General features: G+C 62.2%; 53 protein-coding genes (2 of these 53 only partly in view). 27 read left to right on the plus strand and 26 right to left on the minus strand.

What is annotated here, in order from left to right; all coding sequences use genetic code 11:
* The 5 genes from ABZ728_RS01860 to ABZ728_RS01880 form a co-directional block, all read left to right on the plus strand.
* On the plus strand, nucleotides 1-276 hold the final stretch of the coding sequence (locus tag ABZ728_RS01860) for a BMP family ABC transporter substrate-binding protein (protein WP_366653912.1). The gene continues 732 nt to the left of window position 1, outside the view; 276 of the gene's 1,008 nt are visible here — the last part of the coding sequence; its start codon lies off the left edge, out of view; its stop codon occupies nucleotides 274-276.
* A gap of 109 nt (nucleotides 277-385) precedes the next feature.
* Nucleotides 386-664: a hypothetical protein gene (locus tag ABZ728_RS01865; RefSeq protein ID WP_366653914.1), complete on the plus strand. Its 279-nt coding sequence runs from the start codon at nucleotides 386-388 to the stop codon at nucleotides 662-664.
* 145 nt (nucleotides 665-809) lie between these two features.
* Nucleotides 810-2,300 (plus strand): D-aminoacylase, encoded by a 1,491-nt coding sequence (locus ABZ728_RS01870; protein WP_366653915.1) that lies wholly within the window; start codon nucleotides 810-812, stop codon nucleotides 2,298-2,300.
* A 271-nt stretch (nucleotides 2,301-2,571) separates the two neighbouring features.
* The gene (locus ABZ728_RS01875; protein ID WP_366653916.1) at nucleotides 2,572-3,819 is read left to right on the plus strand and encodes a hypothetical protein; all 1,248 of its coding nucleotides are present in this window, start codon (nucleotides 2,572-2,574) and stop codon (nucleotides 3,817-3,819) included.
* A 25-nt stretch (nucleotides 3,820-3,844) separates the two neighbouring features.
* Entirely contained in the window at nucleotides 3,845-7,345 is a 3,501-nt protein-coding gene (locus tag ABZ728_RS01880) for a hypothetical protein (protein ID WP_366653917.1), read from the plus strand.
* 49 nt (nucleotides 7,346-7,394) lie between these two features.
* Here ABZ728_RS01880 and speE read toward each other — a convergent pair whose 3' ends face one another.
* The 3 genes from speE to ABZ728_RS01895 form a co-directional block, all read right to left on the minus strand.
* On the minus strand, nucleotides 7,395-8,243 hold the full coding sequence (speE, locus tag ABZ728_RS01885; RefSeq protein WP_366653919.1) for a polyamine aminopropyltransferase: 849 nt from the start codon (nucleotides 8,241-8,243) through the stop codon (nucleotides 7,395-7,397).
* Between the two features lie 137 nt (nucleotides 8,244-8,380).
* Entirely contained in the window at nucleotides 8,381-8,920 is a 540-nt protein-coding gene (gene speD, locus ABZ728_RS01890; RefSeq protein WP_366653920.1) for an adenosylmethionine decarboxylase, read from the minus strand.
* 275 nt (nucleotides 8,921-9,195) lie between these two features.
* Nucleotides 9,196-10,041, minus strand: coding sequence for a sterol desaturase family protein (locus tag ABZ728_RS01895; RefSeq protein ID WP_366653922.1), 846 nt, complete (start codon nucleotides 10,039-10,041; stop codon nucleotides 9,196-9,198).
* Between the two features lie 127 nt (nucleotides 10,042-10,168).
* Between ABZ728_RS01895 and ABZ728_RS01900 the strand changes: the two genes are divergently transcribed.
* Nucleotides 10,169-10,984: a gamma-glutamyl-gamma-aminobutyrate hydrolase family protein gene (locus ABZ728_RS01900; RefSeq protein ID WP_366653924.1), complete on the plus strand. Its 816-nt coding sequence runs from the start codon at nucleotides 10,169-10,171 to the stop codon at nucleotides 10,982-10,984.
* 48 nt (nucleotides 10,985-11,032) lie between these two features.
* On the opposite strand, the gene ABZ728_RS01905 is transcribed toward ABZ728_RS01900, so the two are convergent.
* Complete coding sequence (locus ABZ728_RS01905; protein WP_366653926.1) at nucleotides 11,033-11,611, minus strand: Hsp20/alpha crystallin family protein; 579 nt, start codon at nucleotides 11,609-11,611, stop codon at nucleotides 11,033-11,035.
* A 183-nt stretch (nucleotides 11,612-11,794) separates the two neighbouring features.
* Between ABZ728_RS01905 and xth the strand changes: the two genes are divergently transcribed.
* Both xth and ABZ728_RS01915 read left to right on the plus strand, forming a co-directional pair.
* A complete protein-coding gene (gene xth, locus ABZ728_RS01910) occupies nucleotides 11,795-12,598 on the plus strand; it encodes an exodeoxyribonuclease III (RefSeq protein ID WP_366653927.1) in 804 nt (267 codons plus the stop codon).
* A gap of 488 nt (nucleotides 12,599-13,086) precedes the next feature.
* The gene (locus ABZ728_RS01915; RefSeq protein ID WP_366653928.1) at nucleotides 13,087-13,719 is read left to right on the plus strand and encodes a hypothetical protein; all 633 of its coding nucleotides are present in this window, start codon (nucleotides 13,087-13,089) and stop codon (nucleotides 13,717-13,719) included.
* A gap of 61 nt (nucleotides 13,720-13,780) precedes the next feature.
* Here the strand turns inward: ABZ728_RS01915 and ABZ728_RS01920 are convergent, their stop codons facing one another.
* A complete protein-coding gene (locus tag ABZ728_RS01920) occupies nucleotides 13,781-14,503 on the minus strand; it encodes a winged helix-turn-helix domain-containing protein (RefSeq protein WP_366653930.1) in 723 nt (240 codons plus the stop codon).
* Nucleotides 14,504-14,820: 317 nt separating this feature from the next.
* Here ABZ728_RS01920 and ribA point away from each other — a divergent pair, with 317 nt between their 5' ends.
* The 6 genes from ribA (at nucleotide 14,821) to holA (ending at nucleotide 22,562) form a co-directional block, all read left to right on the plus strand.
* Nucleotides 14,821-16,107 (plus strand): GTP cyclohydrolase II, encoded by a 1,287-nt coding sequence (gene ribA, locus ABZ728_RS01925; protein WP_366653932.1) that lies wholly within the window; start codon nucleotides 14,821-14,823, stop codon nucleotides 16,105-16,107.
* Between the two features lie 264 nt (nucleotides 16,108-16,371).
* Nucleotides 16,372-17,526: a hypothetical protein gene (locus tag ABZ728_RS01930; RefSeq protein WP_366653933.1), complete on the plus strand. Its 1,155-nt coding sequence runs from the start codon at nucleotides 16,372-16,374 to the stop codon at nucleotides 17,524-17,526.
* 103 nt (nucleotides 17,527-17,629) lie between these two features.
* On the plus strand, nucleotides 17,630-18,109 hold the full coding sequence (locus ABZ728_RS01935) for a DUF3576 domain-containing protein (protein WP_366653934.1): 480 nt from the start codon (nucleotides 17,630-17,632) through the stop codon (nucleotides 18,107-18,109).
* A 79-nt stretch (nucleotides 18,110-18,188) separates the two neighbouring features.
* Nucleotides 18,189-20,888, plus strand: a complete 2,700-nt coding sequence (gene leuS, locus ABZ728_RS01940; RefSeq protein ID WP_366653936.1) for a leucine--tRNA ligase — start codon at nucleotides 18,189-18,191, stop codon at nucleotides 20,886-20,888.
* A complete protein-coding gene (lptE, locus tag ABZ728_RS01945) occupies nucleotides 20,872-21,453 on the plus strand; it encodes an LPS assembly lipoprotein LptE (RefSeq protein ID WP_366653937.1) in 582 nt (193 codons plus the stop codon). The genes leuS and lptE overlap by 17 nt, the downstream gene beginning before the upstream one ends.
* Before the next feature lie 32 nt (nucleotides 21,454-21,485).
* The gene (gene holA / locus ABZ728_RS01950) at nucleotides 21,486-22,562 is read left to right on the plus strand and encodes a DNA polymerase III subunit delta (RefSeq protein WP_366653939.1); all 1,077 of its coding nucleotides are present in this window, start codon (nucleotides 21,486-21,488) and stop codon (nucleotides 22,560-22,562) included.
* A gap of 56 nt (nucleotides 22,563-22,618) precedes the next feature.
* Here the strand turns inward: holA and ABZ728_RS01955 are convergent, their stop codons facing one another.
* The 6 genes from ABZ728_RS01955 to ABZ728_RS01980 form a co-directional block, all read right to left on the minus strand.
* Entirely contained in the window at nucleotides 22,619-23,638 is a 1,020-nt protein-coding gene (locus ABZ728_RS01955) for a ParB/RepB/Spo0J family partition protein (RefSeq protein WP_366653940.1), read from the minus strand.
* Nucleotides 23,638-24,474 carry a ParA family protein gene (locus ABZ728_RS01960; RefSeq protein WP_366654342.1) on the minus strand — a complete coding sequence of 279 codons (837 nt, stop codon included), beginning with the start codon at nucleotides 24,472-24,474 and terminating at the stop codon, nucleotides 23,638-23,640. The genes ABZ728_RS01955 and ABZ728_RS01960 overlap by 1 nt, the downstream gene beginning before the upstream one ends.
* A 50-nt stretch (nucleotides 24,475-24,524) precedes the next feature.
* Nucleotides 24,525-25,277: a 16S rRNA (guanine(527)-N(7))-methyltransferase RsmG gene (rsmG, locus tag ABZ728_RS01965; RefSeq protein ID WP_366653941.1), complete on the minus strand. Its 753-nt coding sequence runs from the start codon at nucleotides 25,275-25,277 to the stop codon at nucleotides 24,525-24,527.
* The gene (gene mnmG / locus ABZ728_RS01970) at nucleotides 25,274-27,283 is read right to left on the minus strand and encodes a tRNA uridine-5-carboxymethylaminomethyl(34) synthesis enzyme MnmG (protein WP_366654343.1); all 2,010 of its coding nucleotides are present in this window, start codon (nucleotides 27,281-27,283) and stop codon (nucleotides 25,274-25,276) included. Before mnmG ends, rsmG begins: the two co-directional genes overlap by 4 nt.
* An 86-nt stretch (nucleotides 27,284-27,369) precedes the next feature.
* Complete coding sequence (gene mnmE, locus ABZ728_RS01975; protein ID WP_366653942.1) at nucleotides 27,370-28,728, minus strand: tRNA uridine-5-carboxymethylaminomethyl(34) synthesis GTPase MnmE; 1,359 nt, start codon at nucleotides 28,726-28,728, stop codon at nucleotides 27,370-27,372.
* Nucleotides 28,729-28,744: 16 nt separating this feature from the next.
* The gene (locus ABZ728_RS01980; protein WP_366653943.1) at nucleotides 28,745-29,068 is read right to left on the minus strand and encodes a DUF6489 family protein; all 324 of its coding nucleotides are present in this window, start codon (nucleotides 29,066-29,068) and stop codon (nucleotides 28,745-28,747) included.
* 109 nt (nucleotides 29,069-29,177) lie between these two features.
* On the opposite strand from ABZ728_RS01980, the gene ABZ728_RS01985 reads away from it, so the two are divergent.
* Complete coding sequence (locus ABZ728_RS01985) at nucleotides 29,178-31,205, plus strand: thioredoxin domain-containing protein (RefSeq protein ID WP_366653944.1); 2,028 nt, start codon at nucleotides 29,178-29,180, stop codon at nucleotides 31,203-31,205.
* The gene (locus tag ABZ728_RS01990; RefSeq protein ID WP_366653945.1) at nucleotides 31,202-31,723 is read left to right on the plus strand and encodes a methylated-DNA--[protein]-cysteine S-methyltransferase; all 522 of its coding nucleotides are present in this window, start codon (nucleotides 31,202-31,204) and stop codon (nucleotides 31,721-31,723) included. Before ABZ728_RS01985 ends, ABZ728_RS01990 begins: the two co-directional genes overlap by 4 nt.
* A 67-nt stretch (nucleotides 31,724-31,790) precedes the next feature.
* Here the strand turns inward: ABZ728_RS01990 and rho are convergent, their stop codons facing one another.
* Nucleotides 31,791-33,047: a transcription termination factor Rho gene (gene rho, locus ABZ728_RS01995; protein ID WP_366653946.1), complete on the minus strand. Its 1,257-nt coding sequence runs from the start codon at nucleotides 33,045-33,047 to the stop codon at nucleotides 31,791-31,793.
* 386 nt (nucleotides 33,048-33,433) lie between these two features.
* Between rho and ABZ728_RS02000 the strand changes: the two genes are divergently transcribed.
* The gene (locus ABZ728_RS02000; RefSeq protein WP_366653947.1) at nucleotides 33,434-34,123 is read left to right on the plus strand and encodes a J domain-containing protein; all 690 of its coding nucleotides are present in this window, start codon (nucleotides 33,434-33,436) and stop codon (nucleotides 34,121-34,123) included.
* Nucleotides 34,124-34,167: 44 nt separating this feature from the next.
* Here ABZ728_RS02000 and hemJ read toward each other — a convergent pair whose 3' ends face one another.
* Nucleotides 34,168-34,602, minus strand: coding sequence for a protoporphyrinogen oxidase HemJ (gene hemJ / locus ABZ728_RS02005; RefSeq protein ID WP_366653948.1), 435 nt, complete (start codon nucleotides 34,600-34,602; stop codon nucleotides 34,168-34,170).
* A gap of 48 nt (nucleotides 34,603-34,650) precedes the next feature.
* Entirely contained in the window at nucleotides 34,651-35,763 is a 1,113-nt protein-coding gene (gene hemE / locus ABZ728_RS02010) for a uroporphyrinogen decarboxylase (RefSeq protein ID WP_366653949.1), read from the minus strand.
* Nucleotides 35,764-36,382: 619 nt separating this feature from the next.
* Between hemE and ABZ728_RS02015 the strand changes: the two genes are divergently transcribed.
* From ABZ728_RS02015 to dnaQ, 5 genes are read left to right on the plus strand one after another with little or no spacing between them, the layout of a single operon-like run.
* On the plus strand, nucleotides 36,383-37,276 hold the full coding sequence (locus ABZ728_RS02015) for a pyruvate, water dikinase regulatory protein (protein WP_366653950.1): 894 nt from the start codon (nucleotides 36,383-36,385) through the stop codon (nucleotides 37,274-37,276).
* A 20-nt stretch (nucleotides 37,277-37,296) separates the two neighbouring features.
* On the plus strand, nucleotides 37,297-37,896 hold the full coding sequence (locus tag ABZ728_RS02020) for a Maf family protein (protein ID WP_366653951.1): 600 nt from the start codon (nucleotides 37,297-37,299) through the stop codon (nucleotides 37,894-37,896).
* Nucleotides 37,893-38,804, plus strand: coding sequence for a shikimate dehydrogenase (locus tag ABZ728_RS02025; protein WP_366654344.1), 912 nt, complete (start codon nucleotides 37,893-37,895; stop codon nucleotides 38,802-38,804). The genes ABZ728_RS02020 and ABZ728_RS02025 overlap by 4 nt, the downstream gene beginning before the upstream one ends.
* Nucleotides 38,801-39,520, plus strand: a complete 720-nt coding sequence (gene coaE, locus ABZ728_RS02030; protein ID WP_366653953.1) for a dephospho-CoA kinase — start codon at nucleotides 38,801-38,803, stop codon at nucleotides 39,518-39,520. The genes ABZ728_RS02025 and coaE overlap by 4 nt, the downstream gene beginning before the upstream one ends.
* 11 nt (nucleotides 39,521-39,531) lie before the next feature.
* Nucleotides 39,532-40,242: a DNA polymerase III subunit epsilon gene (gene dnaQ, locus ABZ728_RS02035; protein ID WP_366653954.1), complete on the plus strand. Its 711-nt coding sequence runs from the start codon at nucleotides 39,532-39,534 to the stop codon at nucleotides 40,240-40,242.
* 99 nt (nucleotides 40,243-40,341) lie between these two features.
* On the opposite strand, the gene secB is transcribed toward dnaQ, so the two are convergent.
* A complete protein-coding gene (gene secB, locus ABZ728_RS02040) occupies nucleotides 40,342-40,926 on the minus strand; it encodes a protein-export chaperone SecB (RefSeq protein WP_366653956.1) in 585 nt (194 codons plus the stop codon).
* A gap of 136 nt (nucleotides 40,927-41,062) precedes the next feature.
* Nucleotides 41,063-41,671: an FxsA family protein gene (locus ABZ728_RS02045; RefSeq protein ID WP_366653958.1), complete on the minus strand. Its 609-nt coding sequence runs from the start codon at nucleotides 41,669-41,671 to the stop codon at nucleotides 41,063-41,065.
* Between the two features lie 357 nt (nucleotides 41,672-42,028).
* Between ABZ728_RS02045 and ABZ728_RS02050 the strand changes: the two genes are divergently transcribed.
* From ABZ728_RS02050 to ABZ728_RS02070, 5 genes are all read left to right on the plus strand, one after another.
* Nucleotides 42,029-42,835, plus strand: coding sequence for a Tim44/TimA family putative adaptor protein (locus ABZ728_RS02050; RefSeq protein WP_366653960.1), 807 nt, complete (start codon nucleotides 42,029-42,031; stop codon nucleotides 42,833-42,835).
* A gap of 343 nt (nucleotides 42,836-43,178) precedes the next feature.
* On the plus strand, nucleotides 43,179-44,066 hold the full coding sequence (locus tag ABZ728_RS02055) for a (Fe-S)-binding protein (protein WP_366653961.1): 888 nt from the start codon (nucleotides 43,179-43,181) through the stop codon (nucleotides 44,064-44,066).
* 2 nt (nucleotides 44,067-44,068) lie between these two features.
* On the plus strand, nucleotides 44,069-45,511 hold the full coding sequence (locus tag ABZ728_RS02060) for a LutB/LldF family L-lactate oxidation iron-sulfur protein (RefSeq protein ID WP_366653962.1): 1,443 nt from the start codon (nucleotides 44,069-44,071) through the stop codon (nucleotides 45,509-45,511).
* A complete protein-coding gene (locus ABZ728_RS02065) occupies nucleotides 45,508-46,209 on the plus strand; it encodes a lactate utilization protein (RefSeq protein ID WP_366653963.1) in 702 nt (233 codons plus the stop codon). The genes ABZ728_RS02060 and ABZ728_RS02065 overlap by 4 nt, the downstream gene beginning before the upstream one ends.
* A gap of 167 nt (nucleotides 46,210-46,376) precedes the next feature.
* Complete coding sequence (locus ABZ728_RS02070) at nucleotides 46,377-47,024, plus strand: Smr/MutS family protein (protein ID WP_366653964.1); 648 nt, start codon at nucleotides 46,377-46,379, stop codon at nucleotides 47,022-47,024.
* Between the two features lie 10 nt (nucleotides 47,025-47,034).
* On the opposite strand, the gene ABZ728_RS02075 is transcribed toward ABZ728_RS02070, so the two are convergent.
* From ABZ728_RS02075 to ABZ728_RS02120, 10 genes are all read right to left on the minus strand, one after another.
* On the minus strand, nucleotides 47,035-49,008 hold the full coding sequence (locus tag ABZ728_RS02075; RefSeq protein WP_366653965.1) for an alpha-amylase family protein: 1,974 nt from the start codon (nucleotides 49,006-49,008) through the stop codon (nucleotides 47,035-47,037).
* 145 nt (nucleotides 49,009-49,153) lie between these two features.
* Nucleotides 49,154-49,609, minus strand: coding sequence for a hypothetical protein (locus ABZ728_RS02080; RefSeq protein ID WP_366653966.1), 456 nt, complete (start codon nucleotides 49,607-49,609; stop codon nucleotides 49,154-49,156).
* 137 nt (nucleotides 49,610-49,746) lie between these two features.
* Nucleotides 49,747-50,880 carry a hypothetical protein gene (locus tag ABZ728_RS02085; protein ID WP_366653967.1) on the minus strand — a complete coding sequence of 378 codons (1,134 nt, stop codon included), beginning with the start codon at nucleotides 50,878-50,880 and terminating at the stop codon, nucleotides 49,747-49,749.
* 2 nt (nucleotides 50,881-50,882) lie between these two features.
* Nucleotides 50,883-51,656: a CsgG/HfaB family protein gene (locus ABZ728_RS02090; RefSeq protein ID WP_366653969.1), complete on the minus strand. Its 774-nt coding sequence runs from the start codon at nucleotides 51,654-51,656 to the stop codon at nucleotides 50,883-50,885.
* A 546-nt stretch (nucleotides 51,657-52,202) separates the two neighbouring features.
* A complete protein-coding gene (locus ABZ728_RS02095; protein WP_366653970.1) occupies nucleotides 52,203-52,688 on the minus strand; it encodes a hypothetical protein in 486 nt (161 codons plus the stop codon).
* A 156-nt stretch (nucleotides 52,689-52,844) separates the two neighbouring features.
* A complete protein-coding gene (locus ABZ728_RS02100) occupies nucleotides 52,845-53,987 on the minus strand; it encodes a hypothetical protein (RefSeq protein WP_366653972.1) in 1,143 nt (380 codons plus the stop codon).
* Nucleotides 53,988-54,242: 255 nt separating this feature from the next.
* Nucleotides 54,243-54,719 carry a hypothetical protein gene (locus ABZ728_RS02105; protein ID WP_366653973.1) on the minus strand — a complete coding sequence of 159 codons (477 nt, stop codon included), beginning with the start codon at nucleotides 54,717-54,719 and terminating at the stop codon, nucleotides 54,243-54,245.
* Between the two features lie 156 nt (nucleotides 54,720-54,875).
* A complete protein-coding gene (locus ABZ728_RS02110) occupies nucleotides 54,876-56,027 on the minus strand; it encodes a hypothetical protein (RefSeq protein WP_366653975.1) in 1,152 nt (383 codons plus the stop codon).
* Between the two features lie 3 nt (nucleotides 56,028-56,030).
* Nucleotides 56,031-56,705, minus strand: a complete 675-nt coding sequence (locus ABZ728_RS02115) for a CsgG/HfaB family protein (RefSeq protein ID WP_366653976.1) — start codon at nucleotides 56,703-56,705, stop codon at nucleotides 56,031-56,033.
* Nucleotides 56,706-57,218: 513 nt separating this feature from the next.
* On the minus strand, nucleotides 57,219-57,671 hold the 3' portion of the coding sequence (locus ABZ728_RS02120; protein WP_366653977.1) for a hypothetical protein. Its footprint extends 21 nt past the window's final position; only the last 453 of its 474 coding nucleotides appear in the window; its start codon lies off the right edge, out of view; the stop codon is at nucleotides 57,219-57,221.

Raw genomic sequence — 57,671 nt, forward strand, 5'->3', positions numbered from 1 at the left:
GTCGACTCCAATCAGAACCACGAACAGCCCGGCACCATACTGACGTCGATGCTGAAGCGGGTCGATAATGCGGTTCTCGATTCCCTTCATGATTCCCTCGACGGCATCTGGGAACCGGGCGCGCTGTCGCTCGGCATCGCCGAGGGCGGCGTCGGCGTTGCGCTCGACGACAACAACTGGCCGCTGGTCACACCGGAAATGATGCTGGCCGTTCAGGATGCCATGGTGGCGATAGCAACCGGGGCGCTCGACGTTACCGACGCTTCGCTGGAATAGCCATGCTTCAACAGCTTGAGCAGCTTCATCGATACTTAACGCTGTATTAACGGGAATTCGGAGAAGCTTTCCGGCGGAATGTCCCGATGACGCGGAAAGGTCCACCAGCATGTCGGCTGACAAGAACGCCATCCTCAAACAGATCGCCGAAATCAGATCCCGGCTCGATCCGTCAACTCTCCACCGGGTCGAAGCCATCGTGCAGCCACTGGTCGAACAGGGTGCCCTCGGTCCCGGTGGCTCCGGGACCGGCACGAAGTCCTCTTCGACCGTCGCCTATGACCGCGAAACCGCAGTTTCGGCGGTCAAGGTATTCCTGGACAGCCGCGCCGACGGCGGCAACTTCAAACGCCGTTTGCGCCAGGCTCTGAAACGCGAGACCCACTGATGCCGCCCCGACGGCGCTGACGCCGAAGCAGAACTGCCCGCCGGGCGAGTGACGTACCCGCCCGCTTTCGGCATAGAGGAGTAAAATCACCGGTCACCGGCGCGCCGCTTTGCATCTCGGGGTAGGATGGTGCAAAGATTCGGCCATGACCCAAATCGATATCGCCATCACCAACGCCACCATCGTCGACGGGTCCGGGCGACCCGGCTTTCGGGGCACCGTATACCTCAGCGGCGACCGCATCGCGTCAGTCGTCGCCGAAGGCGATGGTCCCGGGGCGGACGGTCCCGGCCCGGCCACGCCCGCTCGCCGCACGATCGACGCCGGAGGCCGGATTCTTGCGCCCGGATTCATCGACGTCCATACCCACGACGATGTCGCCCTGATCGTTCGCCCCGAAATGCCGGAAAAGCTGACACAGGGCGTCACATCCGTGATCGCCGGGCATTGCGGTTTCAGCCCGTTTCCACTTCCGGCGTCGGGGCCCCTGCCCCAGGAATTCGGGATCCTGCTGCCCGACGACCGCTATCGCTTTCCCACGATGTCCTCGTATTTGCGTGCCGTCGCCGATGCCGGTCCGGCCGTCAACTATATGGCGCTGGCCGGTCATTCCGCGCTGCGTGTCGCCGCCATGAGTGACCTGACGCGCGCTGCCGACCGGCGGGAGATTTCGACGATGATCAGCCACCTTGAGGAAGCGCTCGACGCCGGCGCGATCGGGCTCAGTTCCGGTCTTGCTTATGCCATGGCGCGGGGATCGGACACCGCGGAACTGGTGTCTCTGGCAGCGGCCATGCGCGGCGCGACGGGCGGCTTCTACGTCACCCACCTGCGCGACGAAGGGGATGGCCTGATCGACGCCGTGGAAGAAGCGCTCACAATCGGGCGCGAGGGCGGCGTTCCGGTGATTTTCTCCCACCACAAGGCCACCGGTGCCGCCAATCACGGCAAGACGGCGCAGTCGCTGGCCCTGATCGACGCAGCGCGGGCGCATCAGCGGATCGGCATCGACGCCTATCCCTATACGTTCTCCTCCACCGCCCTGACGATTGATCGCGTCCGGCGCGGCGGTGTCGTGGTTGTTGCCCGCTCGGGCACGATGCCGGAAATGACTGGCAAGCGGCTCGACGCCGTCGCCGCCGAACTCGGCTGCGATATCGACGCGGCCGTCGAACGGCTTCAGCCGGCTGGCGCCCTCTATTTTGCCATGGACGACGACGATGTGGACCGGGTGCTGGCATTCGCCATCACCATGATCGGGTCCGACGGTCTGCCGTTCGACCCCCGCCCGCACCCGCGACTCTGGGGAACTTTCCCCCGCGTGCTCGGCCGGTATGTCCGTGAGCGGGGGGTGTTGACGCTGGAGGATGCCGTCTACCGGATGACGGGGTTGGTCGCTGACACCTTTGGCATCGCCAGCCGGGGACGGATCGCCCCGGACTTGCAGGCCGATATCGTGTTGTTCGACGACAGCACGATCGCCGACGCGGCGACCGCCGAGGATCCGCTGGCCCCGTCCCTTGGCATCGATACCGTCATCGTCAATGGACGGATCGCCATCGATAACGGCCGGCTAACCCGGGAGCGGGCGGGCACGCGGATGAGCCTCATTCAGTCCCCCCTCAGCAGCGCCTGACCGGCATTGTCCGGATTTAACCTCAATGACTTAACTCAAAGCGCGATTTCCGGAACTGCAGATGAAGCATTTTTACCGCTATGACACCGCAGATCGAGGATTTCCGGCAATACTGGTGAGACATCCGGGCAAAGTCCCGCAGCGCGGCTAGCGGGAAATTCGACACGACCGCTGCTTGTATTGTCAGGACGGTGCGCTATAGTGGGAATGCCGTCATACATTTGTCTTCCTTCTTCCCGGCAACCCCACCGACAACAGACGAGCCGCCGCCTTGACAACACACCCCAATTTCGAGTCCCTCCACTCCATCGCTCCTCGTTCGGCCATATCGGCCCTTGCTTCGCCGGTTCTGTTCGGCGCGGCGGCATTGGCCGCGCCATCCGCCATGGCGCAACCGGCGCCGGGCGACGTCATCGGCCAGATCAACGCTACGATCGACGGCGAAGCGATCGTACGCGACATCATCGCACCGCGACCCGACACCGAAGGCGGGGTCATGGTCGACTGGTCCGACAGGGGCGGCTTGACCGAACTTGATGTTGCCATTTTCGGGTTGCCTGAAGGGCATCCGGGACGCGACGGCAGCACGATTTTTGGCTCCGGCCTCGTCTTGATTGAACTCGACTTCGAGTCCGGGGGCGCAGAAAATCCACTCGCAGCCGCAACGCCGGACACGCTGGTGGATGGCGGCATCACCGTTATCGATGACTGGCCTGAAGATGACAGTGTGCCGGTCCGCGCCTGGTTGGCCGACCTGGACGATATGGACAGCTTCAACCTGGAAGAGGTGCATTTCTCTGAAGGCGATTACACGATCATCGCCGAATTCACCACAAGCCGCCTTTGTCTGTTCGACGAAGGCGATTTCGATCTCGAACCCGTCCTTCAAGACGGCGTCCACATATGTCGGGACGCGTCGGTCCAGGTCGCAGTCCAGACGACTCCCCAGGCATCAATTGGGGCTACGACACAAGCGGCACCCGACGAAACGCCGACCGAGGTCGAGATTCTGGGCCGTATTGAAGGCACCCTCGACGGACAAACCCGGGAATGGATCACCATTTTCTCGGCAGACCCTCAACCGTCAGCGACGGCTTATTGGTCAGAGACCCCGGAGGGTGGCCCCGTTGAGATCAGTATTCAGGGCCATGATCCGGAAAGTGAAGAGTTCCTGTCGGAGGGCGTTCTTGTCGTCCGTCCCGACTGGCTGTCACAAGAGGGCTGGACCAATCAGATCGACAGGGAAGTCCGCGCTGAAATTCTCTACGTCGTAGAGGCCGACGGCCGTGTACCGACGCTACTCTACACCAGCGAGGACAGCCCTCGGGCCTCTGGGTCTGTGCGGTTCGAAGTCCTGGAATTCGCCTCTCCGTTCGGTGACGCCACTGGCAGGGTGACCGGCACCGTCTGCCGCGTCGAGCGTGCCGGCATCAACTTCCAGACCGATCCCGAAGACTGTTTGGCGCTGGACGCCAACTTCGAGACCGAGATACGCGATGGCGCGGCCGGTTTGCGCTGAACTGCATTCTATGGATATGTGAGATATGCGGATTTGGCTTCTGTGCGGCAGCATTGCCGCCCTGCTGATCGGCGCGGCCGCCACAATGGGACAGGCCGAAGCCCAGCGCGAGGTATTTCCCATTCCCAGCCCGTCGCGTCCGTCCGATCGGTCCGGTTCCGGCGATGATGCCTCCCCTGCACCACCACCGACGCCGTTGCAACGCGCGATGACGATGCGCGGCGCCGACGTCGTCTGGGCCCTGAAAAGCGAAGGGTCATGGACCGTCGACATGGGAGGAACAGCCAGAGCCCGGATCGTGGCAGGTCATGTCGTCGTCCAATTGCAGGACGAGGAATGGCCGTTCCCGATCACCATCGGTGGGCCGCTTTCGGCTCAGACCGGCGACATTCATCATATTCCGTTCTCGCAGGTACGGGGGGCGTCTCACCCGCGATCCGGCATCGGTGCCGGGGCGCTGAATTACCTGGACCCGACGACCCGTTTGCCGGATTCCGACTTCAGCGGCGCCATCCTGCAGACAGACACGGGCTCGCTGCGTGTCGATCTCGATGATGGCGGATTCGCCATGCAATTCCGGGCTCATGTCGTGGAATGCCGTAATTGGCGATCCGGCGAGACGGGCCAGGAACCATGCCTCTCGTCGCTGGCAGGGGCCCGCATCCCGACAGGCCGAACTGGCTTCGTGTCAGGATGGGTTTGCGCCGTCGACCAATGGGAACGAGACCCCGAATCCTGCGATCCGCCGTTGAATGTCGATCTGGTCACGCCGCAGCCGGACCGCGAGAACGTCAATTATGAAGATCCACAGATCGCAGTCGTTTTCAGCGAACCTGTCGAATTGGCGACGCTTGAGAATAATTTCACCCTCCATTCATTCGGTTCCGACGGCGCAAGACTGGATGTCACCGGCGAATGGCGGCAGATCGGTCACAGCCGCTATGGCTTTGATCCAACCGGCGGGTTCGAGTTGCGTTCCGGCATTCGCCTGCAAGGTGAAATCGCCGGTGGCGTGGACGGCGTTCAGGCGCGTGACACTGACAAGATCCTTGAAGACAACGTTACGTGGGACTTTTCGACGCTGCTCAATCTGTCAGAGCAATGGGACAGCAGCGAAGACCAACTTCGGCTTCACAATTTCCAGGTGGTGCGCGACAGTCGCCTCACCGCCGAAAAGCCGACGATGACGCGGCTTTATCTCGACTGGGAGCTTCACGACGATATCCATGCCGATTGGCAGCCGGAAAGCTATTCGATGCGCACAGACCTGTCGCCCGAGCCGGCCCGGATATCGGCGCAACGCGGTGTCCCCACCGGCCCCGAGGGTCCGATCCGGATATGGCGCGACGCGACCTTCGACGACGAAGACCGGCGCCACGCCCGGCATACGGTCAACTTCTTCGACTGGCGGCCATCGTCAGCAAGCGGCGGGACACAGACGCTTCGGATATCGCCCTGGCAGCCCTGGCCAACACCACTGGAAGACGCCCGGCAAACGGCGGATCATGACTTCCGGGTCTGGCCTCATGATCCCGATACGCTTCACTTGCATTACACATTTGCCGAGGTCGGCGCGTGGTCCGACGGCGTCCCGGCCGAAACTCAGGATCTGGCGTCGGCCGTGATGCGCGAGACGGCCCGGCAGGTACCCGGTTTCTTTCCCCATCGGCAAGCGCGCTCCGTCGGGATCGTCGCCATTGATCCCATATCCGCCGCGACCGCGCCCGGACTGAATTATGACGCAGATGGCAACCGGGTCGAGCCTGCCTTCGACCGGGACGAGGTCTTCGAGCAAATCCAGCCGTCGTCGGACCTGGCCTGTCAGTTCCTGCGGGGCGTCATGCCGAAACCCGAGGACCTGAAGGACCAGATCGGCGGAACGGCCTATTATTTGCTCAATGCCTTCAGGGGTGAGGCCGCACGGCTTCGCGCCCATACCCGGCCGGGTGATGTGGTGGTCGTCTTTGTGCCGGAAGATTTCTTTACCGGCGGCACAGCCGGATACGCGGTGGGGATGGCATTCTACAGCTCCGGTCACACCAATTTCAGCTTCCCGGACATGCGCTCCTATATCTCGGTCCTGCCATCGGGCGACGAGTTCGACCCGGATTTCGACCATTTGGTCCAGATTCATCTGCATGAGCTGGGGCATGAGTTCGGCCTGGAGCATGTTCCCGGCGACGCGCAAACCGCGTGTCCGGAATCCGCCAACACTGTTGCCGCAAGCGCGCTGCAAGGCCGCCGGGTCGAGCCGATCGAGGGTTGGCGCATGGCGCCCTCCGGATTGGACGGCTGGAACAAGTCTCAAGAGGAAGGCAACGCGCAGTCGCCAGACACCCTGGTATCGATGATGTGGCCCTGGGCCATGCCGACCGGGCTTATGGGCATACTGAATTCCAGTTATGACCGCATGCAGCGCTCCATGGCCACAGGCCCGGCGGCGATCTGGCAGGCTCAGGCCACGCCGCCCGCAATCGGGCCGCTGCGCACGGCCGCAGACATTCAGGCCGACCGGATGCGCGCACCACATCAAATCGGAAACCACCGCTCTGACAGTCATACCGCCGCTGACCGACCGACACGGACATGGCTGGCATCGGCATCGGGCGACGACGGTCTTCTTGTGGCCGCCACCGCCGCAAATGATCAATCCGACCGGCTTATCGTCACCGGAACGATCGCCCCGGACCGCAGCGGGCTGAGGCTCGCGCCGCCGGTATTCGCATCGGATGCATGGCCGGCGCCCCGTTCCGGTGGTTTGCGCGCCGAATTGATTGACGCGCAAGGTGCTGTCATCGCGACCGCACCGGTCGGCTTTTTCACTGAAGCAGGGGGAACCGGCTGGCGGCCGTTCCGGGCCAGCCTGCCCACTGATCAGGATGCCGCCGCGCTGGTGATTCGCGAAGGAGCAGAGATCAGGGCGCGGCTGGAGACGGCCGGCCCAACGCCTCGAATTGTGACCGCGGAGGTATCGCCCGCCACACTTGACGATGCGCAACTCCTCCTTGAATGGACGACCGGCGGGGCGGCTGAGTATGCCGATATCGCGTACAGCCCCAGCGGCGCGCCGCCCTGGCAATTCATGGCAACGGGTATCGACGCGGGGTCGCAATCCGCGTCCCTGCCTCTGGACGGTTTCGTCCCGGGCCGGGCGCCGACACTTCGGCTGACAGTTCATGACGGCCTGAGAGCCGATCAGCACGTGATTCAGGTAACACCGGCGATGACGCCCCAGCGATTGCACGTCTCGCCGCCGGAGACCGTCCCCTGGATGGCAGGGGGTCCGGTCACGATCCAGGTTGACGGCATCATTCCGCCGACCGAGATCACCGACGCTCTTGTCGTGTATGACGCGGCGGATCGACCGATTGAATGGCAGGGCCACCACAACCCGGCGACATCAACCGTCTCGATCCTGCCGGCCAATCCGGGCGACGGTGAACCGCCCTATCGCCTCGATGTCGATTCGCAAATGGCGGCCGAATGGAACCTGCACCTATCGGGCGATAGGTCCTGGGCAGAATGAACTTATCGTCCGGGACCCCGTCGATGATGCGGCGAACAACGATAATTCGTCACGCAGCAACGTGCCGCTCGACCATCCGGGGCAGTGCGAAGCTGGCGACATGCAGCGAGGGCGTATAGTAGTCTGATTCGAACCCGCTCTTGGCCGCCCGGCCCGCGATCGTCTCGGCATCCCATTGCCGGTGCGCGGGATTGTCGCTCGCCCATGCGAAAGTCATCATCCCGCCCTGATAGGTCGGGACTGCGGCGACATAGGCTGTCACATCGCCGAAATGCTGGCGCATCCGCCCATAGGTCCGCTTCTGCTCGCCGTGATCGAGATAGGGAACGCCGTTCTGGGTGACCAGGATTCCACCGGGCGTCAGCGCCCGCTTGCAGTGGCCGTAGAATTCTTCGGTGAAAAGCACCTGGTTCGGGCCGGTCGGATCACTGCTGTCAACGATGATGACATCGAAGCGGTCTTCGGTCTCGGCGACGAATCGGGCACCGTCCGCTATCAGCAGGTTGGCCCGGGGGTCCTCGAACGCGCCGGCTGAAATCATGGGAAGAAATTCGAGCGCCAGGTCGATGACGCTCCGGTCGATTTCGACCATCGTGACCTGGTCAAGGGGGTGGCAGAGACAGCGGCGGAGCATGCCGCCATCACCGCCGCCGATGATCAGCACCCGACGGGCGGCGCCATGAGCGAGAATGGGCACATGGGCCATCATCTCGTGATAGATATGTTCGTCGAAGGTCGTCGTCTGAACGATGCCGTCCAGTCCCATTACTCGACCGAGGGTCTTGTTCTCGAAAATGATCAGATCCTGGTGCTGGGTTCGTTCCTGATGAAGGATCCTGTCGATTCTCAGGATCTGCCCCACGCTTTCGTGAAGTGCTTCAGTATACCATTCGGTCATTGCCCAATTCCCCTCCGATGACGGCCTCTGTCGGGCTGGCCCGTTTTCTGCCGACGAAACGAACAGCGCCGGCCGGGGTAACCCGACCGGCGCCATCGCTTGCTCGATTCCAGTTGAAACTTTCGCAGCGTGGCGACTCAGGCCGCCGTGCCGGTCCGAAGCTTTGCCGTGTCGACGCCGGTTTCGGCAACGCGGCCGCGGCGCATATCGCTGACATCCACCCGGCCAGGGTCGAAAGCGTCGCGCAGAACCGGAATGGCATCGGCTGGTTCGCTGTCGCCGCACATAAACACATCCAGTGCCGCATAACCGATTTCCGGCCAGCTATGAATGGAGATATGGCTTTCCGCCAATACCGCAACGCCGGAAATACCGCCGTTCTCGGTGAAGTGATGCAGGTGAATGTGCAGCAGCGTCGCCTTGGCGGCAGTAACCGCCTTGATCAGGGTCTGCCGGACGTGGTCGATATCGTCGAGACGCGAGGCCTCCCACAGATCGATGATCAGATGGGTGCCGGCAAAATACTCGCCGTCCTTGCTGATGAAGTGATCCATGTTCGTGGACGACGGCACATCAGTCGGCGCGCCGTTCAACGACGGTCCCGTACCGCCACTCGCCACGTCCGCAGGCGCTTCACTCGTGATCTTCGCGACGTTCATGGGGGAAACGTTGGACACACTGCTCCCCTGAGCCAAACTGGTGTCCAAGTCGAACCCCTCTGAACGCGCGACCATTTGCGTGGTCATAATCCGGTACTCCAAAAATCCGGTTGCGCATCAGATGGTGACCCGGCTCCAGTCTGCTCAGCACGTCCGGCGGCTGGCATTGTCCTGACGAGCACGTCATCGTCGGACGTGCTGAACAGACCCTTGCAGAGTTCCTGAGATATCGGCGGTCCCAAGCGCTAACGCAAGGCAAAAATACAACCGGACCAACCGGTGGCGACTTCCTGTTACCGATCGGCACCATCGGCAGATTCTTCAGCCTTGCCAACGGCCGCCGCTTTTCCCCCGGCTGCGTCGTCGCGCGGCCGGAAAGGACGCAGGATGAGCCGCCCGATATCCAGTTCCCGTCGGTTCTCGACGCCGATCGGCATGCCTGCCCAGCGTCGGGTGCGGCTTCGGGTCGCAAACAGCCGATCCCAGACACTGAGGATTGTGCCGTAATTGCTGTCGGTATCCCGCCTTATTGCGTGATGGTGGACCCAATGGATGCCAGGGGTAATCACGACCCATTGCAGGGCAGCTTCGAGCCGCGGCGCCAGGCGAATATTCGAATGGTGGAACACGGCGGCAATCAGGATCAGCGTTTCGAATACGATGATCGACGCGATGGGAATGCCGAGAAGAATGACGATCAGCGCCCGCACGGCAGCGCCCATCAGCACCTCGCCAAAGTGGAATCGGATGGCCGATGTCGTGTCTAGAAATTCATCCAGGTGATGAATCTCATGGAAACGCCACAAAAACTGGCTCTCGTGATTGGCGCGATGCCACCAATAGATCCAGCAGTCGAGAATGAGAAGATCGATGATCAGGCCGGGCGCGCCCGACCACCAGGCCGGCCGCCAGTCAAGCGCATGACTTGTGGCCCAGACGGACACAGGGATGACGACGAGCGGGCTGAGACCACTGTTGAACACCCACAGCATGGCGTTTCGGGTCACGCGGCGCCACGGCGGCAAGTCCGGCGGCGCCGGCGTCCGCGGCGCGAGCCGTTCGAGCATGAACAGCGCCGCCAGCCATGCGACCACCGCAATGCCCTTATAGTTTACCAGAGCTTGAACTGACTGATCCATAAGGCGACGATATAGACTGATGGGTCGGCAGGTCCATCAGACATCGCGTCGCTAATGGTAAACCCTTAGTATCGGGAAACTGCATCGGACCCGCATCGCATTTACCGAACCTGGAGTGACCTCGCCCATGCCAAACCATGATGCCGACCCCGACGGCGCCGGTTCCCGGCTGAAAAAGGGGACGAGCAAGGGGCGGCCCGTCGTCGGCATTCCCTGCTGCATGAAGCAGATCGGGCTGCACCCGTTCCATATCGCCGGCGACAAGTATATCCGGGCCGTGGCTGACGGCGCTGGCGCATTACCGTTTCTGATTCCGGCGCTGGGCGATGACTATGACTGGGACGAGGTGCTGGATCGCCTGGACGGCATCCTGCTCACCGGCAGCCCTTCGAATGTCGAACCTGCGCACTATCAGGGGCCGGAAAGCGACGCCGGCACGCTGCACGATCCGGCTCGCGACGCAACGACGCTGCCGTTGATACGGGCTGCAATCGATCGCGGTCTTCCGCTACTGGGCATCTGCCGCGGCTTTCAGGAGATCAACGTCGCTCTTGGCGGCACACTCCACCAGAAGGTTCACGAAATCCCATCGCGCCTTGATCACCGTGCCGACGATACGCAGACAGCCGATATACAATATGGTCTCGCTCACCGGGTTTCCGTGGCGGCCAATGGTCTTCTGGAAAAGCTGTTCACCGAGCCGCAACCGCTCGTGAACTCTGTCCACAGTCAGGGCGTCGACCGGCTGGCGCCCGGTCTGTCAATCGAAGCGACCGCGCCCGACGGCCAGATCGAAGCCTTTCGGTCCGTGACCACACCCGGATTCGTGCTGGCCGTCCAATGGCACCCTGAATGGCGGTATTGGGAGTCGCCGGAAAGCACAGCCCTTTTCCGCCATTTTGGAGAGGTCGTGCGGACCGCGCGCGACCGGCGACCGCTCTAGCGGCCGCCGACGCCATGGACCCAATCGGCCGCCGGTCGGCGGATTGGATCACGATCCGCTGATCGCGATCTTTCGGCTTTCCGCCTCGGCGGGCTTCTGTACTGTCACCTTCAGCACGCCGTTCGACATGGTCGCCTTCACCGAATCGGCTTCGACTCCGGGGGGAAGGTCGACGGACCGATAGAACGCGCCATAACTCCGTTCAGTCACGTGATAGGCCTTGCCCTTTTCCTCCGTCCGCTCGGACTTCTTTTCGCCGCGGATGGTCAGCACGTCGCCCGCAAGCGATATATCGATGTCATTCTGCTCCATTCCAGGCAGTTCAGCGGTGATCTCGATCTCTTTGTCAGTCTCTGCAATATCAATGCGCGGCACCGCCCGACCGGAGGTCAGCGCGCCGAAACCGCGGCCGAAATTGTTGCTGAACTCATCGAACAGCCGGTCGACTTCCTTCTGAAGTGCATCGAATCCACTGGCTTCTGGTCTGCTCAGGCCCGTCCGGCCGCGTCCAAACGGAACCATTGATCGGATATCCATCGAAAACCTCCAAATTTGAACTCGGGGCCAGATCTGAATTCCGGTATTGCCTATCCGCCTTTCAGATAAGTATCGCATCGCCCATTCCAAGAGGTTTTCCAAAGGGTTAGTACGTTTTTTCCGGCGTTCGCAACGCTCTGGTTCATGGACTGTGGCTCCGCTTGACGGCCACGCAGCGCAGCAGGGAGTGACGCGGGTCATCTCCCCTTGTGAATTTGTGTTACATCCTCGGCCCGGAACCGATCGCCTCACTCAACAAAAGGCAACATTCCCGTGCGTATAGCGACCTGGAACATCAATTCCGTTCGGCTCAGGATCGACCTGGTGCTACGTTTCCTTGAATCGCATCGGCCCGATGTCCTCTGTCTTCAGGAGACGAAAGTGGTCAGGGATCTCTTTCCGGCCAATGCTTTTCGCGACCTTGGCTATGGCCATATCGCGATCGCCGGCATGAAAGGATACAATGGTGTCGCCATCCTCTCGCGCTTGCCGATCGACCACAGCGAAAGCCTCACATGGTGCGACCGCGATGACGCGCGCCACATCGCCGTGCGTCTGGTTGACGGGCCTGAGATCCACAATCTCTATATTCCTTCCGGCGGCGACGTTCCGGACCCCGCAAACAACCCGAAATTCGCGCACAAACTGGCATTTGTCGAGGAACTGACAGCCTGGTTGCCCGGCACGGTGACCCGCGCACGGGGCCAGGGCCGCGACGTTGTCGTGGTTGGCGACCTGAATATCGCGCCGATGGAAAATGATGTCTGGTCTCACAAACAGATGCTTGGCGTTATCAGCCACACCCCTGCGGAAGTCGAGGCGCTCAATCGATTGCAGCAAGCCAGCGGTATGATCGACGCCAGCCGGCATTTTGTTCCGGCTGAGGAAAAGCTTTTCAGTTGGTGGTCCTACAGGTCCCGCGACTGGTCGACGTCGGACCGTGGCCGCCGCCTCGACCATGTGTGGGTGACGCCGGGACTCGGCGGCCGGTTGCGAGACCACGGGATTTTGCGTGACGCCCGCGGCTGGATGCCGAAGCCGTCCGATCACGTGCCGGTGTGGGTCGATATCGACTGACGCTCATGTTTTTGGATTGGCACGAAAGGCCAGTCCGATTGCCGCAGTTCAGAATTTCTAGGCATGTCAATAGCCACGCTTTTCTGCCTGTTCAGTTGGGCAAACTGGGAATGCAGTTCCACTTTTTGCGCCAGGCAGGGGCCTGCATTCACGAACCGAGAGAAAATTATTGTGCAAATTCAGGATGTTGTGCTCACAGCATTCGGCTCCGTCGACCCAGCCCGGACATCCGCCGGACATGTCCTGGCACAAAGCCGCCAAACTCTCTGGGTTCCGGGTCAAAACCCGATCCTTCGGGCAGACCAGACTTGCATTTGCCGAACCGGAGTTCCGGCGTCGGCGCGGAGCAACCATTACTAGACATGGTCCTCGGGGCACGAAAGGCGTCTCGGCTAGGTCACCATCGTCTTGCCGCCCGCCTTGTCAGCGGGCGCGCTTCGACTCTCTGCAGCCTTTCCTTCGGCAACGGCGGCTGGTATCTGTCGACTATGCCTGAAAACCTGCGTCAACATTCACCGCCCTCTGGTGCCGATACCGCCACGGTGCTGCGCTATCGCAGATCACCATTGGTCGGAGACTATCTTCGCGGCGGGGCCGGCGCCGTTATGGCCGGTCTTCCAATGGTTCTGGTCGACGTCCACTGGATTCCCGGCATCGTGCTGGGGTCGATACTGACCGTGTTTGCTGCGTTCCTGATCAGAACGGCCATGCGCCATGCCACCGCCGTAACGGTCGACAATGTGGGCCTTCGAGTATCGGGCCCGCTCGGGCGGTCTCTTCGGTGGCAGGAACTGACCGATATGTCGGTCAAGTATTTCTCGACAAAGCGCGACCGTTCCGAAGGCTGGATGACCGTCCGTCTCGATTCGTCGAACTCAAGCGTCAAGCTGGAAAGCACGCTGGACGAATTCGACATGGTTCTGAGCCGGGCAGCCGCCGCGGCGCGGCGCAATGACCTCGTCCTCGACGATGTCACCCGTGCCAACCTGTCCGCTCTGGGCATCGACACCGGTGATGATGGCGATACTGGCGGCTCGGGCCTCGTAACGGGGGGGTGGGACTGGCGCGCCGTCTCCGGGACGTCGGTTGCCGGTGACACTGGACCTCACGCCCGAGACTGACGCCCCCGATTGAAGTCGGAGCCCCCACCGAAGCCCACGACAGCGGCGAGCGTCAGAGCCGTTAGGCCAGCGTGGCCGCGCCATTCACGTTCAAGCGATAGCCACCGGGCTCGGTATGCACCAGTCCCGGTCCTTCGGGTCCGAGCGCCTCCAGTTTGCGGCGCAGACGATAGATATGGGTTTCCAGTGTGTGTGTCGTCACGCGATCATTATAGCCCCACACCTCGCCAAGGAGTGTATCGCGCGTAACCGGTCCATGAATCCGACTGCTGAGAAAGACCAGAATCGCGGTCTCCTTTTCCGTCAGCCGAACGCTGGTCCCTTTTTCGCCGTCCTCGATCACCTTTGCGCCCGGATCCAGATGGAAGGGTCCGAGGACCACGGATCGGGCGCCCGGACCCTCACGCACCAGACTGGCCCGCAGCACCGCCATCAATGTCGCAAGTCTGACCGGACAGACGACGGCATCCCAGGCGTCCTCCGCTTCGTCGCCGGGCGGCCGGAGGGCTTCGGGATCCGTCGTCATCACGACGATCGGCACCGATGGCGAGATGGCGCGGATATCGTGCCACAATGCCGAAATGGCGCTTTGTGGATCGGGGGCCGCTGCCGGAGCGCAGAGGAGGACGACGTCGACGGGGTCCTCCTCCAGATATTTCAGTGCGGCATCCGCCGCCGCAGCGTGGCGCAGCTGCAGAATATCGTCTCCCTGCAGCGCGTCGCCCAGAACGTCGATCAGGATCGTTTCTTCGGCCACGACGAGGATTGTCTGACGCTTTTCCATGTTGCCCGGTCCATTCCTTCCGGTACACGATCCTGGTTGCGGCCAGGGCCGGCGACACTGCAGGTATCGGTACCGAAGGCCGCTGTTGTTGCTCTCAATGTGCGAATCCTATCTTGTTAACGGGTCAGGTGACAGACCCGGATCGCCTGTCGGTGCGATTGAAGGTACGCGGGCCAACGCCCATATCTGCCGCAACAGGACATCAGGTTGCTCGCGTGCCACGCTTGACAGGTGGCAAGGCGCGGGCGAAACCGCTACCGGCCCAGCAGCTGCACGGCCTGGGGCACGACCAGCCACACGACGGGATATCGCGGCGTATGAACAGATCAGACGGTTCCCCACCGTCCGCAAAGCAGGCTCCTCCGGCAACGCAGCCGGAGTCGCCTCGGGATCAGAACGCCGGGACTGTATCGCGGCCGATCGGCATGCTGAGCGATCGGCAAGCCTCATTGCGCGCGGTCGATCGCGCGATGGGGGACCTTCGCCGGGGAGATTTCGTCCTCGTGCGGCCGGATCGCGGACCTGCCCTGCTGGCCGTTGCATGCGAGAACGCTTCGGATGCGGTCCTGACACGCCTGGCGGAGCTGAGCGGCGGTCCGCTTTCGATTGCGATCACACTGCAGCGTGCCATTGCCCTCGGTCTGGCCGAAGCCCGAACAGCGGATCCGGTCGGTGGTGATGCCGCCGAGGTCGCGGCCGCAGGCGTCATGACATTGACTCCCGGCACCGATGCTCCGTCGGCCGGGTTGGTCCGGGCTCTCGCCGACCCGCTTGAGCGTGTCGCGCCCAGTGCGCTCGACGGACTGCAGCAACGGATCATTCGACCGGATCCGGTTACCACCTCTCAGGATGGTGCGCTGGCGACGGTCCGGCTGGCAAAACTGGCACGGCTGCTGCCGGCGGTCGTGGTCGCGCCGATCGATCGTCCCCTGGGGGTAGAGCGGCTTCTGTCAAAAACAGACTGCCTTTCCGTCACGGCCTTCGACATCGACCAGTACGAGGATTACGGCGCCCGCAGCCTCTACCCCGTGGCGCGCGCCCGGGTCCCGCTTGATCTTGCACATGCCACGGAAGTCGTCGCCTTTCGGCCGACCGACGGCGGACAAGAGCATCTGGCGATCGTGATCGGGTCGCCGGATACCAGCGCTCCCGTGCTGATTCGCCTTCACTCGGAATGTTTTACCGGCGATTTGCTGGGGTCGATGCGCTGCGACTGCGGCGAACAGCTGCGCGGCGCGATCGCCGAAATTGCGCGATCCGGCAGCGGGGTGCTGTTGTATCTCGCTCAGGAAGGGCGTGGCATCGGTCTCATCAACAAGCTCCGCGCCTATCGGCTTCAGGATGATGATTTCGACACCGTCGATGCCAACGAAATGCTCGGCTATGACGCCGACGAACGAATCTATCGCCCCGCAGTCAGGATGCTCGATCTGCTGGGGGTCGAATCGGTTCGCTTGCTGACGAACAACCCCGACAAGGTGGCTCAACTGCAGAGATTCGGCATCGACGTTGCCGAACGGGTGGCCCATGAATTCCCGGCCAACGGTCACAACGAATTCTATCTTCGCACCAAACGCGATCGCAGTGGCCACATTCTGCTTTGAACGGGCTCCGGTACTATCCTCCCACCCGGCAGTTTATGCCGGGAAGACGGCGCCCCTAGTGGGCGTCCGATGGGCAATCATTGCCCGCCTGCCCCCGCAGTACCCCCGAGTACGGCGCTTCCCGACGTAGACCGGTCGCATATTTCGGCGTTCCATCGTTCTCCGGTCGCACTGGCACATCTCTTGCTTTGATTCATGGTCGAGGGCCTGTTCGACCCGAATGTCAGTCGCTTCGGCCGGCTCGGAGTCACCGGAGATACAATCATGTCGATCGATGTCAGTCAGCATTGGGCCGCCGGGGGCACAACAACGGCGCGTCAGTTTTCGGACCGCGCCGGGGCCGAGCGACCCCGGTCGGACCGTCCGGGGTCCGAGACGCCGGCGGCGGCCACCCGGGCGGGCGGATCGCCCAACACCCCAGCGGCCAACGCCCCAGCGGCGGACACATCTTTCGGGTTTGGCGATTTCATGGACATCGTCAACCCACTCCACCATCTGCCCGTTGTCGGCACGATCTATCGCGATATCAGTGGCGACGAGATCAAACCGGTTTCGCGGGTTCTTGGCGCCGGCGTCTTCGGCGGCCCTCTGGGTTTGGCAGGCGGCGTCGCCTCGGCGATGATCGAGGAAACGACCGGCAACGACCCCATGGGGCACATTTACACCGCCGTAACCGGCAGGGGCGCGGACGCAGTGGCGGACCGGAACGACGCACGGGAACCCCGCCATTGGGCAGCGGCGTCCGGCACGGGTCCGTCGGCTGAAACACCCAGCCCGGCGATGGCCCGGGGAACGGAACAGGGATCAACCGGGCACGCCCGTGCGGGCACAACCGACGCTGGGCCGGAACATTGGGCCGGCACCCTTGCCCTGGGCAGCAATAACCCGGGTGCGGCAAACCCGGGATCGGGCGCAACGGAGCAGTTGGCAGGGGTCCGGGAGCCGACCGGACCGGAGACAGGTGCCCCAGGTAATGCCGGTACCGTCCGCGAAACAGTCACCTTTTTCCCCCTTGGACGCAGCGATACCGGGCCACGCACGGTTACGATCGACCGACCAGGCCGCCCATCACCGTCCCCGGGCGGCGCATCGCCCGATGACTCGGACGCTGCGGCGAGCCCGGCCGTCGCTGAAAGCACCGGTCATGGTAGCGATGGCCGCATTGACTACCGTACCGAAGCCGTCATGCGGGCAATGGCACTCGGTTTGAACCCTGCGGGTGCCGGCGCAGATGTCCCGACCACGCAGGATCCGACAGTTCAGGGACACAATCCGGGCGGTCCAATGCGGGATGAGGCCGATGAAGCGCCCGAGACACCGGCGTCGGCCGACCGGTGGGCCGGAGGGCCGGGCGGCGAGGACATCGCGGCGGCCATGGCGCGCGCCCTTGATCGCTACGAAGCGCAGTCAGGGACCTGAACTCTCGATCGTCCATTGGGTGGGGCCCCGTTTGTCGGCATTCTCAGCCGGTCGATGTGCTGTCGCTCTTGAACGCAACGGCAATTTCTGATTAATCGTCATCATGACCAGACACAGGCACCATTGCCGTCGCGTCCCGGCCGGGGTCGTTCTCGCTTTCGCCGGGCTCTTCGTCGCCGGATGCGGCATGTTCGATACCCCAGCGCCGGAAAGCGAGGGACCGGTCGTCATCTTCAGCGACCGCGAGGGGCCCGCCCCGTCCAATGTCGGCGTGAACGCGGACATATGGCGCGCCTCTCTCGATACGCTGTCCTTCATGCCGATCCGTTCCGCCGATCCATTCGGCGGCACGATCCTGACCGACTGGTACGCGCTGCCGGAGTCGCCGGGGGAACGGGTGCGGTTGAATGTCAGGATCCGCGACCGCGAATTGTCCGCTGCCTCTCTTGACGTAACGGCGTTTCGCCAGATTCAGAACGCGGCCGGTGAGTGGACGGATGTCGAGGCACGTCCCGGTTCCGCCACCGAGATCGAGGACGCGATTCTGGCCCGGGTCCGGGAACGGCGTTACGAACGGCTGTAAATGCCATTGCGTCCACTTTCCCGATCCGACGGCCCGCTGCTCGATTCCCGTCCAGCGTCGAATTTCCAACTGGTGAACAATGTCCCGATACAATTTCCGCGAGACCGAAGAAAAATGGCAGCACATCTGGGCCGACCGTAAGAGTTTCACGGTAACCGAAGACCCGGACAGGCCAAAATACTACGTCCTGGAAATGTTTCCCTATCCGTCGGGACGGCTCCATGTCGGTCATGTCCGCAATTACGCCATCGGCGACGTTGTGGCCCGCTTTTACCGGGCGCGCGGCTACAATGTACTGCATCCAATGGGGTGGGATGCCTTCGGTTTGCCGGCGGAGAATGCGGCCATTCAGAACGATGTTCATCCGGCCGACTGGACATACGAGAATATCAGAACGATGGGCGATCAACTCAAGCTGATCGGTCTGTCCTATGACTGGGACCGCGAGCTGGCCACCTGTTCGCCCGACTACTACCGGCACGAACAGAAGATGTTTCTCGATTTCCTCAAGGCAGGTCTGGCCTATCGCAAGGAAAGCTGGGTCAACTGGGACCCGGTAGACAACACTGTCCTGGCAAACGAGCAGGTGATCGAGGGGAAGGGCTGGCGTACTGGCGCGCCGGTCGAGCGGCGCAAGCTGACCCAGTGGTTCCTGAAAATCACACAATACGCCGACGAACTGCTCGACGGCCTCGACAGCCTGGACAAATGGCCAGATCGTGTCCGCCTGATGCAACGAAACTGGATCGGGCGCTCACAGGGCGCCACGGTGACTTTTCCTGTCGTTCCGGAAAGCGCAGGACACAACAGAGGCTCTGGCGATCTGCCGGCCGCGCTGGACGTTTACAGCACCCGGCCCGACACGATTTTCGCGGCCTCGTTCTGCGCCGTTTCGCCAGACCACCCGCTGGCCGAGGCGCTGGCTGACAGGGACCAGGCTCTGGCGGCGTTCGTCGCCGAATGCCGCCGTCAGGGAACGAGCGAAGAGGCGATCGAGAAGGCCGAAAAACAGGGATTTGATACCGGGCTCAAGGTGCGTCATCCGCTCGATCCCGCGCGCACGCTCCCCGTTTATGTCGCCAATTTCGTTCTGATGGAGTACGGCACCGGCGCGATCTTCGGATGCCCGGCCCATGATCAGCGCGATCTGGATTTCGCCCGGAAATATGGGCTTGCCGTTCGCCCGGCCCTGTGGCCAGCCGATACTCGGGCCTTATCGGCAGAAGAGGCCGAAGCGCTGGACGACAGGACGCGCGCTGCTTTCACTGCCAATCCCACCGGCCTGATCGGCAGCGAGAAAGTGTTCCATGTCGAGGCCACGGCCTTCGTCGATGCCGACGGGCCGGCCTATCGCTACGATCTGGGTGCGCTGCATGGCGACGCCCCGCTCGATGTCGCCGCTGCGAAACGCATTGTCATCGAAGCGCTGGAGGCACAAGGCAGCGGAACCGGATCCACGCGTTATCGCCTGCGGGATTGGGGCGTCTCGCGCCAGCGATACTGGGGCTGCCCGATCCCGGTCATGTATCGCGAGGACGGGACAATGGTCCCGGTGCCGGAAGATCAGCTTCCCGTGGAGTTGCCCCGGGATATCGATCTCAGCCAACCCGGCAATCCGCTCGAAAACCACCCGACCTGGAAATATACCACCTGTCCGGAGACGGGCCAGCCGGCGGTCCGCGAGACCGATACCTTCGATACTTTCTTCGAAAGCTCGTGGTATTTCGCCCGGTTCTGCAGCCCGGCCTCTGACCAGCCGCTGGATCGCGCGGCAGTCGATTACTGGATGCCGGTCGATCAATATATCGGTGGTATCGAGCATGCCGTTCTGCACCTGCTTTACTCGCGGTTCTTCACCCGTGCGCTGCGCGATTGCGGCTACCTGTCGGCGACGGAACCGTTTTCCGGCCTGATGACCCAGGGGATGGTCTGTCACGAGACCTACCGGGACCGTACCGGCGCCTGGCTGTACCCGGAAGAGGTCGAGACACGGGACGGACAGCTCGTAAAGATAACTGACGGCACACCGGTCGTCCGGGGACGTCTGGAGAAGATGTCCAAGTCGAAGAAGAATGTCGTCGGCCTGGAAGCGGTGGTCGAGACCTATGGCGCCGACACCGCGCGGCTGCTGCTGCTGTCCGACAGCCCGCCCGAACGCGATCTGGAGTGGACATCCGGCGGCATCGAGGGGGCGTGGCGCTATGTCAGCCGCCTGTGGCGGCTGGTTACCGAACCGCAGTGCCCACTGCCCAAGGCGGGAACGCCTGCGCCTCAGGCCATGTCAGACGGGGGCCGGGCCCTGCGCGGCTTTGTCCACCGCACGATTGCCGGCGTGACCGAGGACATCGAGGGCTTCCGGCTTAACCGTGCCGTCGCCCGCCTGCGGGAACTGACCAACGCCATCGCGGACCTGCCGGGAACCGGCGAGGGCGAGGCATGGGCCCTGCGAGAGGCCCTGGAGGCCACTGTTCTGATGCTGGGGCCGATCATGCCCCATCTCGCCGACGAACTGTGGACCCATCTGGATGGCTCCGCGTTGGTCATCGACACCCCCTGGCCGAAAGCCGATCCGGCCCTTACCGTCGAGGACACGGTCACAATGGGCATTCAGGTCAACGGAAAGCTCCGGGCGACCCTGGATCTGCCGCGCGATGTCGAGAAGGAGGCCGCGGAAAGCGCCGCGTTGGCCGAGTCCGCCGTCCGAAAAGCCATTGATGGGAAAACCATCCGAAAGGTCATCGTGGTGCCGAACAGGATCGTCAATGTCGTCGCGTCGTAGCACGGCGGAACGGGCGCCAGCTCAGGCGTCGGTCAGCCGCCGGCAGCTGTTGCAGGCCGGAATGGCGCTGGCCGGGCTTTCGGCTCTGGCCGGCTGCGGATTCAGGCCGGTTTACGGAACACTCGGCGGTGCGGGCGCCGAAGAAGAGCTCGCAGCCATTGATGTCTCGGTGATCGCCGAGCGCGAAGGCCAGCAATTGCGGACCTATCTCATCCGCATGCTCAATCCACGCGGCCGCCCTGTCGATCCCGGATACCGCCTCAATGTCACATTGACCGAATCGCAAGCGAATCTGGCGGTTCAGGACGGGCGCAGCGGAACGCGTAGAAACCTCACGATGGCGGCTCAGTATACGCTGTCCTCTCTCGACGGCGGCGAGGGGACAAGCGGCAGTCTGCGCACGATCACCAGCTACAACCGCCAGAACGACGAGTTTGCAACGCTGAGCGCGGAACGGGACGCGCGCGAACGGGCTCTGGTTCAGACCGCTGAAGATATTCGCATCGCCCTGGCGACGCATTTCAGCGCCGTTCAGGCCAATCGCGCGGCAGAGCCGACGCCTTAACGGCTCCCCATGCGCCAGAAAGCGAGCGCGCCTTGGCTAAGATCCAACCGAACAAGGCCGACGCCTACCTGTCCCGACTGCCGCAAGAGACCGTTGTCGTCGTCCTCTATGGCCCTGATGCCGGACTCGTCTCGGACCGCGGATCTGCTGCCATCAAAGCTTTTCTAGGCAGCGGCCCGGACAAGGTGGACACAGGCCTCGCAATCGTCAACCTGCGTGCGGGAGATCTGAAGGGCGATCCTGCCCGCCTGGTCGACGAGGCCCGCAGTCCATCGCTGCTGGGTGGCAAACGTGTCGTTCGACTGACCGAGGCCCCCGAAGCCGTCGCGGCGGCCCTGGCCGATCTTGCGACATCGGCGCCGGGCGAGGTTCTGGTGGTGATCGAAGCCGGTGACCTGAAGCCATCCTCCGCGCTGCGGAAAGCAGCAGAGGCCAGCGGCAGCAGCGTAGCTGCCATCGGCTGTTATCCGCTCGACAACGCGGCTATGGGTGGCTTCATCACCGAAACCGCTCGGGCGAATGGTCTGATGCTCGACACCGAGGCGCATCAGGTGCTGTTGGATGCCATCGGATCCGACAGGGCCGTCGCCCGCCGGCAAATCGAGAAAATCGCGCTGTATCTGGACGAGCCCGTGAGCGAAGCCGGCTCGACGGCGGAGAGCCGCCACGCTACAGCGGACGATGTTCGTCAATGTGTCGGCGATTCCGCTGAACGGTCGCTGGACGATCTGGCATTGGCCGTTGCTGACGGCGCGATTGCCATCGTCGGGCGAACCTTCCACGCAAGTCTGGAACAGGGCGCCACGACTGTCGGGATCCTGCGGGCCGCACAGCGCCATTTGCTCAAACTGGTTCCGGCCGTCGATGCTCGGGAATCCGGGATGCCGGCTGCAAAGGCAGTCGCGGAAATCAAGCCGCCCGTTTTCTGGAAGCACAGGGACAGGGTAATCAGCCAGGTTGGCCGCTGGGGCTCAGCCTCGCTCCGGTCGGCCCTGGACCGCCTGCTGGAAGCAGAAATCCAGTGCAAATCAACCGGGATACCTGACGTCTCGCTGGCCGAACGGACATTGTTCCAGATTGCTCGATTGTCCGGCCGTCCGGGACGATAAACCGGCCCTGACGTGCAACCCCCACGGCCCCGCTTGTCAGCCGGGCACGAGGACGATCAACCGCCGCCCCTAATCCGACGGATAACATCGTCGAGCTGGTCGAACGAGGAATAGTGGATCGTCAGCCGGCCCGATTCTCCGGACTTGTCGCCATCAATTGACACCCTGAGTCCGAGGGCCGAGGTCAAATCATGTTCCAGGGCCAGGGTATCGGCGTCTTTGGATCTTTGGCCATTGTTCCGCAAAGCGGCCCCGGACAATGCCGCGGCGTCCGGGCTTGAAGCGCCGACATCGTCGCCAGGAACACCCGTTTGCGCGTCATCGCCACCGCTTTCACCCACAGGCGCCAGGGCTTCCTTGACCAGGGCTTCCGTCTGACGGACCGTCAGGCCTTCATCGATCACGACCCTCGCCGCTGCAACTTGGTCGGGGTGCGACAGCAGCGCACGGGCATGACCGGCCGACAGCGCCCGCTCCTTCAACAAGGTGAGCACGTCATCGGGCAGATCGAGCAAGCGCAGCGTATTGGCGATATGACTGCGGCTCTTGCCGAGCATTCGGCCAAGTCCGTCCTGGGTATAGCCGAATTGGTCGATCAGGCAGCGATAGCCCGCGCCTTCCTCGACGGCATCAAGATCCTGGCGCTGGACATTCTCCAGCAACGCAATCTGGGCAATATCCGCATCGGTCAGCGACCGGACAATGACCGGTATATCGTGCAGTTGGGCCAGTTGTGCCGCGCGCCAGCGGCGTTCGCCCGCAACAATCTGATAGCGGCCGGCTTCGTCGGGGTCTTCGCGCACGATCACAGGCGACAGAACGCCTTGCTGGCGGATGGAGTCGGCCAGGCCGTTCAGTTCGTCCTCATCGAAGCGGGTGCGCGGCTGGTAGGGGTTGGGCACCAGACTTTCGATTGGCAAGGTCGCGCCGCCCCGCCGCTGGGTGACCGGGCTATCCCCGGTGCCGTCGGCGTTGTCGTCGGACACGGCTACCGGCGCAAGGTCGTCGTCGTCGGCAAAAAGGGCATCGAGACCGCGGCCGAGACTCGGCCGCCGTCTGGAGGGAGGAGTAGACATTACGCAGGCACCCGGCTGTCGCGTTTCAGAAGTTCCCCGGCAAGGTGGATATAGGCTTTTGAGCCGGCACAGTTGACGTCATAGAGGAGCACCGGCTTGCCGTGGCTCGGCGCCTCTGACACCCGGACATTGCGCGGTATGACCGTTGTGAAGACGCGGGCGCCGAAATGCTCCCGGACATCCTGTGCGACTAAATCCGACAGATTGTTGCGGCGGTCGAACATGGTCAGAACCATGCCCTGCATTTCCAGCGACGGGTTGTAGGCCTTCTTGACCCGGTCTATCGTCCGCATCAAATGGCTAAGCCCTTCCAACGCATAAAACTCGCACTGCAACGGTACCAGAACCGCATCGGCCGCGACCAAGGCGTTCAACGTCAGCAAGCCCAGGGCAGGGGGGCAGTCAATCAGGACGTAATCGACATCAGGCGGTGCTTTTCGGATCGCGCTGCGCAGATAATACTCTCGCCGCGGCGCCGTCACGAGTTCCACCTCCGCACCGCTCAGATCGACAGCCGACGGCGTCAGCCATAATCCCGGGACCGTAGAGGGCAATGTGACGTCCTGGACGGTCGCTTCGCCATGGATCAGCTGGTAGGACCCCTTGCCACGATTAGCCCGAGGAATACCCAAGCCTGTCGACGCATTGCCCTGCGGGTCCAGATCAATGATGAGAACCTGCTTGCCAGCGGCGGCCAGCGCTGTGCCCAGATTGATCGCCGTGGTCGTCTTGCCGACACCGCCCTTCTGATTGGCGATTGCGAGGATGCGCGCAGTCCGGCCGCCGCGTTCATCGGCGTCCTTTTCGGCGACGACTGCACCATCGATGTTCGGCATGTCCCGGCTGGGAAGGTCCTGGATAAATTTGGCCGACACGTTGCTTTCCTTTACCGCTTGCGGGTTTCGACCGACTCCGGCGTTGGCGCTGCTGGCCGCTTGTCCTGCGTATCAGCATCATCGAACGCCGCGGGCAGGCCGGTCATCAGGATGATTGCAGCGGAAGCATCGGTCACGCTGGAAACCGTCCGGACATCCGGTGTCCAGCCCTTGCGTGTCCAGGACTCTTTCGCTTCCGCGACTTCCCGCAGACCATTCCGCCCCTTGGGAAACGCCATTACCGTCCCTTTATGCGTGAACGGCTGACTCATGTCCACCAATACCGAAAGCGCTGCAAGGGCTCGGGCCGTGATGACATCGGCGGGAAACGGCTCCATGGCCTCGATACGTTGGGTGTGAATGCTGACGTTCACGGCCATGGCCTGCGCCGCCTCGCGAAGGAAAGCCGATTTCCGACTGTCGGCTTCTACAAGATGCACCTCGGCCACGCCCATCGCGGCGAGGACCAGCCCGGGAAAGCCGGCACCGGCGCCAAGATCGACCAGCACGCGACATTCTGCCGGCAACAGTGGATAGAGTTGGGCCGAATCGAGCATATGTCGCTGCCAGAGAATGGGCTGGGTCGTCGCGCCGATCAGGTTTAACCGGCGCTGCCACTCGATGAGCAGGTCGGCGTAGACTTTCAGTCGATCGAGCGTTTCACGTGAAACACCCGTCCATGCCTGGAACTCTGCAGGCCCGATATCGAGGGGGGCGGTTCCGGCAGCCGCCGTCGATCCGCCGGTTGCTTTCTCGTTGGTCATGCGCTCAGCCGTGATTTGGGACAGGAATTGGGGGAGGCGGCATCAGGGACTTCAGCTTCGGTGCCTTCAGACCCGGCTGCCCGAACCCTTCTGACATGCTGCAGCAAAAGAATGAGTGCAGCCGGCGTCACCCCCGGAATTCGTCCTGCAGCGCCGAGCGTCGCCGGCCGCGTTTTTTCCAGCTTCTCTCGAACTTCATTGGAAAGGCCCCCGATGTGCGCATAGTCCAGCGATGCCGGAAGCTGCAGCGTTTCATCACGCTGAAAGGCACGAATATCCGCACTCTGCCGCTGAAGGTATCCGGCATACCGACCGTCGATCTCGATCTGCTCTGCCACATCCGCCGGCAAGGCACCGAGTCCCGGCCAGATTGCGGCCAGTCGGTCGATCGTAATTTCTTCGTAACGCAGCAAATCATACGCAGACCGACGAACACCGTCATGATTCACCGCCAGCCCATGGCGCCGAGCCTCCTGAGGCGTGAGCGAAAGCGTTTCCACGCGTGAGCGAGCATCGGTCAGCATTGTCATCTTCGTATCGTAGCGTTCGCGCCGCGCGGCTCCGACACATCCGATCGCCGCGCCCAGGCCGGTAAGCCGCTGGTCGGCATTATCCGCGCGGAGAATCAATCTGTACTCGGCGCGAGAGGTGAACATCCGGTACGGTTCCGGCGCCCCGTACCGGATCAGGTCATCGACAAGAACGCCGATATATCCCTGGCTTCGGTCAATGCTGAACGTCGGACCTTCTTCGGCGCCGGTGCCGCCTGCGGCGCCCGATCGAAGTGCAGCATTGAGGCCGGCGATCAGTCCCTGCGCACCGGCTTCCTCGTATCCTGTCGTCCCGTTGATCTGTCCAGCCAGGAAAAGGCCGGGAAGGTGGCGCAGCGCCAAAGCCGGTGTCAGCGATCGCGGATCGACATAGTCATATTCGATCGCATATCCATGCTGCAGGATCCGCGCTCGCTCCAACCCCGGAATGGTCGCAATCAGAGCGTCCTGGACATCCTTGGGCAGGGAGGTCGAAATACCGTTGGGATAGACGGTGTGATCGTCCAGCCCCTCCGGCTCCAGAAATATCTGGTGACGTTCCTTGTCCGCGAAGCGCACGACCTTGTCTTCGATACTCGGACAATAGCGAGGCCCAGTGCTGTCGATAGCGCCGCCATAGATCGGCGAGCGGTGAAGGTTCGCCTGGATGAGCGCGTGTGTCTCGCGGGTTGTATGGGTGATATGACACGGGACTTGTCGGGTCGTGATTCGATCGGTCATATACGAGAAGGGCGTCGGCGGGTCATCGCCCGGCTGCACTTCCAGACGATCCCAGTCGATTGTTCGACCATCGAGTCTTGCAGGCGTGCCCGTCTTCAATCGGCCAAGAGGCACGCCCGCCTGCGATAAACGGGCTGACAAACCAACCGAAGGGGCCTCACCGACACGTCCCGCCGGAATTTTTTCTTCGCCAATATGAATCAGACCATTCAGGAACGTGCCGGTTGTCAGGACGACGGCCTCGGACAGCAACCGGCGTCCGTCCCGCAGCAGCACCCCTTTGACCGTCCCATTCGCCTCGGCCGACGATTCGACGATAAGATCGGCCACTTCACCGGCGATCAGTGACAGTCCGTCCTGTTCGCCCAGCAGAGCCCGGACCGCTTGCTTGTACAGCTCCCGATCCGCCTGTGCCCGAGGCCCGCGCACCGCAGGACCCTTACGCTGGTTCAACATCCTGAACTGGATACCGGCGCGGTCGATCGCCTTGCCCATGATGCCGTCCAGGGCGTCGATTTCCCGGACCAGATGTCCCTTACCGAGCCCGCCGATCGCCGGATTGCACGACATCGCCCCGATCGTGTCGAGACGGTGGGTTATCAGTGCCGTCCGCGCGCCCAATCGTGCCGCAGCGGCGGCCGCCTCGGTGCCTGCGTGCCCGCCGCCAACCACGAGGACATCATAGCGTTCGGCTTCGCCGTCCTGCGCTCTGCCGGCATCGGATCGGGAAGACATGCACGTCAATGCATGCGAAGGTCCGGTCATGGTGGTCATCCTGGTAAAGCTTCTGTCGGTCATCGTTTCACGTGAAACGATGACCCCTATTTTCCAATGCAGAAATCGCGGAACACGATGTCGAGGATATCCTCGACATCGACGCGACCGGTAACGCGCCCCAGCGCACGAACCGCCAGACGCACATCCTCTGCTGCCAGTTCTGGTAACGGGGCCGCCATGGCCCGGTCAAGGGCATCGGCACACTCGGCCAACGCATCGCGGTGTCTGGCCCGTGTCAGCGGCGGGCCGCCGTCACCGCTCAGGCGGTCGCGAACCATCGACACCAACATCTCCACCAAATCCGAAATGCCCGCTCCGCTGACAGCGGACACGCCGATTGCGGGGCCTTCAATCGCCGACAGTGTGACGGGTCCCACCAGCCGATCGATCTTGTTGACCGCTACCACAGTGTCTCTTGAACACAGTTCCGCCAGATCGTCGGGGAGGCCGCCAGCGGCGTCGAGATCGGCGGCATCGACCACCAGGACCCGCAGATCGGCGCTATCGGCGCGCAAGCGTGCCCGGCGGACCCCTTCCAATTCGACTTCGTCACCGATCTCTCGCATTCCTGCGGTATCGGCAACGACAACGGCGTATCCGCCAAGATCCAGATGGACCTCGACCACGTCCCGGGTCGTCCCGGCGACCGCCGAGACAATCGCCGCATCCCGTTGCGCCAGCAGATTGACGAGACTGGACTTCCCGGCGTTCGGGCGCCCCAGGACGGCAATCTCCAGCCCCGACCGAACGCGTTCTCCGCGCCTTGCATCCGCAAGATGGGCACGGATACTCGATCCGATTCCGGCCAGAGTTGGTGCGATCGTATCGGTGATCCCTTCGGGCAAATCCTCGTCCGGGAAATCCAGATCGGCCTCGGCATAGGCCAACGCACGCGACAGAGTTTGCCGCCAACCGTCGTAGAGCCGACCCAGCGCACCGTCCATCTGCCGCAGGGCCTGACGGTGCTGGGCCGCGGTTTCCGCGTCGATCAGATCGGCCAGACCCTCGACCTCCGTCAGATCGAGCTTACCATTGTCGAACGCCCGCCGCGTGAATTCACCGGGCTCGGCCGGGCGCAATCCCGGCATCCGGCTTAATACAGACAACAGCCGATCGACCACGGCCCGTCCTCCATGGCAATGGATCTCGACCATATCCTCGCCGGAAAAACTCCGTGGCCCCGCAAACCCCAGCACCAGAGCCTGGTCGATGACGTCACCGAATCCGGGGCCGAATTCAGGATCCTTCAATTGTCGAAGTCTGGCCCGCCGATCGGCCGGTACCGGATCGCCCGGGGTCAGCGCTGCCAGGGCGCCACGTGCCTCAGGACCCGAAATGCGGATGACCGCCACACCGGATCTTCCCGGCACCGTGGAGAGGGCGAAAATTGTGTCTCGTGACATCAGCTGTGTTCGGTCCCTATCGTCGGCCCGACTTCTTGCCGCCGGCCGTCGTTCCGTCGCTTTCAGGCTTCTCGTCATCGCTGGTTTGCCGTGACCCGCTGCCGGAACGCGCGCTCTGGTTCATGGCATCCCATACGGCCCGATTCATCTGTTCCAGACCCTGAAGGGACATCGGCATCCAGGTCTTCATCAGCGTCTCGGGATCCATGGCGGTCATGGAAGCGGGGATCTGCTGGCGCATCTGTTCGATCATCGCATCCTGCAATGGCTTGATTTCGGGCAGCCCGAGAAAAGTGCGGGCTTCCTCGGGTGTGCATTCTATGTCGATGCGGATATTCATTGACTGCTCCCGTCAAAGGAATCACCTAAAGTTCACGCGACAGGATAAAGGAAATCGTCCGCGATTTCGCCACCATCCCGAATCCGAAGCACCAGCCATTGGGGTACCGATGACGCAGAATCGTCTGGCGGACAGCGCAAGCCCGTATTTGCTCCAGCATGCCGACAATCCGGTACACTGGTATCCGTGGGGCAGTGAGGCGCTGGCAACGGCGAAAGCGGAGAACAAGCCGATCCTGCTGTCGATCGGCTATGCCGCCTGTCACTGGTGCCACGTCATGGCCCATGAGAGCTTCGAGGATCCCGCCATTGCAGAGGTCATGAACCAGCTTTTCGTCAACATCAAGGTCGATCGGGAAGAGCGGCCGGACATCGATCAGATCTACATGAACGCCCTCGTCATGACCGGTCAGCCCGGCGGATGGCCGCTGACCATGTTCCTGACGCCGGACGGCCACCCGTTCTGGGGCGGAACCTATTTCCCGTCCGTGCCAAAATTCGGCCGTCCCGGATTTGCCGAAGTCCTGAAACTGGTGTCGCAGGTGTACCACCAGGACCCGGACAAGGTTGCCGGCAACGTGGACGCGCTGCGTACGGCTCTAGCGCGGCTCAGCGAGAGCGAGTCCGTCGAGGCCGTCGATCCGGCCATCATCGACCAGGCAGCCGAACAATTGGCCGCGGAAATGGACCCGGTCCATGGCGGCATAAAGGGCGCACCGAAGTTCCCGCAGGTCAGTGTGCTCACGCTGATCTGGCACGCCGCCCGGCGGACAGGTTCACCGGCGCTTGCCGCCACCGTCGAACTGGCGGTGCGGCGAATGTGCCAGGGCGGCATTTACGACCATCTGGGCGGCGGCTTCTCCCGATATTCCGTCGATGACCAGTGGCTCGTGCCACATTTCGAGAAGATGCTCTACGACAACGCCCAGCTTCTCGACCTTCTGCTGATGCAATGGCTGGCGACCGACGATCCGCTGTTCTCGCACCGTATCCACGAAACCGTCGCGTGGCTCGACCGCGAGATGACTCTGTCCAACGGTGCGTTCGCCGCCAGCCTGGACGCGGACAGCGAAGGGGAGGAGGGGCGGTTCTACATCTGGACGCAGAAGCAGATCCGCGAGGCCCTGGATGACGCGGTCGAGCCCGAGACCATGGCCTTGCTGGAGAAAACTTATGACATCACGCCGGAGGGGAATTGGGAGGGTGTGACCATCCTTAATCGCCGCCACGCCGACGGTCTGCCCGAACCTTCGGTCGAGCAGGCACTTACCCAGCCGATGACACTGATGTTCCAGGCCCGATCGAAGCGCGTCCGACCCGCTTTGGATGACAAGGTTCTGGCCGACTGGAACGGACTGACCATCGCGGCGCTGGCGCGTTGCGGCGCCACCATGAACCAGCCGGACTGGACCGCCAGGGCCGCCAGAGCATTTAATGCGGTTGTCGACGCACTTGGCGACGGCGATCGGCTTTTCCACGCCTGGCGTGATGGCCGGCGTCATCAAATCGGAATGCTGACCGACTATGCGGCGATGATCCAGGCTGCGCTGGCTCTGTTCATGGCGACAGGGCAGTCGAAGTACCTTCAGCTCGCTGTCGGTTGGGCCGACACGACCGAAGAGCGGTTCGCCGATCGCGATGCCGGCGGCTATTTTCTGACGGCCGACGATGCCGAAGCCCTGATCGTGCGAACGAAGAGTATTCACGACAATGCGGAGCCGTCCGGCAATGGCAGCCTTCTCATTGGCCTGGCCCGCTTGTACCACTTGACCGGCGAGCAACGCTTTGCCGACCGGGCCGAAGGCATCATCCGGGCCTTCGGTGGTGCGCTTCAACGAAATATTTTCCCGCTTGCCAGCTACCTCGCCGGGATCGATCACCTTTACAATGCTGAAACCGTGATCATCGTTGGAGAGAATGGAGATCCGGCGACGGAAGCTCTTGGAGAGGCCGCACGCAACGTCGCGGATCCAAGACGCATGGTGGTAACCGTCTCCGACACCTCCAATCTGCCGGAATCCCACCCGGCAGCGGGAAAGACACGGGTTCAGGGCCAAGCAACGGCGTATCGATGTCAGGGAATGATGTGCTATCCACCAGTGACGAATCCCGCGGACCTGAAACCTGACGGCCCATGATCGTGGAAGTCAGCATGGAATTGATGTGCCCATCTCCAATCGGGATCCTGCGTATTAACGCAGCTAGGGAGGGCGAAGCGTGGGTGCTTTCCGGCATAACGATCGGCGAAACTGACGGTTCAGCCGATGCGGACAATAATCCCGGGGACAAACAGCTGATGTCGCCGGATCGTCTGCCGCCGGTCCTGGCAGATGTTCAGGCACAGTTGAAGGCCTACTTCGATGGTCAGCTTCGCCGATTCGCCATACCACTCGCGAACCCCCGAACGGTATTCCAGGCGCGGCTGCGTGCCGCCATGCTAAATATCCCGTATGGCGAAACCGCCAGTTATGCCGGGCTCGCCCGTGAGATATCCAGCAGCCCACGGGCCGTTGGTACGGGCTGCGGCCGCAATCGGATTCCGATCATCGTGCCATGTCACCGGGTTGTCGCCACAACAGGCCTTGGCGGCTACAGCGGCGGGGAGGGACTGAGGACAAAAAAAGACCTCCTCGCCCACGAGCGAAGAGGCCTCTGATCGATAAACCGTCGAGCCGATTGCCGGCGCGCCGTTTCACGTGAAACGGCGCCGGCCAACATAGACGCTACTGGTTCATACTCTCGAAGAAGTCGGCGTTGTTCTTGGTATGTCGGAGCTTGTCGAGAAGGAACTCCATCGCATCGTTCGGCCCCATTGGCTGAAGGATGCGGCGCAGGACCCACATCTTCGACAGTTCGCCTTTGGATACCAACAGCTCTTCCTTTCGCGTTCCCGACCGCGTTATATCGATCGCCGGGAATATCCTCCGGTCGGCGATCTTCCGATCGAGGATGAGTTCGGAGTTGCCGGTGCCCTTGAACTCTTCGAAAATCACTTCATCCATGCGGCTGCCGGTCTCGACAAGCGCCGTCGCAATGATCGACAGACTGCCGCCTTCCTCGATATTGCGAGCAGCACCGAAGAACCGTTTCGGCCGCTGAAGTGCGTTCGCATCGACGCCGCCCGTGAGAACCTTGCCGGACGACGGGACGACCGTGTTATAGGCACGAGCGAGCCGGGTGATCGAATCAAGAAGAATCACGACATCCTTCTTGTGTTCGACCAGCCGCTTCGCCTTTTCGATGACCATCTCGGCGACCTGGACATGGCGCGCCGCTGGCTCGTCGAAGGTCGAAGAAATCACCTCACCCTTCACCGACCGGTCCATATCCGTCACTTCCTCGGGCCGCTCATCGATCAGAAGTACGATGAGATACGCTTCGGGATGATTGGCCGCGATGGAATTCGCCACCGTCTGCAGCATCATCGTCTTGCCGGTCCGGGGTGGCGCGACGATCAGGGCCCGCTGTCCCTTGCCGATCGGTGCCACCAACTCCATGATCCTCGCGGTCAGATCCTTGGATGTCGGATTTTCGACCTCCATCCGAAGTCGGGTTTCCGGATACAGGGGCGTAAGATTATCGAAGTTGATCCGATGCCGGACCCGGTCCGGATCCTCGAAGTTGATCTGGTTGACCTTGACCAGCGCGAAATACCGTTCGCCATCCTTGGGCGACCGGATCTGCCCTTCGACGGTATCGCCGGTTCGCAGAGCGAAACGCCGTACCTGATTGGGCGAAACATAGATATCGTCGGGACCCGGAAGATAGTTGGCTTCCGGCGACCGTAGAAATCCAAAGCCGTCCGGGAGGACTTCCAGAACGCCCGAGCCGAAGATCGCAATATCGTTCTCGGCCAACTGTTTCAGGATCGCAAACATCATGTCCTGCTTGCGCAGGTTGCTCGCGTTCTCGATCTCCAACTCTTCGGCATATGCCAGAAGATCCGCCGGAGATTTATCCTTGAGGTCTTGTAGATGCATTGATGAGCCCGTAACGGGAGTGACGGCAATCGCACGACGACTGTGTGCGGACGTCAGGTGAAGTGGAAGATGCCTGAAAAGACAGCCGAAGGCGGAGGAGGGAACGTCCCGTAAGGACGATTACAGACCCGGACCGATATCGGAGGTGGAGATGAACGAGAGTCAGTCCGTATCGTCGGACTTCGACTCCCGCCTTTCAGATGGGTAACCGAACCTGCGTTGCAAGTCAAATGATCACCATGACCTCCTGAAACTTTTTCGATCCTGGCAGAGATTTTTTCCCTATCAGGCGACAGGAATGGGCAAGAAAGGCATCTCTGTCGTTCCGGGGCCGATACTGTATCATCCCGCCGAAACGTCCAAAGACAGTGAATCAGAAGGACCGCATGAAATCCTACATCGTTACCTGCAGCGCCGGTTTCCGCGACGCCGTCCTAGCTTTGGCGGTGCGCAAGGCCGTCACTGCAAGTGATCTCGTAACTGCGGTCCTCGTTCTGCATGAACATCTCGATCCGGATTCGGTTCCCGATCCCGGAGACGCCGGACCCGATGACCGCGATGTCATCCTGCTCAAATCGGGGCCGCGCGCCGGACGGGTTCTCCGCCGCAAGCCGCGGCTTCAACTTCGGCTCAAGGACGGATTATCAGACGTCTACATTCGCCGAGCTCTCGCATTGCTGCTGGCGCTGGATGCCGGTGAACGGGCGTTGTCAGAATCCGACAGCACCGGATCGGCGGATAACGACGATACAACCGATCCCGTCCGGGATCGTGCACGGGGCCGTAGCGAAATTGACGATGCACGTGAGCATGCCGAGGAAATGCGCGCGCTTGTATCGTTGATGACCTTCGATCCGCTACCCGACGGCGTCAGAACCGTCTCCGATGCCCGGTATGTTCTGGGTCTGCCGCCGGGCATGCGGCTCAACCGGAGGATCGTTAAAGCCCGTTTCCGGATGCTGAGCCAGATTTATCATCCCGACAAGGAAACCGGCGATACCTTGCGGATGACTCAGCTGATCGATGCCTCACGACTCATGGAAGGCGATCTTCGCCGCCGCGAAGCGGCCGAATGAGGATGCGGCCGGGAATTAGCAACAGCGATAATCAGGGAAACCGGTCAGAACGGCTTCACGATCACCGATATGACGATGATAATCAGCAGGACGGTCGGAACTTCGTTGGCAATCCGATAGAACCGGGCCGGCCGGGCATTTCGGTCGCCCTCGAAATCCTTGCGCCACCGAGCAAAGAATACATGCATCACCGTCAACGCGACGACGGCAGCCAGCTTCAGGTGCAGCCAGCCTTGCTCCAGCCATCCCGGCTGCAACGCCAACAACCAAAGACCGAATAGCCAGGTCGCGATCATCGCCGGATTGATAATACCGCGAAGCAATCGGCGTTCCATGATCTTGAACGTCTCGGAAAGTTCCGACCCCTGCTTGGCATCGGCATGATAAACGTAGAGCCGCGGCAGATAGAACATGCCGGCCATCCACGCAATGAGCGATAGCACATGCAGGACTAACACCCAGGAATAGTAATCTGTCATGGATCCGCTTTCGGTATGGCAATGTCCGACAGGTCTCCGGTCGACCTTCTAGCGTGATGGCCATTCCCGGATCAATGCACTTAAGGCTTCAACCGCATCGGGCGACGCGGCCGGGGTGATTCCGTGCCCGAGATTGAAGATGTAACCGCCATGGCCGAGTTGCGCCAGCCGTCGTCTCGCGGCTTGCAGCATCGGGTCTCCGCCTACGGTCAGAAGCACGGGGTCGAGGTTTCCCTGAATGATCGTGCTTCGCTGCAGCGCTGATGCTGTGTCGAGATCGACACCGGTATCCAGCGATACGGCCGACACACCAGTACGTTCGACATAGTTGGCCAGTTGCGCACCAATCTGTCTTGGAAAGCCGATGACCGGGATGTCGGCACGATGGGCGTGAAGGCGCTGGACCAGCCTTCTTGTCGGCTCGATGACCCATTGTTCCAGACCTTCTTCAGATAGCGCGCCGGCCCAGGTATCGAAAAGCTGAATGACATGGGCGCCAGCATCAATCTGGCGGCACAAGTAGCGCGCGGTTGCGTCGACAAGAAGATCCATGAGGGCGTTCATGGCCTCAGGATCTCGATATGACCATGCCTTGATCGTTGCGAAATCCTTCGAACTGCCGCCTTCGACCATGTAGGTCGCGACTGTCCAGGGCGCACCCGCGAAACCGATCAAGGCCGTTTCCACGGGCAGATTGCCGGCAACACGATCGATGGTCTCGAATACCGGCGCCAGGTGTGTCTCGATCCGATCGCCCGAAAGCAAGGCCAGGTCTGCCGCCGATCTTACCGGTGCAAGTTTGGGTCCTTCACCTGTCACGAAGGTAACATCCTGGCCCAATGCGTGGGGGATGACCAGGATGTCGGAAAAGAGAATTGCCGCATCCATCCCGTAGCGCCGCAACGGCTGGAGCGTGACTTCGCAGGCTTTTTGCGGATCGTAACAAAGATCCAGAAAGCTGCCGGCTTGCTCACGGACCTTTCGGTATTCAGGCAGGTAACGGCCGGCTTGACGCATGAACCAGAACGGGGGCCGGTCGACTGCTTTGCCGTCCAGCACTCTCAGCAGCCTTTTCGACGCTCTCGCGGTCTCTGCCGCCGATTGCTCGTCGAAACCTGCTCGGGTCGCGCCTGAATGTGGCTCGTCCATGGTGTTGCCCATCGTTCCACTCATCGTCGTTACTGGGTCGGTGCCGGGTCTTCTCGGGGATGGTCCCCGTCGGAGGTGTTGCAGACGCGCTCCGGACCATCGAGCCGCTCGAAAATGGCCCCGGCAGATCGGCCTGCGGGCTTATCCCATATAAGGCCGGGAACTGCATCTTAAAGTTAGGTTTTTAATTAGGTGGTGGTAGTGGTGGTGGATGGCTGTGGATAACATGAATTCCCGCCGCGACTGAAATTGTCCACAAGGTTGCCCACAGGCAAGAGGGCCGATTTCAATGCCATGGGGACGAATTTGGCGACTCGTGAAATTTTGCCGCGCGAATCGGCGCCGGAGTTACCCACACTCTGGGGATAAAGCTGTGAATAATCCGAATGGCCGCCGACTTCCCCCGACGGGCCCCGAAAATTCGCCCTCATGGGGACTGCTTGCTGCGCAACCGCTGTAGACGGTTGCCGGAAATGGGGATGGAAAAACACCTGGAACATGGCGCACCGGCTATCCATCAGTTATCAACAGACTTTGCAGGACCGGCGAGCCCGTTCTGCCGACGAATCGCAGATGACCGCCGGCAACCGGCAGGCCAAGGCGCGACGACCAAAGGGAGCAGGATCGTATTATGATGGCGCCCATCGAAGAGACAGAAGACGGCCGGATTTTCCATGTTCATCTGGTCTCCGACGCGACCGGAGAGACGATTCAGAGCGTGGCGCGCGCGTGTCTGGCCCAGTTCGACCGAGTCCACCCGGTCGAGCATTTCTGGAACATGGTCCGGACTGGCCGGCAACTCGACCTGATCCTGGAAGATGTCCGTGCGAACCCCGGTCTTGTGATCTATACGCTGGTCGATGATCGTCTCTGCCATCGCCTTCATGACGAATGCGCGCAGTTGAACTTGCCCTGTATCTCCGTACTCGACCCGGTTATGGAGGGTCTGGCGGTCTTTCTGGGCATGCGCGGCGACCGGCGGCCGGGGCGTCAGCACACACTGAACGACGCCTACTTCGATCGAATGGCCGCAATGGAATTCGCCCTTGCCCACGACGACGGCCAGTTGACCGGCGACCTGCACGATGCCGATGTCATCCTCGTCGGTGTCTCGCGAACGTCGAAGACACCGACCTGCATGTATCTGGCAAACCGTGGGGTCAAAGCGGCAAATGTGCCCTTCGTCCCGGGCGTCCCGCTAACACCCCATCTGGCCGAGGTGCATCGTCCGTTGATCGTCGGACTGACCAAGGATCCAGACAGTCTGGTCCAGATTCGCAAAAGCCGCCTGCTTGCGCTGAACCAGGGCACGCCCAACAGCTATATCGATCCGGAGACGGTGCGCGAAGAAGTCATAGAGGCCCGGCGGACATTCAGCCGTCAGGGCTGGCCGGTGATCGATGTCAGCCGTCGCGCTATCGAGGAAACCGCAGCTGAAATCATGATCCTGCTGTCCCGGCGGGCGCAGGCCGGCGGGAGCGAAAACCAGGCGGCTCAGTTCGCCGCCACGGGCAAAGCGCAATGACCAAGACGAGGGTATGAGGTATGAGTCCTGTTGTTCTGGCCTCCGGCAGCGCCACCCGTGCCCGGCTGCTGCGCGGCGCCGGTGTCGATTTCATCGTCGATGCCGCCGCGGTCGACGAGGGTGAAATCAAGGCCGCCATGCGGGCGGAAGGCGCTTCGGTCGGCGATACGGCGGAGGCGCTGGCCGAAGTCAAGGCGACCCGGGTTTCGCAACGGCATCCGGGAAGGCTGGTCGTCGGCGCGGATCAGATGCTGGACGCCGGCAACGGCGTATGGATGGACAAGCCGCCCGACATCGATCATGCCCGCGCCCAATTGCAGTCGCTGCGGGGGCGGACCCACACGCTGATCGCCAGCGTCGTCGCTGTGCGCGACGGCGCGCGGCTCTGGCATGAAACCGATCGCGTCACCCTGACGGTAAGGCCATTTTCGGACACTTTCCTTGACGCCTATATCGCGCGGATCGGCGACGACATTCTCTCCACCGTCGGCGGATACCAGCTGGAGGGGGAGGGCGCGCAGCTGTTCAGCAGGGTCGAGGGCGATTATTTTACGGTACTGGGGCTGCCGCTGTTGCCCCTGCTGTCGTTCCTGCGGGCTCAACGCATTCTGGAGGACTGATGACTGAGGTCACACGATTGGCCGGGGTTATCGGGTGGCCTATCGGTCATTCGCGCTCGCCGCGATTGCATGGCTACTGGCTGGCCCGCTATGGCATCGACGGTGCCTATCTGCCCATGGCCGTTGCGCCGGACCGGCTGTCGGCGGCTTTGGCGGGGCTCCCGGCGCTGGGCTTTCGAGGGTGCAACGTCACCGTGCCCCACAAGGAAGCCGCGGTACGCTATCTCGACACCGCCACCGAGACGGTCGCGCGGCTCGGCGCCGTGAATACGGTGACGGTGATGCCAGACGGTCGGCTGCACGGCGACAACACCGACGGTCATGGTTTCATGGAAAATCTCCGTCAGAAATTGCCGGAATGGACCCCCGACGACCGCGGGGACAGGCCGGCTGTCATTCTGGGCGCCGGGGGCGCGGCTCGCGCTGTCGGGGTCGCGCTGGCGCAGGCCGGTATGGGGACTATCGTGATCGTCAACCGGACACGGGCGAAGGCCGAAGCAGTGGCGGCGCTGATTGCCGACGCCGCGCCGGGTTCGGCCAGCACGACCGTTCACGACTTCGAGTCGGTTGCGCGCCCTGAAGGACCGTTGAGCCGGGCAGGCATCCTGATAAACACGACGGTTCTTGGCATGGAGGGCCAGCCGCCGCTGCACCTACCCCTCGACACACTGGCATCGGATACCGTTGTTTGCGATATCGTCTACGCGCCGCTGATGACGGATCTGCTGAGCCAGGCGGGTGCCCGGGGCAATCCGATCGTGACCGGTATCGGTATGCTTTTGCACCAGGCCGTACCGGGATTCGAGGCATGGTTTGGTGTGAAGCCGACGGTCGATGACGCACTGGAGGCCTTTGTCCTTGGCCAAGATCGCGGGGGCCAAGATCGCGGGAAGGACGGCCCGCGTTGATCGTACTGGGACTGACCGGATCGATCGGCATGGGCAAGACCACGGCCGCTACGATGCTGCGTCGGATGGGTGTGCCGGTCCATGACAGCGATGCCGCTGTCCACCGGGCCATGGCCCCCGGGGGCGGCGCTGTCGGGCCCATTGATGCGGCGTTCGGAGACGTTGTCCGGGATGGTGCGATCGACCGGCGGCGGCTGGGCGCAATCGTGTTCGAAGACGCGGCGGCACTGAAGCGGCTGGAAGCCATTCTGCATCCACTGGTGGCAGAGGAGTCCAATCGGTTTCTGGCCATTCAGGCGCGACATGGCCGAGCCGTGACGGCGCTCGATATTCCGTTGCTGCTCGAGACGGGACAACAGGATCGCGTCGATAGCGTGGTGGTCGTATCTGCCCCGGCTTTCATCCAGCGGATACGGGTCTTGGCGCGGCCGGGAATGACCTGCTCGCGGCTGGAAAAGGTCCTGGCCCGGCAGATGCCCGACCCGGAGAAGCGGCGTCTGGCGGATCGTGTGGTGCCAACCGGGCTTGGCCGCATCGAGACGTGGCGACATTTGGCCGCAATCGTGAGGGCAGCCAGAGCGGACGCGGCTGAAGGCGGCATGGCCGGCCGCCGGCCGGCATGGCCGCCGCGGGCGTGGCCGCGATCGTCGACGGCGCCGTGTTCGATCTGGCTTAGATCATCGCGCTGCAGTCATCCCATTCCACACGATCAGTGAAAGGACCAGCGATGCGGGAAATCGTGATGGATACGGAAACGACCGGACTCGATCCTCATAAAGGGGACCGTCTGGTCGAGATCGGCGGTGTCGAGCTGCTCAATCTCGTGCCCACCGGACGGACCTATCACGTCTACATCAATCCCGAGCGCCCGATGTCCGAAGAGGCGTTCGCCGTTCATGGTCTTGGCGACGATTTCCTGTCCGGCCAACCGACCTTCGCCCAGGTGGCATCGGATTTCCTGGATTTCATCGCCGATGCCAATCTCGTGATTCACAACGCCGATTTCGATATCGGTTTTCTGAATATGGAACTGAAGAGGGTCGGGCATCGGCCCATCCGGCCGGAGGTCGTGATCGATACGCTGGCGATCGCCCGCAAACGCTATCCCGGGGCCCAAGCGACCCTGGACGCGCTGTGCCGTCGCTACGGTATCGACAATGCCAACAGGACGCTGCACGGCGCGCTGCTGGATTCGGAATTGCTGGCTGAAGTGTATCTCGAACTTCGCGGGGGCCGGCAGCCGGGACTGACGCTGACACAATCGGGCCCGTCGTCATCCCGGGACGGTTCAAGGGGTGGAGAGGTTGCGGCCTATCGCCGGCATGCCGCACCGCGCCCGCCAAGACGACACGAACCGACCGCCGAGGAAATCGCCCGTCACGAGGCATTCATCGATACATTGAAAGACCCGCTATGGCGGGCCGTATCGGCCGACTAGCCGCCGCCAAAACCAGCCCCAACCCCCGGCGCAGCCGGGGGTTGGGGCAATGGCGTCATCGCGGTCGATTGGATCGGGCGACGTGATCGCCCGCGGTGGTCAGTTCTGTGTCGTCGTTCCCGAAGCGGACGGCGTGGCCGCATCGGCACCGGCCTGCTGGCGCTGGCGTAGTGCTTCCATCTGGCGGCGGAACAAGGCCGCGAAATCGATCGGCTGGACGAGCATCGGCGGATAGCCGCCATTGCGCGTGGCCTCAGCGATGACCGAGCGGGCGAACGGGAACAGCAGCCGCGGGACTTCGACCAACAGGGCCGGTGCCGTGTGCTCCTTGGGAACTTCGTTCAATCCGACGAGCGCCGCATAGGACAGCTCGACAAGAAAGGCCTGCTTTTCCTGAATCTTGGCGTCGGCCTTCAGGTTCAGAATGACCTCGTATCGCTCTTCCGTCAGCTTGTTGGTGCGGACGTCGACGTTCACCTGAATTTGCGGCGATGGCGATCCGCCCATGAGCGTCTGGGGCGCGTTAGGATTTTCGAAGGAAAGATCCTTTACGTATTGCGCCAGAACCTGGATCGGCGGCGGACCCTGCCGCTGTCCGCCGGCATTGGCGCCCGCTGCAGCGTCGCCGTCTGCTCCGACCGCTTGCCCAGCGGACGATGCCTGGTCCTGCGTCTCGTCAGCCATGAGATACCCTTTTCGATTCAGCCAGTGGAAATCCTCTGGCGTTGGCTAGCACGATCCGGCACCCGCCTCAAGCGCGGCCACATTCCGTCGCGCTGTGTGCAACCGAATGTGCGACATGGCGACGGCGTTGCCGGTGTCACCGGTCCGATTCGCCGCGCCCCCATCGGGATTCGTTGCGCGGCGGCATGTTACCGTCGTCGCCCGGATCGTTGTTTGATCCGGAATCGGGAGTGTTGCCGCCCGGGCGGATTTCCTCGAAATCGGCATCGATGACCGGCCCTTCGGATCCGCCGCCCCCGGGGCCGCCTCCGGGGCGACCCTGGGGACCGTCGGCCGCACTGCCTCCCGGTCGTCCGGCGCCGGGTGGGCGGGGATGCCCCCGGCGCTCGGCACGGTTGATCAGGCGCTGCCAGAGCAGCCGCGCAATCTGCAGTCTGACGGGCGGGACCAGCAGCAAGAAGCCGACGAAGTCCGTGATAAAGCCGGGCGTCAGCAGAAAGGCACCAGCGGCAAACAGGCACAGGCCGTCGAAAAGCTCACGAATCGGTGGTTCTTGACGGTTAAGCTTGGCCTGTGCTTCCTGTACAGTGTGGAGTCCCTGACGGCGGAGCAGGACAGCCCCGATCACAGCGGTCAGGACCACGGTCAGCAATGTGGGCGCCAGGCCGATCAGCCCCCCCACCTGAATGAAGACAGCGATCTCGGTGAGCGGAACGAGGATCAGAGCGATCAAAAGCAGCGGCATGAGTTTTCCTTGCCGTTTCCGGGATGAGGCCCTATTTCTGGATAAGGATGCAATAGCTATGGTCGGCGCTTGGCGGGACATCGTTTCCTGCAGCGGGGCTGGGCAGCAAGGTTGGGTCCGTCCCGGGTGAGAGTTCGTCGGCCGGTATGATCGGACTATAGCCCTGTGTTGGCTGGTTTGGCCACGGGCGGAACGGGTTTGGATGGATGAAGTTTTTCGCCATCCCGGCGCATTCGGTGTCGGCACGGACCTTATTCCGGGGCTGAAGCCGGTCAGATCGCTGAATTGAATACGCCGTCGATCGCCTGATAGGCGATCGCGTGGCGGCGTATCTGGGCAGCGGGGAATGGGAACGACATGGCGTCTGGCGCCATCGTATTTGCGCAGCGGCCGGAGTACGGCGAGGATATGGGTGAAGGTCTGTACTTAATCGACATAATCATCTTCGGTATGATTGCGGCGTTCCTGGTATTCAGGCTGCGCAACGTTCTCGGCCGGCGGACGGGCCATCAGGGTGAGCGGCAGAATCCGCGGGCTGAAAAGCCGGTGGCGCCGGTTGCGGACGAGGATAACGTCGTTCGTTTGTCCGATCGCAAGGATGCGTCGGCCCAGGTCGAAATGGCAAGCGATCAGGCTGCCCGGGGAATCACGCAGATCAAGATCGCGGATGCCGCCTTTGACGAGGCGGAGTTCGTCAGCGGTGCCGAAATGGCGTTCGGCATGATCGTCGATGCCTTTGCCAACGGCGACACCGCCGCGCTGCGGCCGCTTCTGGCCGATGACCTGTATGACGATTTCGCCGAGGCGATTCGAGACCGGCTGGCCAATGACCAGACGCTTGAGACCCGCATAGAGCTGGTCAAGAGCGTGGACATATTCGACGCGCGGCTCGAAGGCAACATGGCCTACGTCACCATTCGCTATGTCACCGATCAGATCAACGTGACCCGCGACAGCGATGGCGAGGTGATCGATGGCGATCCGGCCGTTTCCAGCGAAGTGGTGGATTTGTGGACCTTCGCGCGTAACACCAACAGCGACGATCCGAACTGGCTTCTGGTACAGACCGACACACCGGATGAAGAAGACGGAGACGAAGAAAGCGGCGACATCGCCGACGACGATACGCAACCCGGAAACCGGGAAGACAGCCACAAGGGTTAGTGCCGATTCCAGACTTGCCGGCACAGGATGACGGCAGTCGTGACGACCCCGGACCTGAAACGACCCAAAGCGCGGGCAGCGGCAACGCTGTAGCCGCGCTTTTTTGCGTGGTGCACTCTTCAGCGCTTTCTGGGGCAATTTCGTTCGAGGGATATCTTTCGCATTCCGCCGCGTACTGGTAATACCGTACTGGTATTACCATTGGCACCGTCCCTACTGTGTCGACGGCTTCCGGCTGGGACTGCCGCGCCGTGATTCATGTCGCCCGGCGCGTCACCGACGCCTGTCGGTCGGCCAATACCGGCAAGTCGGACGGTGCCGTGGACAACTGACAGGACAGCGGATGACCGACAACGCCAATGCCTCTTCATCATCGCACGTCTCGCCGTCATCGGCCGGACAGGACGCGGCAGAACAGGACGCAACTGCGGAAAAAGTTCGCCCCAGTGTCGCTCTCTTCGTAACCTGTCTGGTGGACCTTTTCCGACCCAGCGTCGGGTTTGCCGCCATTGATCTGCTGCAACAGGCCGGATGCCGGGTGGCGGTGCCGGGCGCCCAGACATGCTGTGGACAGCCGGCCTGGAACAGCGGCGATGTGGCGACGACGGCTGCGATGGCGAAATCGGTGATCGCTGCGTTCGAGCCCTATGATTATGTGGTCGTACCGTCCGGATCGTGTGCCGGCATGATCCGCCGACATTATCCCCAGGCGCTGCGCAAGGATTCGCGGTGGGAGGCCCGGGCCCATGCGTTGGGAGAGCGGACATACGAATTGACCGCGTTTCTGGTCGATGTCATGGACATGAAGTCGGTCGATCCCGTCGACTATCAGGGCCGCATTGCCTATCACGACAGCTGTTCGGGCCTGCGCGAACTCGGCGTGAAAGCACAGCCGCGTCAGTTGCTGGAATCGGTCGCTGGCGCGGAACTGGTCGATCTGCCCGGGGCGGAGACCTGCTGCGGATTTGGCGGAACCTTCTGCGTCAAATACCCCGGCATCTCCGGCGACATGGTGACGGAAAAAGCGAATGCCATCACTGGTACCGGGGCGGACACCGTTCTGGCGGGTGATCTGGGTTGCCTGATGAATATCGCCGGTAAGCTCAACCGCGACGGCTCGATGGTTCAGGTGCGCCATGTCGCCGAAGTCCTCGCAGGCGCCGTTGGCGAGGCCCCGCCAATCGGCAGGGCGGTCGGCGATCGCGCCGGAACACGAGCGGGAGGGCGATAGCCATGCAGTCGACCAGCCACACCTTCAAGGACAACGTCAAGACGGCCCTCGCCGACGAGCATCTTCGCAAGGCGCTGGGGAACATGAAGGCAGGCTTTCAGGACAAGCGGGCCGCGACAATCGCGAAGTTGCCGGAATTCGAAGCACTGCGCGATCAGGGCAAGGCAATCAAGGACGATGTGCTCGCCAATCTGGATTATTACCTCGAACGTTTCGAAGACAATGTGACCAGGGACGGCGGTCATGTGCATTGGGCGCGGACGCCGCAGGAAGCCTGCGAAGCCATTCTCGGGATCTGCCGCGACACCGGCGCCAGGGTGGCGACCAAGGGCAAGTCGATGATCGCCGAGGAGATTGGCCTGAACGAGTATCTGGAGAAGCACGGCATGACGCCGGTGGAAACCGATCTCGGCGAATACATCATCCAGCTCAGGCACGAAGCCCCATCGCACATCATCGCACCGGCGATACACCTGAGCAAGGAGCAGGTCTCCGATACCTTCCGGCGGAGCCACAAGCATCTGTCGGCCGACCGGCCGCTGGACGAGCCGCGAGATCTGACCGATGAAGCGCGGACCGTGCTGCGCCAGCAATTCGTCAACGCCGATGTCGGCATAACCGGCGCGAATTTCCTGATTGCCGAAACGGGCTCGACGGTGATCGTCACCAACGAAGGCAACGGCGATCTGACTCAGAACCTGCCCCGGGTTCATATCGTCGTGGCGTCGATCGAAAAGATCGTCCCGACTCTCGAAGACTCTGCTGCGATCCTGCGATTGCTCGCCCGTTCGGCGACCGGACAGGAATACTCGGTCTATACGACCTATTCCACCGGCCCCCGGCGCCCCGACGATCTCGATGGGCCGGACGAATTCCACGTTGTGATCGTGGACAACGGCCGGTCGGACCTGCTGGGCACAGAAGCCGCCGAGGCGCTGCGCTGCATCCGCTGCGGCGCCTGCATGAATCACTGCCCGGTTTACGGCGCTATTGGCGGCCATGCTTATGGCTGGGTCGTCCCCGGTCCCATCGGCGCCGCGTTGACCCCCGGCATTCTCGGCGTAGAGGAAGCGCGTGATCTGCCGAATGCCTCGACTTTCTGCGGCAAGTGCGAGGAGGTCTGCCCTATGAAGATCCCGCTGCCCAAGATCATGCATTCGTGGCGGATCGAGGAGTACGATCGCGGACTGACGCCGCCGCGCCAGCGGTTCGGACTGGGCGTCTGGAGCTGGGTCGCGACGCGGCCGCGGCTATACAACTGGTTGACCGGTCTTGCGGTCCGTGGCGGCCATATGATCGGCCGCCGTCGGGGCTCGTGGCGTTGGATGCCGCTCGCCGGCGGCTGGACAGCCTATCGCGACCTGCCGGTACCAGCCGGAGACGGGACGTTCCAGCAACTCTATGCCCGGCGCCGGAATCGGGGCACGGCGGGGGACGGGAAATGAGCGAGAAGGCCAGAGAATCGTCGGCGTCGGCCAGGGCCCAGATAATGGCCGGCATCCGGCGGTCGCATCTGCGCGGCCCGCTGGACAGTGCGGCCCGGGCGGCGATTGATGCGCGCCTCGCCCGCCATCCTCGTGGGTTGCAGCCCGGACGCACGGATCTCGATCAGGCAGGCCTGATGCGTTTGTTCGAAGTCCAGGCGACCGAAGCCGCGGCGACTGTTCACCATGTGGCGCATTGGGGCGATGTTGCCGCGGAAGTGGCCGGGTACTTGTCCAGCCTGAATCTGCCGGCGACGGTCAAGGTTGCGCCGGACCCGGACCTGGACGCTGCCGGCTGGCAGGACACGACCCTGACGGTCGAGCGCGGCCGCGGCGAAGAAACCGACGCCGTGGGTGTGACGGGTTGCTTCGCGGCCATCGCCGAAACCGGCACGCTGATGATGCTGTCCGGTCCAGGACGGCCGACGACGCTGAACTTTCTGCCCGACACTCATATCGCCATTGTTGCCCGCGACCGGATCGTCGCCGGCTATGAAGATGGCTGGGATCGGATGCGGGCGGCCGGTGCGGTGCCGCGATCGGTCAACTTCATCACGGGTCCGTCGCGGACCGGCGATATCGAGCAGAAGCTGCAGATGGGGGCTCACGGACCCCGGCGTCTCCATATCATTGTCGTCGACACGCCCTCGCCATCCTGAACGCCTGGTCCCGATCCCGAATTCCGGGACACAGACTCCCCGACGCCGGCGGCCGGGCAGCAGGCCTGTCGGTGCGGGACTTGACAACAGACGGGCGAGACGCCTTCTTCGGTGCACTGCGGTAGCCTGGGCTGCCGCAAACGCTGTCTCGAACCGAATGGCCTCTGTTGAAACGACGTCGCGACCCATCACCAGACGACCGTGAGCTGTGGCGAACCGTCACGCGCGACGTCAGGCCCCTCAAACCACCGCCCCGCTCGGCGATGGAGGCGGACCTGTCGCCGATGCCGGTCGAGGCGCCGCCGGAACCGCCGGGTTCACCGGAATCTCAGCGGGAAAAGGCAGCACCGGGAATGACGGCCATGGACAAGATCCTCGCGCAGAAGGGGGTCACCCCGGCAAGGAAGGATGTTCCTGCGGGTCCGGCGGACTTGACCCACGGCACCACGCCAGGGGTCGATCGCCGGCAGTCAGACCGTGTCCGCAAAGGCCGCGCGGCCATCGGGGCACGGATCGATCTGCACGGCATGGGCCGCGACGAAGCCCACAGCGCCCTGATCGACTTCATCATACGAGCCCATGCAGGCGGACACCGGACCGTTCTGGTCATTACGGGCAAAGGCCGATTCTCGCGGATTCAGGATGATCCATCGCGCGAACCGCATGCGCCACGTCGTGGCTTGCTGCAGACGATGGTGCCGCGCTGGCTGAATGACGCGCCGTTGCGGCAGAGAATCATCGGGTTCCACTCGGCACAGCCCCGGCACGGCGGGACCGGGGCGATTTATGTCATGCTGAAACGACACGACCGCTGACGATGCGTGGTCACGGCTGACTGCCGGGTGCAAAGCAGTGAAAGGCATAGGCGTCGAGCATCAGTCCGGGCGCGAAGTGCCGGGATCGGCCTGTCCACAGGTCGTCCAGCGTGTCCGTTCCCAGCACGCCTGGCACGCCCCAATCATCGAGCGGCTGAGGGTGCTCGCTAAAATTCGCGATCACAACGACCGGTCCTTCGCTGCCCGATTTGAGGGCGCCGAACAGGTGCTTGTTGTCGAGGGGCAGAATCGTGATCGGCCCCTGATCGAACGCGTCATGGCGTCGCCGCAAGGCGGTCAGGGCCTTGAGCGCCTCGAACACTTGTGAACCCGGTTCATGAAGATCGGATCCGGAGAGGGCGGGCGCCGACCAGTCCATAGCGGGCCGGTGGACCCAGCGGGCATCCGCTGCCTTGTCCGGATCGCGCCGGTAGCTGTAGTCGTTGGGCATCGCAATCTCGTCGCACAGATAGATCAGCGGAATGCCACCGAGCGTCATCACAAGGCCATGCATCAGGATGATGCGGCGGATCGCGAGCGCCACTGCCTGCTCGTCGCCCTCGTCGGTCGCGGCTTCGAGTCCGGCGAGGCTCGCCGTCATACCGCAGATCCGGCAGTCACCGGTGCGCGGATTGTCCTGAAACGGCAGACCGCGGGCGAAGCTGCCCGGAAAGCGGCCGGTATAGAAGGCGTTCAGGAACCGGCGATGATCGTCGGGCGCGATGCCGATTTCACGGCAGTCCTCGTCGGCGAAACCCCAACCGATATCGTCGTGGCACCGGATATAGTTCACCCAGCCGGTGCCGTCGGGCAGATCGAACCGCTTGGTCAGGCTGTGGCGCATCAGGCTGGTGTCGCGCGTGGCGAGCGCCTCCCACAGCAGCACCATCAGCAACGGATTATAGCTGAGTTGGGCTTCGCCGGGCGAAACATAGGACACGACGTCGTCTGGATGAACGATCGCCTCGGACTTGAATGTCAGTGCCGGTGCCGCCAGCTGCACCGCAGCGTTCAACGCCTGCACGACGAGATGGGCTTGCGGCAGGTTCTCGCAGGGCGTGCCGATCTCCTTCCAGACGAAAGGCACGGCGTCGAGGCGCAGGATCGAGATCCCCCGATTGGCGAGGAACAGCATTTCCTCCAGCATCTGCCGGAAGAGGGCGGGGTTGGCGAAATTGAGGTCCCACTGGAACGGATAAAAGGTCGACCAGACATATCGGTTCAGCGACGAGACCCAGAGGAAGTTTTCAGACCCCCGGTCGGGAAAGATTTCGCGCAGATGCGGCTGGTAGCGGTCCGGCAGCGTGCGGTCGGGAAATGTCAGGTAATAGTCGCACTTCTCGTCGTCCCCGGCCGCGGCCGCCTGGGCCCAATGATGATCGTCGGCGGTGTGGTTGAAAACCAGATCCAGGCACAGCCGTATGCCTTCCGCCCGAAGCGTCGTCGCCAGCGCCTCGAGATCGGCCATCGTGCCGAACCGGGGCTCGACCTGTCGATAATCTGATACGGCGTAGCCACCGTCGTTCGGTGGTTGCCGGGTCTTCAGCAGCGGCATCAGATGCAGATAGGTCACGCCGAGCGCGCGCAGATGATCCAGCCGTGCCGGTATGTCCGGCAACGTTCCAGCCCAAAGATCGACATAGCAGACGGCGCCGACCTCTTTATGGGATCGTAGCCACCGGAAGTCGGCTTCGGCCGTGGCATCGGTGGCGCGCAGATCGGGCGATCGGGCAAGCATTTGCCGAGCCGCCGTGGCGGTAATCTGTTCCAGGTGCCAGAAGAAATCGTATCGGTCCTGATACAGCGCCCGCAGCGTGCGGAACAGGCGGTCGAAATGACGATCGAGCCTGGCGTCGAAAACCGGCCAAAGGGCCGGTTCGGCGGCGAACAGTTCGCGCAGCCGGGGACGCAGACGCTCAAGCGAACGGGCCGCTTCGCGACCTGAGGAGCCGTTATCGGGAGCGGTGGGGTATGGGGCAGGCATCGGCGCGACCACGAATGTTGCGATAGGCGCCGATACCGTAGCCCGACACGTCGATGACGCAAGGATAAACCCGAGGTTGCCGGCAATGCAGTGCCGGCATTGGTGTGATGGGGGTCGGATCGGACACGGAAAGCGGTCCGTTCGGTCACTCCTGTGTATCGTCGCCGTTGGTGGTATCCTGACCGTCTTCGCTGCCGGTGGAGGAGGTCTCACTGTCGATCGCGACGTCCGTGCTGCCGCTGGAACCCTGATCACCCTCGCTGGTCTGATCGGTCCCCTGGTCTACCGTTCCGGACGATCCTTCGGACAGAATCTGATTGATCTCGCTGAGGTTCCCGACGGATGTCGACGAACTGTTATAGGTGTGATTCTCCACATACTGTTCGAGTGCGGCCTGTCCGTCCTCGTTCTGACGGTCGGCGTGTTGAAATTGCGCCGCCAGACTGCGGTTCCGTTGCCTCGCACCATAGGGCGTCTTGCCCATCAGTTGTGCTTCGGCCGTCTGAACCGACAAGGGTCCCGCCCTGTCCTGGCTTTCCGTTGCAATGGTTATTGCGGCCAACGCGCAGAAGGTCGCCGGGATGAGGAAGATACGTTTCATGCTTGTGCTCCCTTGATGCGGCTTGAAGCTGGAGCCAGTGACCGCCGGATGAACCGATGGGCCGTGCGGGGCGGTTTTACCCACCCCGCAGGCCTCCCCCATCCGACGAAGCCGCTCATCGAATGGTGGATCCGGTATTATTCGACGTCGACGTCGCCATCGAAGACGTCGCCGGCGCTGACCGTGATCGACTTGTTGTTGCCGACCGCTGTCGCGGCGGAGTTGACGATCGGTCCGTCGATCGCGCCGAGGTTCTCGTAGTTGTTCAGATAGATTTCGCTGACATCCGATGTGGCGGTGGTATCGGCGAAGCTGAACTGGACGGCATCGCCGATCAGCAGACGATCGGCACCCTGGCCTTCGACCTCGACGGTGAGGTTGTTGGAGACGGCCGTGGCCGAGCTGTCCACACTGGCGTTGTGGATGTTGTTGACCGTGGAATCCGCGTCGATGTCGGCGCTATCCAGCAGGCCAAGAATCGCGGCTGATCCCAGAGTGTTGGCGGCAACCAGATTGGAATTTCTGTCGTCATCGTCGCCGTTGACATCGTCGTCGACATCCGCCCACAGTTCGTCCCAATCGCCGTCGGCGCTCGAGCCGTTGCCGTCGCCGAAGGAGAACTGCCCTTCGTGCAACTGGACCGACGCGTCGGACTGAATGGCCGTGTTGTTGGCGACGGCAGTGGCCGTGCTGACGACTTCCGGCAGTTCGGTCGTTGCATCGAGCGGGTCCAGCGCGATCACGTCACCGACGTCGAACTGTGACAGGTCGACCGTGAATTCCAGGTCGCCCGATCCCGTGCAGGTGTCCGCGCTGGAGCCGTCTCCGCCTTCGGAACATCCGAAACTCACGGTGTTGGTGCCGTTGCGGAACACGACGCCATCCTCAACCACCTCCAAGGTGACTTCGCTGTCGATCGTCGAACCGTCCTGACCGAGATCCTCGTACATTGCCGAGTCGATATAGTCGACAAGGAACTGGATCTCGCCTTCAAGGTCGCCGTTGCCGGCAGGCTGGTTGTTGAAGACGTCGGTGACTGTCGACGTTGCGGTATGATCGCCGACGGAGACCTGCAGGTCTTCGACCATCACCATGCCTGACGGGTTGAAATCAGCGTTGACATCAATGGTCTTGGTAATGACCTCGTTGACTTCAGCGTTCCACTCCCAGTTCACTTCATCGAACGCGGAAGCAGGTGCGGCGGCGAGCGCCAGACCGATGGCGGTGGCCGAAGCGCCTGCGAGAATGCCGTGTTTGCTTACGAATCTCATTTTCAACTCTCCGGTGAACGGTTGCTGTCAAGGGTTTCCCCAAAGAACTCGGTCTCTGCCAGTTCGCATTCGGGACTGGACGGGAGGCCGAGGAAGTCCGTCATGATCTGATGGGTGGCCATCTCCACGACGGACCGCACGCCGAGTTGAAGCGGTTCGTTTTCGATGCGACCGGCATCGAACTCGACGAGCTGGTCTCCGAAGAAGCGGAAGACATTGGCTTCGACTTCGTATCCGGAAATCTGCTTCTGCAGGGTGGTCACATAGGGGACGTCGAAGGTGACGGGGTTCACGACCCGGAGGTCGAGGCCGACATTGATCACCACCGAGCGTCCGCCCAGACCGGCACCGCCGACGTAAAGTCCGGCGCCCTGGCTGACGATGTTGTAGTTGAGCTCTGTCAGGGCCCCGAGCACGACGAAGTTGGAAGGCCTGACGGTCGGCCCCTGAGGATAAGTCCGGGGCATGACCCCCTGGTTCACCATCTCGCGTTCGGCGAGCGGGATGCGCAGATCGAAGCGTTCGACGAGGCGCACTTTGCGGGTTCGCCACAGGGCGCTCATGACCATTTCGGTCACACCCTGGGTCATCACCATGCTGTCGCTCTCGGTGTCGCGCTGACCGGTCTTGTCCAGAATCTCTCCAACTGTAAAGGTCGGCACGTTGTCTCCCGGCAACTCGGCGAGCTGCGCCAGACATTCGGTATAGGGTGTATAGTTGTTGGTTACGGGAAATGTATAACTGGGCTCTATGCCGTTCTCTTGGGTTGTTGCCATTCCGGCGCATCCTGAGAGAACACTGGCGGAAAGTAATGAAGCGGCTATTGATCGTAAATCCATAATAACCTCTGTGCGGCTTCTTTCAACGAGGGATAATTTCTATGTCGTAATCGCACAGTATCAGCGATAATTTCATGAATACACGGAAAGATCGGGATATAACGGGCAGAATACGTAATAGATCGTTACCCCGAACTGTGCAGAGGCCACATTTGCGCGACGGCGATCCTCACGATGCCCTAGTACGAAAGGACCTCGCGGTAGGGGAAATCGCGTGGCCCGATGGCCGTGGACGCGCGCGTCCATCTCCGGACCGCAAACCACAGTCCGGAAGGTCGAAATGGCGCGAAGGGATGGGAGATCGGAGGAGGAGAAATGCCGATGCCCCGGACGTCATGCGGATTGCGTATCCTGCATGACGTCCGGGGCATTGGGGTGCGGCTTTGCCGGCTCCGGGGCCTCAAGCGAGGTCAGTGACGCTCGGCGGCCGCAGGAGGGAGGATGAAGGGCGGGCAGCGCCAATCGCCAGTGCTGGTCGGCGTGCTAGTTGACGGTGTCGTTGCTATTGGTGTTGGTGGTGTTTTCGGCGCCATCGTTTTCGCTGGTTGTCGACGTGGTCTGACTGTCGATCACGACATCGGTCGTGCCCGACGATCCCTGATTGCCATCGTTGGTCTGGTCCGTCGTCTGACCGACCGACCCGGATGATCCGCCGGAGAGGATCTGATTGATCTCGCTGAGATTGCCGACCGAGTTCGATGTGCTGCTATAGGTGTGATTATAGACGTACTGCTCGAATGACCCGGGGCGATTGGCCTCGGAAAGCTTTTCGGCGTGATCGAACTGGGCGGCCAGGCTGCGATTACGCGGACCCGGACTCCAGGGGTTTTTGCCCATCTGCTGGGCTTCGGCCGTCGACACCGACAGCAGCGCCGGCAGGACCCCCGCCCGCATATCCCCACCGTCCAGATCGACGGAAAGTGTCGCCGTCGCACAGACAATGGCGGGAATGGCGATCAGTCGGTACATTGTCGTTCTCCTTGAAAGGCTGGCGCCGGCGGTGTGGGAGCGGTTCGCGTGAAGGATGTCGCCTGTAATGCAGGGATCAGTCGTACGGGGCGGGCCGACGCCCACCCCGCAGACCTTCTTCACCCGGCGAAGCCGCTCATCGAATGTCGGATCAGGTCACTCTTCAGTACCGTTTCCGTTGTCGAAGATGCCGCCGGCGCTGACGGTGATCGACTTGTTGTTGCCGACTGCGGTCGCGACAGAGTTGACGATCGGGCGATCAATCAGGCCCAGGCCCTCGTAGTTGTTGAGGTAGACCTCGCTGACGGTCGACGTGGCAGTGGTGTCGGCGTAGCTGAACTGCACGACGTCGCCGATCAGCAGACGATCGGCACCCTGGCCTTCGAGTTCGACGGTCATGTTGTTGGCCACGGCCGTGGCCGTGCTGTCGACGGTGGCGTTGTGGATATTGTTGACCGTCGAATCCGCGGTGATGTTGGCTTTGTCCAGCAAGCCCAGGATCGCGGCCGATCCCAGCGTGCTGGCGGCAGCCAGATTGGAGTTCCAGTCGTCGTCTTCGCCGTTGACGACATCGTCGTCGAGTTCCGCCCACAGTTCGTCGAAATCACCGTTGAAGCTGGAACCGTTGCCGCCACCGAAGGCGAATTGCCCTTCATGCAGCTGGATCGAGGCGTCGGACTGAATGGCGGTGTTGTTGGCGACGGCCGTGGCCGTGCTGATGACTTCCGGCAGTTCGGTCGTTGCATCGAGCGGATCCAGCACGATCACGTCGCCCACGTCGAACTGCGACAGGTCGATGGTGAACTGGAAATTCCCCTGACCTTCACACGAGGTCGTGATCGCGCCGTCACCGCCTTCGGAACAGCCGAAACTCACGGTGTTGGTGCCGTTGCGGAATACGATGCCATCCTCGACCACGGTCAGGGTGACTTCGCTGTCGATTATCGAGCCCTGTCCACCGCCGAGCAGCTCGTACTCAGCCGAGTCGATATAGTCGACCAGGAACTGGATCTCGCCTTCGAGGTCGCCGTTGCCGACAGGCTGATTGTTGAATACGTTGGTCACCGTCGACGTTGCGCTATGGTCGCCAATCGAGACCTGCAGGTCCTCAAGCATGATCATGCCCGTCGGCGTGAAGTCGGCATCGATGTCGATGGTCTTGGTGATGACCTCGTTGATTTCGGCATCCCACCGCCAGTCGACGTCGTCGAACGCGGCGGCCGGGGCGGCGATGAATGCAAGTCCAAGGGCTGCGGCGGAAACGCCGGCATACATGCCCCGCTTGTTGAATTTCTTCATGACTCAGCTCTCCAGTGAACGATTGTTATCAAGAGTCGCAGCGAAGAACCTCTCCGCCAGTTCACATTCGGGACTGGACGGGAGGCCGAGGAAGTCCGTCATGATCTGATGGGTGGCCATCTCCACGACGGACCGCACGCCGAGTTGAAGCGGTTCGTTCTCGATGCGACCGGCATCGAACTCGACGGGTTGGTCTCCCGATTGCGCGACGGGCGCTTCTCATGACGAAAGAACCCCGCAGCGCGCCCCCGAGAGCTAGTCGACGGTGTCGCCGCCATCGACGTTGGCGCTCGTGTTTTCGGCGCCACCGTTCTCGCTTGCTGTCGACGTGGTCTGGCTGTCGATCACGACATCGGTCGTGCCCGTCGAGTCCTGATCGCCGCTACTGGTCTGATCCGTGCCCTGATCAACCGTGCCGGTCGATCCGCCGGAGAGGATCTGATTGATCTCGCTGAGATTGCCGACCGAGTTCGATGTGCTGCTATAGGTGTGGTTGTAGACATACTGCTCGAACGACCCGGGGCGGTTGGCCTCGGCCAGCTTTTCGGCGTGATCGAACTGGGCGGCCAGGCTGCGATTGCGCGGACCCGGACTCCAGGGGCTTTTGCCCATCTGCTGGGCCTCGGCCGTCTGCACCGACAGGATTCCCGACCGCATCTCCCCGGTCTGGAAATCGATGGAAAGTGTCGCCGTCGCGCAGACAATGGCGGGAATGGCGATCAGTCGGTACATGGTCATTCTCCTTGAAAGGCTGGCGCCGGCGGCGTGGGAGCGGATCGCGTGAAGGATGTCGCCTGTAATGCAGGGATCAGTCGTACGGGGCGGGCCGACGCCCACCCCGCAGACCTCCTTCACCCGACGAAGCCGCTCGTCGAATGTCGGAACGGGTTAATCGACAAAACCGTTTCCGTCGTTGTCTCCGTTGTCGTCAAAGATGCCGCCGACGCTGACAGTAATCGCCTTGTTGTTGCCAACCGCAGTCGCGACGGAATTGACGATCGGGCGATCGATCAGACCCAGGCCCTCGTAGTTGTTGAGGTAGACCTGGCTGACATCCGACATCGCGTCGGTGTCGGCGTAGCTGAACTGCACGACGTCGCCGATCAGCAGACGATCGGCACCCTGGCCTTCGAGTTCGACGGTCATGTTGTTGACCACCGCCGTTGCCGTGCTGTCGACCGTGGCGTTGTGGATGTTGTTGACTGTCGAATCCGCGGTGATGTTGGCGCTTTCCAGCAGGCCGAGGATCGCGGCCGATCCCAACGTGCTGGCGGCGGAAAGATTGGAATTCCAGTCGTCGTCTTCGCCGTCGACGACATCGTCGTCGAGTTCCACCCACAGTTCGTCGAACTCACCGTTGAAGCTTGAGCCATTGCCACCGCCGATTGCAAACTGCCCTTCATGCAGCTGGATCGAGGCGTCGGACTGAATGGCGGTGTTGTTGGCGACGGCCGTGGCCGTGCTGATGACTTCCGGCAGTTCGGTCGTTGCGTCGAGCGGATCCAGCACGATCACGTCGCCTACGTCGAATTGCGACAGGTCGATCGTGAATTCCAGGTCGCCCGATCCCGTGCAGCTGGTCACAAAGGAACCATCTCCGCCTTCGGAACAGCCGAAACTCACCGTGTTGGTGCCGTTGCGGAATACGATGCCATCCTCGACCACGGTCAGGGTCACGTCGCTGTCGATTGTCGAGCCCTGTCCACTCCCGAGCAGCTCGTACTCAGCCGAGTCGATATAGTCGACCAGGAACTGGATCTCGCCTTCAACGTCGCCGTTGCCGACAGGCTGATTGTTGAAGATATCGGTCACTGTCGACGTAGCGGAATGGTCGCCGATCGAGACCTGCAGGTCTTCAAGCATGATCATGCCCGTTGGCGTGAAGTCGGCATCGATGTCGATGGTCTTGGTGATGACCTCGTTGATTTCGGCATCCCACCGCCAGTCGACATCGTCGAACGCGGCGGCCGGGGCGGCGATGAATGCGAGAGCGGCGGCGGACGCGCCGGCATACATGCTCAGCTTGTTGAATTTCTTCATGATTCAGCTCTCCAGTGAACGATTGTTTTCAAGAGTCGCAGTGAAGAACTCGGTCTCGGCCAGTTCGCATTCGGGACTGGACGGGAGGCCGAGGAAGTCCGTCATGATCTGATGGACAGCCATCTCCACGACGGACCGCACGCCGAGTTGAAGCGGTTCGTTTTCGATGCGACCGGCATCGAACTCGACGAGCTGGTCTCCGAAGAAGCGGAAGACGTTGGCTTCGACTTCGTATCCGGAAATCTGCTTCTGCAGGGTGGTCACATAGGGGACGTCGAAGGTGACGGGGTTCACGACCCGGAGGTCCAGGCCGACATTGATCACCACCGAGCGTCCGCCCAGACCGGCGCCGCCGACGTAAAGTCCGGCGCCCTGGCTGACGATGTTGTAGTTGAGCTCTGTCAGGGCCCCGAGCACGACGAAGTTCGACGGCCGAACGTTGGGATTCTGCGGACCGGCCCGCTGCATGAGACCCTGGGCGACCATCTCGCGTTCGGCGAGCGGGATGCGCAGGTCGAAGCGTTCGACGAGGCGCGCCTTTCGGGTCCGCCAGAGGGCGCTCATGACCATCTCGGTCACGCCCTGGGTCATCACCATGCCGTCGCTTTCAGGGTCGCGCTGGCCGGTCTTGTCCAGGATTTCCCCGACCGTAAAGGTCGGTATGTTAGTGCCAGGCAACTGAGCGAGTTGAGCCAGACATTCAGTATATGGAGTATAGTTGTTCGTTACAGGGTATGTGAAGCTCGGCTCGACGCCGTTCTGCTGCGTAGTTGCTACCCCGGCGCAGCCTGAAACCAGAAAAATAGTCAGTAATTGTGGGGCAATTAATTGTAATTTCATGATACCCTCTGCGCGGCTTCTTATAACAAGGGCGAAATATCAATCCGTGCAAGAACGGTACGAAAATTGTACTCGCGATTACACTGAGAGTTCGGCCACGCAGAATGGCATTGGGAATAGCGTCCTACCTCACCCTGTGGATCACACCACGTTGTCGCCGCGGCTATGATCAGCATGTTCTAGTTCAATGGTATTTGTCGGCGGGGGAAACGCGCGCATTCGGATGGATCGGGGAGCGCGGAACGACGAATTGCGCCGTGCGTGTGACGCAGGCGCTGTCGTCAGAAGCCCCGGTTCGGTCCCGGGCGCCGTGCCGGAAGGTCCCGGCCTCTCACGGGGCTGCTTGCGGGGCTACTTCGGGCCGCCGGTTGCCAGCACAGTCAGCCGTGCCTTGAGAAAAGCGGCATGCAGCGGCTTTTCCCAGAATTCCACTGCCCATGCGCTAGTGGCGCGGGCCATGCGATCAGCGGCAGCGAGCCGGGATGGGGTGTCGCCGGGGGCAATGATCACCAATCGGATCACTGAGCCCGCGGCCGCAAGCCCCGGCAGTATCTCGGGCGATTCGATTTCGGGCCGATGCATGTCGACGATGACGGACCGGGGCTGCAGATCGGTGGCCACGCGCGGGAGATGCCGACAATCCGGTAAGCCAACGATCGTGGCGCCAATGGTGTCGCCGACCGCCGCGACATAGTCGAAAAAATGCGTATTGTTGTTGACCAGAACAATCGGCGGGGGCGAAAGGCCGGGCGATGGAGACCGCAGCGCGGCGACCTGGCCGCGTGCTTTCCGCCGCCCGTCGTC

The sequence above is a fragment of the Fodinicurvata sp. EGI_FJ10296 genome, from assembly GCF_040712075.1.
Lineage (GTDB): Bacteria > Pseudomonadota > Alphaproteobacteria > DSM-16000 > Inquilinaceae > JBFCVL01.

Bases quoted from the DNA above. Each gene is read 5' to 3' on its own strand.
- ABZ728_RS01865 (WP_366653914.1), top strand. From the start codon at position 386: ATGTCGGCTGACAAGAACGCCATCCTCAAACAGATCGCCGAAATCAGA.
- ABZ728_RS01870 (WP_366653915.1), top strand. From the start codon at position 810: ATGACCCAAATCGATATCGCCATCACCAACGCCACCATCGTCGACGGG.
- ABZ728_RS01880 (WP_366653917.1), top strand. From the start codon at position 3,845: ATGCGGATTTGGCTTCTGTGCGGCAGCATTGCCGCCCTGCTGATCGGC.
- speE (WP_366653919.1), bottom strand. From the start codon at position 8,243: ATGACCGAATGGTATACTGAAGCACTTCACGAAAGCGTGGGGCAGATC.
- ABZ728_RS01895 (WP_366653922.1), bottom strand. From the start codon at position 10,041: ATGGATCAGTCAGTTCAAGCTCTGGTAAACTATAAGGGCATTGCGGTG.
- ABZ728_RS01900 (WP_366653924.1), top strand. From the start codon at position 10,169: ATGCCAAACCATGATGCCGACCCCGACGGCGCCGGTTCCCGGCTGAAA.
- ABZ728_RS01915 (WP_366653928.1), top strand. From the start codon at position 13,087: ATGCCTGAAAACCTGCGTCAACATTCACCGCCCTCTGGTGCCGATACC.
- ABZ728_RS01920 (WP_366653930.1), bottom strand. From the start codon at position 14,503: ATGGAAAAGCGTCAGACAATCCTCGTCGTGGCCGAAGAAACGATCCTG.
- ribA (WP_366653932.1), top strand. From the start codon at position 14,821: ATGAACAGATCAGACGGTTCCCCACCGTCCGCAAAGCAGGCTCCTCCG.
- ABZ728_RS01930 (WP_366653933.1), top strand. From the start codon at position 16,372: ATGTCGATCGATGTCAGTCAGCATTGGGCCGCCGGGGGCACAACAACG.
- ABZ728_RS01935 (WP_366653934.1), top strand. From the start codon at position 17,630: ATGACCAGACACAGGCACCATTGCCGTCGCGTCCCGGCCGGGGTCGTT.
- leuS (WP_366653936.1), top strand. From the start codon at position 18,189: ATGTCCCGATACAATTTCCGCGAGACCGAAGAAAAATGGCAGCACATC.
- lptE (WP_366653937.1), top strand. From the start codon at position 20,872: ATGTCGTCGCGTCGTAGCACGGCGGAACGGGCGCCAGCTCAGGCGTCG.
- ABZ728_RS01955 (WP_366653940.1), bottom strand. From the start codon at position 23,638: ATGTCTACTCCTCCCTCCAGACGGCGGCCGAGTCTCGGCCGCGGTCTC.
- ABZ728_RS01960 (WP_366654342.1), bottom strand. From the start codon at position 24,474: ATGCCGAACATCGATGGTGCAGTCGTCGCCGAAAAGGACGCCGATGAA.
- rsmG (WP_366653941.1), bottom strand. From the start codon at position 25,277: ATGACCAACGAGAAAGCAACCGGCGGATCGACGGCGGCTGCCGGAACC.
- mnmG (WP_366654343.1), bottom strand. From the start codon at position 27,283: ATGTCTTCCCGATCCGATGCCGGCAGAGCGCAGGACGGCGAAGCCGAA.
- mnmE (WP_366653942.1), bottom strand. From the start codon at position 28,728: ATGTCACGAGACACAATTTTCGCCCTCTCCACGGTGCCGGGAAGATCC.
- ABZ728_RS01980 (WP_366653943.1), bottom strand. From the start codon at position 29,068: ATGAATATCCGCATCGACATAGAATGCACACCCGAGGAAGCCCGCACT.
- ABZ728_RS01985 (WP_366653944.1), top strand. From the start codon at position 29,178: ATGACGCAGAATCGTCTGGCGGACAGCGCAAGCCCGTATTTGCTCCAG.
- ABZ728_RS01990 (WP_366653945.1), top strand. From the start codon at position 31,202: ATGATCGTGGAAGTCAGCATGGAATTGATGTGCCCATCTCCAATCGGG.
- rho (WP_366653946.1), bottom strand. From the start codon at position 33,047: ATGCATCTACAAGACCTCAAGGATAAATCTCCGGCGGATCTTCTGGCA.
- ABZ728_RS02000 (WP_366653947.1), top strand. From the start codon at position 33,434: ATGAAATCCTACATCGTTACCTGCAGCGCCGGTTTCCGCGACGCCGTC.
- hemJ (WP_366653948.1), bottom strand. From the start codon at position 34,602: ATGACAGATTACTATTCCTGGGTGTTAGTCCTGCATGTGCTATCGCTC.
- hemE (WP_366653949.1), bottom strand. From the start codon at position 35,763: ATGGGCAACACCATGGACGAGCCACATTCAGGCGCGACCCGAGCAGGT.
- ABZ728_RS02015 (WP_366653950.1), top strand. From the start codon at position 36,383: ATGATGGCGCCCATCGAAGAGACAGAAGACGGCCGGATTTTCCATGTT.
- ABZ728_RS02020 (WP_366653951.1), top strand. From the start codon at position 37,297: ATGAGTCCTGTTGTTCTGGCCTCCGGCAGCGCCACCCGTGCCCGGCTG.
- dnaQ (WP_366653954.1), top strand. From the start codon at position 39,532: ATGCGGGAAATCGTGATGGATACGGAAACGACCGGACTCGATCCTCAT.
- secB (WP_366653956.1), bottom strand. From the start codon at position 40,926: ATGGCTGACGAGACGCAGGACCAGGCATCGTCCGCTGGGCAAGCGGTC.
- ABZ728_RS02045 (WP_366653958.1), bottom strand. From the start codon at position 41,671: ATGCCGCTGCTTTTGATCGCTCTGATCCTCGTTCCGCTCACCGAGATC.
- ABZ728_RS02050 (WP_366653960.1), top strand. From the start codon at position 42,029: ATGGCGTCTGGCGCCATCGTATTTGCGCAGCGGCCGGAGTACGGCGAG.
- ABZ728_RS02055 (WP_366653961.1), top strand. From the start codon at position 43,179: ATGACCGACAACGCCAATGCCTCTTCATCATCGCACGTCTCGCCGTCA.
- ABZ728_RS02060 (WP_366653962.1), top strand. From the start codon at position 44,069: ATGCAGTCGACCAGCCACACCTTCAAGGACAACGTCAAGACGGCCCTC.
- ABZ728_RS02065 (WP_366653963.1), top strand. From the start codon at position 45,508: ATGAGCGAGAAGGCCAGAGAATCGTCGGCGTCGGCCAGGGCCCAGATA.
- ABZ728_RS02075 (WP_366653965.1), bottom strand. From the start codon at position 49,008: ATGCCTGCCCCATACCCCACCGCTCCCGATAACGGCTCCTCAGGTCGC.
- ABZ728_RS02080 (WP_366653966.1), bottom strand. From the start codon at position 49,609: ATGAAACGTATCTTCCTCATCCCGGCGACCTTCTGCGCGTTGGCCGCA.
- ABZ728_RS02085 (WP_366653967.1), bottom strand. From the start codon at position 50,880: ATGAGATTCGTAAGCAAACACGGCATTCTCGCAGGCGCTTCGGCCACC.
- ABZ728_RS02090 (WP_366653969.1), bottom strand. From the start codon at position 51,656: ATGGCAACAACCCAAGAGAACGGCATAGAGCCCAGTTATACATTTCCC.
- ABZ728_RS02095 (WP_366653970.1), bottom strand. From the start codon at position 52,688: ATGTACCGACTGATCGCCATTCCCGCCATTGTCTGTGCGACGGCGACA.
- ABZ728_RS02100 (WP_366653972.1), bottom strand. From the start codon at position 53,987: ATGAAGAAATTCAACAAGCGGGGCATGTATGCCGGCGTTTCCGCCGCA.
- ABZ728_RS02105 (WP_366653973.1), bottom strand. From the start codon at position 54,719: ATGTACCGACTGATCGCCATTCCCGCCATTGTCTGCGCGACGGCGACA.
- ABZ728_RS02110 (WP_366653975.1), bottom strand. From the start codon at position 56,027: ATGAAGAAATTCAACAAGCTGAGCATGTATGCCGGCGCGTCCGCCGCC.